Origin of the sequence: Paenarthrobacter sp. (assembly GCF_031180005.1) — a bacterium.
Classification (GTDB): Bacteria; Actinomycetota; Actinomycetes; order Actinomycetales; family Micrococcaceae; genus Arthrobacter.
Genome location: NZ_JAPSHI010000021.1, coordinates 1 through 57,671, shown reverse-complemented (window position 1 = coordinate 57,671; position 57,671 = coordinate 1). Strand labels below are relative to the sequence as shown.

The 57,671-nt window shown below is 61.5% G+C and carries 44 protein-coding genes (1 of these 44 running past the window's edge); 22 read left to right on the top strand and 22 right to left on the bottom strand.

Features of this window, described 5'->3' with window-relative positions:
* The 3 genes from RIF72_RS15105 to RIF72_RS15095 form a co-directional block, all read right to left on the bottom strand.
* Positions 1-539 carry the 5' portion of a TauD/TfdA family dioxygenase gene (locus tag RIF72_RS15105; RefSeq protein WP_309075660.1) on the bottom strand. Its footprint begins 316 nt before the window's first position, so only the first 539 of its 855 coding nucleotides appear in the window; its start codon is at positions 537-539; the stop codon falls past the left edge of the window.
* 99 nt (positions 540-638) lie between these two features.
* Positions 639-1,994 carry an MFS transporter gene (locus RIF72_RS15100; protein ID WP_309075659.1) on the bottom strand — a complete coding sequence of 452 codons (1,356 nt, stop codon included), beginning with the start codon at positions 1,992-1,994 and terminating at the stop codon, positions 639-641.
* 159 nt (positions 1,995-2,153) lie between these two features.
* Positions 2,154-3,326: a TetR/AcrR family transcriptional regulator gene (locus RIF72_RS15095; protein WP_309075658.1), complete on the bottom strand. Its 1,173-nt coding sequence runs from the start codon at positions 3,324-3,326 to the stop codon at positions 2,154-2,156.
* 410 nt (positions 3,327-3,736) lie between these two features.
* Between RIF72_RS15095 and RIF72_RS15090 the strand changes: the two genes are divergently transcribed.
* The 9 genes from RIF72_RS15090 to RIF72_RS15050 all read left to right on the top strand — a co-directional run bounded on the left by RIF72_RS15090 (position 3,737) and on the right by RIF72_RS15050 (position 17,099).
* Complete coding sequence (locus RIF72_RS15090) at positions 3,737-4,843, top strand: ABC transporter substrate-binding protein (RefSeq protein ID WP_309075657.1); 1,107 nt, start codon at positions 3,737-3,739, stop codon at positions 4,841-4,843.
* Complete coding sequence (locus RIF72_RS15085) at positions 4,840-5,169, top strand: hypothetical protein (RefSeq protein ID WP_309075656.1); 330 nt, start codon at positions 4,840-4,842, stop codon at positions 5,167-5,169. Before RIF72_RS15090 ends, RIF72_RS15085 begins: the two co-directional genes overlap by 4 nt.
* Positions 5,154-6,593 (top strand): ABC transporter permease subunit, encoded by a 1,440-nt coding sequence (locus RIF72_RS15080; protein WP_309075655.1) that lies wholly within the window; start codon positions 5,154-5,156, stop codon positions 6,591-6,593. The genes RIF72_RS15085 and RIF72_RS15080 overlap by 16 nt, the downstream gene beginning before the upstream one ends.
* Complete coding sequence (locus RIF72_RS15075) at positions 6,586-7,689, top strand: ABC transporter ATP-binding protein (RefSeq protein ID WP_309075654.1); 1,104 nt, start codon at positions 6,586-6,588, stop codon at positions 7,687-7,689. Before RIF72_RS15080 ends, RIF72_RS15075 begins: the two co-directional genes overlap by 8 nt.
* On the top strand, positions 7,686-8,780 hold the full coding sequence (locus RIF72_RS15070) for a GntG family PLP-dependent aldolase (protein WP_309075653.1): 1,095 nt from the start codon (positions 7,686-7,688) through the stop codon (positions 8,778-8,780). Before RIF72_RS15075 ends, RIF72_RS15070 begins: the two co-directional genes overlap by 4 nt.
* Before the next feature lies 1 nt (position 8,781).
* Complete coding sequence (locus tag RIF72_RS15065) at positions 8,782-10,062, top strand: amidohydrolase family protein (RefSeq protein WP_309075652.1); 1,281 nt, start codon at positions 8,782-8,784, stop codon at positions 10,060-10,062.
* A 44-nt stretch (positions 10,063-10,106) separates the two neighbouring features.
* Positions 10,107-12,458, top strand: coding sequence for a pyruvate dehydrogenase (locus RIF72_RS15060; RefSeq protein ID WP_309075651.1), 2,352 nt, complete (start codon positions 10,107-10,109; stop codon positions 12,456-12,458).
* Complete coding sequence (locus RIF72_RS15055; RefSeq protein WP_309075650.1) at positions 12,455-14,176, top strand: sigma-70 family RNA polymerase sigma factor; 1,722 nt, start codon at positions 12,455-12,457, stop codon at positions 14,174-14,176. Before RIF72_RS15060 ends, RIF72_RS15055 begins: the two co-directional genes overlap by 4 nt.
* A gap of 391 nt (positions 14,177-14,567) precedes the next feature.
* A complete protein-coding gene (locus RIF72_RS15050) occupies positions 14,568-17,099 on the top strand; it encodes a choice-of-anchor L domain-containing protein (protein ID WP_309075649.1) in 2,532 nt (843 codons plus the stop codon).
* Between the two features lie 86 nt (positions 17,100-17,185).
* Here the strand turns inward: RIF72_RS15050 and RIF72_RS15045 are convergent, their stop codons facing one another.
* Positions 17,186-19,546, bottom strand: coding sequence for a glycosyltransferase family 2 protein (locus tag RIF72_RS15045; protein WP_309075648.1), 2,361 nt, complete (start codon positions 19,544-19,546; stop codon positions 17,186-17,188).
* Between the two features lie 217 nt (positions 19,547-19,763).
* On the opposite strand from RIF72_RS15045, the gene RIF72_RS15040 reads away from it, so the two are divergent.
* Together RIF72_RS15040 and RIF72_RS15035 are read left to right on the top strand one after the other, a co-directional pair.
* Complete coding sequence (locus RIF72_RS15040; protein WP_309075647.1) at positions 19,764-21,329, top strand: chitinase; 1,566 nt, start codon at positions 19,764-19,766, stop codon at positions 21,327-21,329.
* 12 nt (positions 21,330-21,341) lie between these two features.
* Positions 21,342-21,791, top strand: a complete 450-nt coding sequence (locus RIF72_RS15035; protein ID WP_309075646.1) for a hypothetical protein — start codon at positions 21,342-21,344, stop codon at positions 21,789-21,791.
* Positions 21,792-22,073: 282 nt separating this feature from the next.
* Here the strand turns inward: RIF72_RS15035 and RIF72_RS15030 are convergent, their stop codons facing one another.
* The 6 genes from RIF72_RS15030 to paaA are packed head-to-tail and all read right to left on the bottom strand — an operon-like array spanning position 22,074 to position 27,001.
* The gene (locus tag RIF72_RS15030) at positions 22,074-22,853 is read right to left on the bottom strand and encodes an enoyl-CoA hydratase-related protein (RefSeq protein ID WP_309075645.1); all 780 of its coding nucleotides are present in this window, start codon (positions 22,851-22,853) and stop codon (positions 22,074-22,076) included.
* 9 nt (positions 22,854-22,862) lie between these two features.
* A complete protein-coding gene (gene paaE, locus RIF72_RS15025) occupies positions 22,863-24,068 on the bottom strand; it encodes a 1,2-phenylacetyl-CoA epoxidase subunit PaaE (RefSeq protein ID WP_309075644.1) in 1,206 nt (401 codons plus the stop codon).
* Positions 24,069-24,076: 8 nt separating this feature from the next.
* Positions 24,077-24,646 carry a 1,2-phenylacetyl-CoA epoxidase subunit PaaD gene (gene paaD, locus RIF72_RS15020; protein WP_309075643.1) on the bottom strand — a complete coding sequence of 190 codons (570 nt, stop codon included), beginning with the start codon at positions 24,644-24,646 and terminating at the stop codon, positions 24,077-24,079.
* Between the two features lie 5 nt (positions 24,647-24,651).
* Positions 24,652-25,581: a 1,2-phenylacetyl-CoA epoxidase subunit PaaC gene (gene paaC, locus RIF72_RS15015; RefSeq protein ID WP_309075642.1), complete on the bottom strand. Its 930-nt coding sequence runs from the start codon at positions 25,579-25,581 to the stop codon at positions 24,652-24,654.
* Positions 25,578-26,006: a 1,2-phenylacetyl-CoA epoxidase subunit PaaB gene (gene paaB, locus RIF72_RS15010; protein WP_309075641.1), complete on the bottom strand. Its 429-nt coding sequence runs from the start codon at positions 26,004-26,006 to the stop codon at positions 25,578-25,580. The genes paaC and paaB overlap by 4 nt, the downstream gene beginning before the upstream one ends.
* Entirely contained in the window at positions 26,006-27,001 is a 996-nt protein-coding gene (gene paaA, locus RIF72_RS15005; protein WP_309075640.1) for a 1,2-phenylacetyl-CoA epoxidase subunit PaaA, read from the bottom strand. Before paaA ends, paaB begins: the two co-directional genes overlap by 1 nt.
* A 200-nt stretch (positions 27,002-27,201) precedes the next feature.
* On the opposite strand from paaA, the gene RIF72_RS15000 reads away from it, so the two are divergent.
* Positions 27,202-27,798 (top strand): low molecular weight phosphatase family protein, encoded by a 597-nt coding sequence (locus tag RIF72_RS15000; protein ID WP_309075639.1) that lies wholly within the window; start codon positions 27,202-27,204, stop codon positions 27,796-27,798.
* Positions 27,799-27,809: 11 nt separating this feature from the next.
* Here the strand turns inward: RIF72_RS15000 and RIF72_RS14995 are convergent, their stop codons facing one another.
* Positions 27,810-28,847, bottom strand: a complete 1,038-nt coding sequence (locus RIF72_RS14995) for a LysM domain-containing protein (RefSeq protein ID WP_309075638.1) — start codon at positions 28,845-28,847, stop codon at positions 27,810-27,812.
* A 411-nt stretch (positions 28,848-29,258) separates the two neighbouring features.
* Between RIF72_RS14995 and RIF72_RS14990 the strand changes: the two genes are divergently transcribed.
* The 3 genes from RIF72_RS14990 (at position 29,259) to RIF72_RS14980 (ending at position 35,454) form a co-directional block, all read left to right on the top strand.
* Positions 29,259-30,926, top strand: coding sequence for an alkaline phosphatase D family protein (locus tag RIF72_RS14990; protein WP_309075637.1), 1,668 nt, complete (start codon positions 29,259-29,261; stop codon positions 30,924-30,926).
* A gap of 176 nt (positions 30,927-31,102) precedes the next feature.
* A complete protein-coding gene (locus RIF72_RS14985) occupies positions 31,103-34,537 on the top strand; it encodes a response regulator (protein ID WP_309075636.1) in 3,435 nt (1,144 codons plus the stop codon).
* On the top strand, positions 34,534-35,454 hold the full coding sequence (locus tag RIF72_RS14980) for a diguanylate cyclase (protein ID WP_309075635.1): 921 nt from the start codon (positions 34,534-34,536) through the stop codon (positions 35,452-35,454). The genes RIF72_RS14985 and RIF72_RS14980 overlap by 4 nt, the downstream gene beginning before the upstream one ends.
* On the opposite strand, the gene RIF72_RS14975 is transcribed toward RIF72_RS14980, so the two are convergent.
* The 7 genes from RIF72_RS14975 to RIF72_RS14945 form a co-directional block, all read right to left on the bottom strand.
* Positions 35,446-36,681 carry a hypothetical protein gene (locus RIF72_RS14975; protein WP_309075634.1) on the bottom strand — a complete coding sequence of 412 codons (1,236 nt, stop codon included), beginning with the start codon at positions 36,679-36,681 and terminating at the stop codon, positions 35,446-35,448. The two genes, RIF72_RS14980 and RIF72_RS14975, sit on opposite strands and share 9 nt — an antisense overlap.
* An 86-nt stretch (positions 36,682-36,767) precedes the next feature.
* Entirely contained in the window at positions 36,768-38,132 is a 1,365-nt protein-coding gene (locus tag RIF72_RS14970; protein WP_309075633.1) for a glycosyltransferase family 39 protein, read from the bottom strand.
* A 218-nt stretch (positions 38,133-38,350) separates the two neighbouring features.
* Positions 38,351-39,160: a PIG-L family deacetylase gene (locus RIF72_RS14965; protein ID WP_309075632.1), complete on the bottom strand. Its 810-nt coding sequence runs from the start codon at positions 39,158-39,160 to the stop codon at positions 38,351-38,353.
* Entirely contained in the window at positions 39,161-40,246 is a 1,086-nt protein-coding gene (locus tag RIF72_RS14960) for a glycosyltransferase family 4 protein (protein ID WP_375164239.1), read from the bottom strand.
* Positions 40,247-40,308: 62 nt separating this feature from the next.
* Positions 40,309-43,335: an oligosaccharide flippase family protein gene (locus tag RIF72_RS14955; protein WP_309075631.1), complete on the bottom strand. Its 3,027-nt coding sequence runs from the start codon at positions 43,333-43,335 to the stop codon at positions 40,309-40,311.
* A 52-nt stretch (positions 43,336-43,387) separates the two neighbouring features.
* Positions 43,388-44,824 (bottom strand): glycosyltransferase family 4 protein, encoded by a 1,437-nt coding sequence (locus tag RIF72_RS14950; protein WP_309075630.1) that lies wholly within the window; start codon positions 44,822-44,824, stop codon positions 43,388-43,390.
* Positions 44,825-44,841: 17 nt separating this feature from the next.
* Complete coding sequence (locus RIF72_RS14945; protein WP_309075629.1) at positions 44,842-45,639, bottom strand: glycosyltransferase; 798 nt, start codon at positions 45,637-45,639, stop codon at positions 44,842-44,844.
* Between the two features lie 193 nt (positions 45,640-45,832).
* On the opposite strand from RIF72_RS14945, the gene RIF72_RS14940 reads away from it, so the two are divergent.
* The gene (locus RIF72_RS14940) at positions 45,833-48,052 is read left to right on the top strand and encodes a S9 family peptidase (protein WP_309075628.1); all 2,220 of its coding nucleotides are present in this window, start codon (positions 45,833-45,835) and stop codon (positions 48,050-48,052) included.
* Here RIF72_RS14940 and RIF72_RS14935 read toward each other — a convergent pair whose 3' ends face one another.
* Positions 48,053-48,862, bottom strand: a complete 810-nt coding sequence (locus tag RIF72_RS14935; protein WP_309075627.1) for a class I SAM-dependent methyltransferase — start codon at positions 48,860-48,862, stop codon at positions 48,053-48,055.
* A 19-nt stretch (positions 48,863-48,881) separates the two neighbouring features.
* A complete protein-coding gene (locus tag RIF72_RS14930; protein WP_309075626.1) occupies positions 48,882-49,265 on the bottom strand; it encodes an STAS/SEC14 domain-containing protein in 384 nt (127 codons plus the stop codon).
* Positions 49,266-49,485: 220 nt separating this feature from the next.
* Here RIF72_RS14930 and RIF72_RS14925 point away from each other — a divergent pair, with 220 nt between their 5' ends.
* Positions 49,486-51,129 carry an ATP-binding protein gene (locus tag RIF72_RS14925; RefSeq protein ID WP_309075625.1) on the top strand — a complete coding sequence of 548 codons (1,644 nt, stop codon included), beginning with the start codon at positions 49,486-49,488 and terminating at the stop codon, positions 51,127-51,129.
* Between the two features lie 191 nt (positions 51,130-51,320).
* On the opposite strand, the gene RIF72_RS14920 is transcribed toward RIF72_RS14925, so the two are convergent.
* Positions 51,321-51,491 (bottom strand): hypothetical protein, encoded by a 171-nt coding sequence (locus tag RIF72_RS14920; RefSeq protein ID WP_309075624.1) that lies wholly within the window; start codon positions 51,489-51,491, stop codon positions 51,321-51,323.
* A 122-nt stretch (positions 51,492-51,613) separates the two neighbouring features.
* Here RIF72_RS14920 and RIF72_RS14915 point away from each other — a divergent pair, with 122 nt between their 5' ends.
* The gene (locus RIF72_RS14915) at positions 51,614-52,645 is read left to right on the top strand and encodes a hypothetical protein (RefSeq protein ID WP_309075623.1); all 1,032 of its coding nucleotides are present in this window, start codon (positions 51,614-51,616) and stop codon (positions 52,643-52,645) included.
* 2 nt (positions 52,646-52,647) lie between these two features.
* Positions 52,648-54,201, top strand: a complete 1,554-nt coding sequence (locus RIF72_RS14910; protein ID WP_309075622.1) for an EAL domain-containing protein — start codon at positions 52,648-52,650, stop codon at positions 54,199-54,201.
* On the opposite strand, the gene RIF72_RS14905 is transcribed toward RIF72_RS14910, so the two are convergent.
* Positions 54,194-54,772, bottom strand: coding sequence for a GNAT family protein (locus tag RIF72_RS14905; protein WP_309075621.1), 579 nt, complete (start codon positions 54,770-54,772; stop codon positions 54,194-54,196). The two genes, RIF72_RS14910 and RIF72_RS14905, sit on opposite strands and share 8 nt — an antisense overlap.
* 108 nt (positions 54,773-54,880) lie before the next feature.
* On the opposite strand from RIF72_RS14905, the gene RIF72_RS14900 reads away from it, so the two are divergent.
* Genes RIF72_RS14900 through RIF72_RS14890 form a run of 3 tightly spaced genes read left to right on the top strand, consistent with a single transcriptional unit; the run spans position 54,881 to position 57,354 of the window.
* Positions 54,881-55,357: a hotdog fold thioesterase gene (locus RIF72_RS14900; RefSeq protein ID WP_309075620.1), complete on the top strand. Its 477-nt coding sequence runs from the start codon at positions 54,881-54,883 to the stop codon at positions 55,355-55,357.
* A gap of 7 nt (positions 55,358-55,364) precedes the next feature.
* The gene (paaK, locus tag RIF72_RS14895; RefSeq protein ID WP_309075619.1) at positions 55,365-56,714 is read left to right on the top strand and encodes a phenylacetate--CoA ligase PaaK; all 1,350 of its coding nucleotides are present in this window, start codon (positions 55,365-55,367) and stop codon (positions 56,712-56,714) included.
* Positions 56,715-56,751: 37 nt separating this feature from the next.
* The gene (locus RIF72_RS14890) at positions 56,752-57,354 is read left to right on the top strand and encodes a TetR/AcrR family transcriptional regulator (protein ID WP_309075618.1); all 603 of its coding nucleotides are present in this window, start codon (positions 56,752-56,754) and stop codon (positions 57,352-57,354) included.
* Positions 57,355-57,671 lie beyond the last annotated feature (317 nt).

Genomic DNA, 57,671 nt, shown 5'->3' with positions numbered 1-57,671 from the left:
TCATAGCGGGTCTCGCCGTCGGGACCCTGGCGGACAACGCCGGTAAGTTCCTTTTCCCAGTCATGTACTCCCTCTAGCCCGTCAATGACGCTTTTCACGTTCTCCGGCAGAGCGTCATATGCGGCGGTCATACTCGCCCAGAGCGTATCCCCGCCGCACGGCGGGATTTCCTGGGCGTGAAGACATGTAGCGGAATTCGGCGTAGCCTGCCAGGTCAAGTCCGAGTGCCAGACGTCGGTCCCCGCCGCGCGGCCACGCGACTCCAACACCTCAATGTGCGGATATTCGGGGAGCGAGGGGAAGAACGCACTTACTTCCTGGGGGTCGCCGAAAACCTTGGCGAATTCGATTTGGTCATCAGGGGTGATGTGCTGATCGCGGAGAAACAGAACTTGGTGTTCCAGGAAGGCTTCCCGTAGTTCCTCCCGGCATTCGGGGGTGATCTCTTCGCGTAGATCCAGACCATGGATGTACGCCCCGATGGTGGGGGTTGCCCGTTCCAGCGTGAATGTTTTGAACTGTTGATCGTTGCCGCTCATGGTAGTTCCTTCCTTTGGTGGCGTTTATACGGCGCCCGTCTCTGTCATCGGTGACTGATCAAGACGAGCTGTTCCTGCTGAGGAGTGCTTTGTGTCAACTCACTCCGAATACGTGGCTGCGGGGATCTCATCGACCCCGGTCGCATCGCTGCGTCTCCCAGCCCGCGATGCCTTCTTGCGGATGACACGTCCCAGCAGAATGGCGCAGGTGATGGACACCGTTCCGGCGACGGCGACATAAAGCGATGTTGAGACAGACGCTTTTGTCGCAGCAAACAGTGCGCCGGCAATGAGGGGTGCAATGGCGCTGCCGAGAAGGTTTCCAAGTGTGGTCGCCAAGGACAATCCGCTGTAACGCACCTTCGCGTCAAAGGCTGTGGAGAAATATGCAGGTGACAGCGCCCAAGGGATGTACACGGCTATGGTTGCCGCAAAGTAGCAGACGGCAATCAAGCCATACGAGCCGCCATCGAGGGCAAAGTACAGCGGGAAGGCAACCGCAACGATGAGTACAAGGCCACACAGATAAACCCTCTGTACACCGAACCTGTCCGCCAGCGCACCGGCTGCCGGATTGACAAAGAAGCCAACGGCGGAGGTGATAATCACCAGGACCAGCATGGACGACGAGTCGAGTTCTCCGGACTGACCAGCGTAGACAAAGTTGTACACGGTGATCAGGTAGAAGAAGATACCCGGTACCAGGCTTGCGCCGGCTACTAGGAACACTTGCTTCGGGTGGGTTCGAAATACTTCGATGACGGGCATGCGCACAACGCTGTGGTTGGCCTTCACTCGATCGAACTCCGGGCTTTCTGCAACCTTCACGCGAATCACCAGGCCGGTGATGACCAGTACCGCACTGAGCAGGAACGGGACGCGCCACCCCCAGGACATGAATGCTTCCGGTGACATGGATTCCAGCGGTAGGTACAAAGTCATGGCAAGGATAAGTCCCACGGCCACGCCTGCCTGCGGCCAGCTGCCGAAGAAGCCCCGTTTCCCCTCGGGGGAATGTTCGGTGGCCATCAGCACTGCGCCACCCCACTCGCCCCCGAGTGCGAATCCCTGGGTCAGCCGCAGTATGACCAGGAGTATCGGGGCGAACACGCCTATTGAGTCATAGGTGGGCAGCAGTCCGATGGCTACGGTGGCAATGCCCATGATCAGGATGGTGAGGACCATCATCGGCTTTCGGCCTGCCCTGTCCCCGAAGTGGCCAAAGACGATGGCCCCGATGGGACGTGCGACAAAGCCCGCCGCGAATGTCGAGAACGCAAGCAGGGTCCCGGTTGTGGGGTCGAAGCCAGGGAAGAAGAGATGGTGGAAAACGAGCACCGCTGCGGTGCTGTAGATAAAGAAGTCGTACCACTCGATAGTCGTGCCGATGAGGCTCGCGAAGGCGACCTTCCTCGGAGAACTCGCGCCCGATGGTTGTGCGACCACTGCACTCATATTGTGCCTCCAGGTAATTTTGCGAACAGTCGGCCCCGCTATGCGTGGACCCTGGTGATCAGGGCTGCCTAAGGCACCTGTCTCAGAATGAGCTTTGAAGTGATGCAGATTACTTCAGTAGTCATTATCTTATTACTGAGATGCTTTGTGCGCAAGATCTCATTTTGATGGAGCGATGAGGCCTGTGGCTATCCGCTCAAGAATTTCCTGGATGCCACGGATGCCACGGAGGGATGGAGTGCGGACAACGCTGCTGACCACATGCAAAGCCGCTTTCACCCGGGTCCTGACCACTTCTTGATCGGTACCGGGGTAAACGTCCTGGACCAGCGATGCGACATCGGTGACGTAGTCGCTCTGCGCCTCCATCAAGTTCCGCAACTCCCGCTCGGGAAGGTGCGGACGTTCGGACACGGCCAATTGCAGGAATTCCGGGCTTCCCAGCGAGAAGGCAATGTAGGAGGAAAGGATGCGCTCCAGCGCCTCGGCTGCATCAGCGGATTCAGAGAGCGCGCGTGACATGTCCATCCACCGCACTTCTTTGGCCCGATGCAGGGCCGCGGCAAGCATTTCCGCCTTGCTGTCGAAATGGCGGTAAATGCTGGGCCCCGCTACACCAACTTCGGCGCCAATGTCGTCAAGGCTGACGGCGTCAAACCCGTACGCAGCGAACTGTCGGATTGAGGCTGCCAGCAACGCCTCGCGGCGGGTGCGCGGCAAGTCAATGGATGCACCACGGTGATTCGTTGCTGCTTCAATCGGGGGCATTGGCATGACCAGTAGTGTGCGGGCGAGCGTGATCAGCTGGGATTCTTCGTCCGCACGCGAGAGCCGATTTGGGTCGTGCGACACACTGATCATCGCCGCAAACATGGCCCACGCGCGCAAGTCCGCCTCGGCGGCGGGCAGAGCGGAGCTGCCGGACTGCAGCTTGCCACTGATGGCGAACTTGATACCGCTGGCAATATCGAAGCGGATGGCAGGCGGGAGATGGCGGGATTCACGCTCCCACAGGACACCATTTTCCCGGTGCACCAGAATTGCCCGTCCCAGCGCCGTGACCAACTGTTCGAAGTCGCCGTCGGAAGCCTGGGTAATGCTGTCCAAAACGGGTTGGAGGCTGGCCACCACCGCCTCGCGAAGAAGCTCGCCCTTGCCCGGAAAATGCCGGTAGAGGGCAGATGGCTGCACTGCCATTGCCTTGGCCACATCGGTCATGCTGACCTGCGGGTATCCCTTCTGCGCGAAGAGGTCACCGGCCGCAGCAAGTATCAGTGCGCGCCGGTTCCGCGGCCTAGTGCCACGCTCCGGGGCGGTGGAGGACTTATTCATGCTCTCAAGATTAGTCGGATTCACTTATTGCGCAATAGCCCGCCACGTGCCAAAGTTGAAGAACAACCTGCGAACCACTGAACTTCACTTACGGATAAGCCAGTTGATGCGGGACAGTGATGTCCCACCGTGGCGGAAACGTGAAGGTTCCCCGCAACGCAAGCACCAGCCAGGAGCACCACGCCGGCCGATGCGTATTCACTTACGGGACGCCAAGGTGGCTTGTAGAGCCAGAGAAACAATGCAAGAACGAGACACCGATGGACAAGATTTCCCGGGCCCTTGCGGCGCCCCTTCCGCGAGTCTCCATTCCCCGCGAAAACGCAAAAGACCGTCCCAACCCAAAGTTCAGTCCCAACCAAAAGCACCGACCCAACTTAAAGTTCAGTGCCGTGACAAAGGAGTCCCACATGAAACGACGTGCAATAGTCGCTGTTGCTGCACTTTGCGGCTTCGCAGCTCTGACAGGCTGCAGCACCGGGAATGACGCCCCCAACGCCTACGCCGTCAAGACGGACATTCCGACGGCAGCAGCAATGGACCCGGCAATCCTGGATGCTGCCCGCAAGGAAGGCTCGCTTTTGGTTTACGGCGAGGCGAATGAGGCCACCATGAAACCGGTCCTGGCTGCTTTCCAAACCCAGTACCCCGATATCAAGACCAGCTACATCAGCCTCGGCGGAACCGAGAGCTTCCAGCGCTATCTCAACGAGAAAGCCACTGGCGGAAAGACGGCGGACGTCATCGTCAGCCTGCAAGGCGCGAACTTCCTGGATCTGGTCAAGCGTGGTGACATCCAGGACTTCACACCACCTGCCGCCGCGCCCCTGCCCGACTTCGCGAAACTCGCCCCCGGGGTCTTCGCAATGGAACTGAACCCGGTCATGGCGCTGATCAACACCACCCTCCTGCCCGAATCCGAACAACCCGATTCCCTTGAAGCCCTCGCCAAGATGTCCAGCGACCCCAAACTCACAGGCAAGATCGTCACCTACGACGGCACTACGGAGTTTGGCTACACGGTAAATCACGCCTACATAGCCAAAGCGGGAGAGGCCGGATGGGACGTTTTGGACCAACTCGGAAAGAACACCAAGGTGGAAGCCAGTGCAGGGCCCATGTACAACAAACTCCTGCAGGGCGAGTACACCATGTCCTACTTCCAGTCCGGCGCTACCCGGCCACTACTCACAGGCGCTACCGCAAAAGTGCTGAACTACAAGTTCTTCAAAGATGGATCACCCTTCATGCCCCGCGGTGCCGGAGCAACAACCGGAGGTAAGTCACCCAACGCGGCCAAAGTGTTCCTCAACTTCCTGATTGACAAGGCCGGCCAGACGGCCGGTTGCGCCGGCGGCTTCGCACCGTACCTGGACGGGGTGGACTGCCCAGTGAACCTCGCGAAAGTAACAGAGCAATTGGGTGCGGAGAACATCAACATCGCCACGTGGCATGAGGCCCTGGTGAACGATGCTCCGGCCTTCAAGAACCGCTGGAAAGAAGCATTCGGGCGATGAGTAGCTCCACACTGACAGACCCCAAGGCCCCGCCACCGCCTCCGGGTGTTGGAAACATCAAACGGGCATGGCTGCCGGAGAAAGTCATCCACTACGGTGTCTGGATCCTCGCAGTCCTGCTGATCCTCGGCCCGATCGTGCCGATCATCTGGTCATCACTGTGGTCCACGCCGCTCTATGAGGGCGGCGGCAGCGGTACCCTGGAGAACTTCCGAAAACTGGCGACCGATCCACTCTGGTGGTCAGCCGTCGCCAACAGCTTGCAGTTCGCCGTTTTGCCACCATCGGCTCAGTTCTGGTTGGAACCACAGTGGCCTTGTTGGTAGCCCGAACCGACCTCCCGCTGCGGAAGCTCTACTCAGCCCTGATCGTCCTGCCCTTGGTCCTGCCTGGACTAGTGCTCATTGTCGGGTGGCAGTCAATGTGGTCGAAGAACGGATATGCCACACATTTACTGGAGCAATACACACCGTTCACTGTCCCCTTTGACCTCTACAGTGTCGCGGGAATGGTGGTCATGGGTACGGTCCTCGGCTCGCCTGTGGTCTACCTCTTTGCCCGCGGGACGCTGTCCTCAGGTGATTCGACACTTGAGGAAGCCGCCCGTTGCGCCGGCGCAGGTCCCTTCCGTGCGTTGATCACGGTGACTCTGCCGTTGCTGCGCCCGGCGCTACTCAACTCCGGGCTGCTGGTCTTCGCGTTGGCGCTGGAAACGCTGGGAATTCCCCTCATCCTTGGTACTTCAAAGAACATCGACATGATGTCCACCTACCTGTACCGGCAGTGGACCGGAAGCGCCGACGGCGGTGGAGGAGTTCTGCCTGCAGGAGCGGTCATGTTGTTGCTCGCCGTCACTTTGCTGCTGTTGCTGCGCAACCGCCTGGCCGGCGACCTCGCCCGCTTCACCACCACCGGCGGCAAGTCATCCAGGCCGGCAAACGTCGTCAAATTAGGCGCCTTTGGCTGGTTGCTGTCCGCCGGCGTCGGAGTTCTTCTGGGTTCCGCAACCCTGGTGCCGCTCAGCGGGGTGGTTCTCGCCTCCGTCACCGCTGTTCTGACCCCCGCGATCAACCCGTTCAGCCTGCTGACACTCGACCACTTCTCTGCGATTTTGACCAACCCGCTCTACACCGGAGCTATTGGCAACAGCTTGTTGATTGCCACAGTCGGCGCCGCCATCGCGACAGCCTGCATCGCCGTCATCGCATTGGTTGCCCACCGTTCCAGCTTTCGGTTCCGTGGATCCCTGGAGCACATCGTGCTTTATCCCCGTGCCGTCCCGGGCTTGATCACCGGCATGGCCTTCTTCTGGACGTTTGCCATCCTGGACCAGTCCGGAACTTTCAGGGCCACACTTTGGGCGGTGGGAATCGCTTTCGGGGTTCGCGCGCTAGCCATGGGCTACGCCGCGTTCTACCCATCGCTTGCGGCGCTGGGTGCGGACCTGGACCGCGCCGCGCGCTCTGCCGGGGCGGATTGGTGGACGGCGATGCGCACCATCATCCTCAGCCTGCTAAAGCCAGCCATGGGCATCTCCTACGTCCTGCTGTTTGTAGCAATGCTCAATGAAGCCGACGCCGCAGTTTTCCTGGTGACCCCTGAAACACAGGTCCTGGGGTTGGCCATGCTTCAGATCGCAGCAAATGGCCTCGGCGGCACCGTCGCGGCCCTCGGAGTCATCCAACTCGTCATCACCGCAGCTGTCCTGGGCGCAGGACGCATTCTGTTTGGAGTTCGCCCTAATGTCTGATCTGGTTATCACCAATCTCACCAAAAATTTTGGCCGCCTGACGGTCCTGGACAACGTGTCTGTGACTGCCACAGATGGGCAGATCCTGACGTTGCTCGGGCCAAGCGGTTGCGGCAAATCGACAACACTCTGGTCCATCGCAGGACTGCTCAAGCCGGACGGCGGCAGCATTGTTGTGGGCGACCAGACGTTGTTCAACCACGACACCTCCGCCTTCCTGGCGCCGGAACGCCGCGACTGCGGCGTGGTTTTCCAGTCCTATGCCGTGTGGCCGCACATGAAAGTCCGCGACAACGTGGGCTATCCGCTACGGCTGCGACGCTACAAGGCCGAGGCACTACGCAAACGCGTCGATGAAGTGCTCGAGCTGGTTGACCTCTCTGACCAGGCAGACCGCTATCCGCATCAGCTCTCCGGCGGTCAGCAACAACGGGTGGCACTGGCGCGCGCCTTGGCTTTCCCGCCGCGCTTACTGCTCCTGGACGAGCCGTTTTCCAATCTCGATGCCAAGCTGCGGGAACGGACCCGCGATTGGTTGCTTCAGTTGCAACGCAAGATTGGCGTCACCACGGTGTTCGTGACCCACGATCAGGACGAAGCCCTGGCAATGAGCGACAAAATTGCTGTCATGTCCGCCGGAACCGTCCGCCAGATTGGTACGCCGGAGCAGATCTACAACGATCCTGCCGATCTCTTTGTTGCTGATTTTGTTGGCACCAGCAACCTGCTGGAGGGAACAGTGATTGGCCGTTCAAAGGGGACCCTGACCATCAAAATCGACGGATTGGACCAAGCGATCCACGTACCATCCGCAATCGATTCCGACGGCGTCGTGGTTGCCGTTCGTCCCGAAGCGCTGGCGTTGCTGCCTGACGATGCGTCGTCTGACGGCTACGAAATGACCGTCAATGGTCCTGTCCTTGAGAGGTCATATCACGGCCATCATTTCCGGTACAGGGTGGGCGTCGGCGAGCAGGCCCTGGTGGTCGAAACCCGTGAGCGCACGGATTCCTCCCATGTGCGCGTGGGCATTCCTCGCGACGGATACAAGTTGTTCCCGCCCCGCACTGCCACCGCGCCCAAGGCCGCACAGTGATTCCGGTCGGATCAAGCTACCCCATCAGAATCGACCTGTTCAGTGACACTATTACCCGGCCAACCGAGGCCATGCGCCAGGCGATGGCAAACGCCGAAGTCGGGGACGAACAAAAGGGTGAAGACCCCTCTACCAACGAACTGGTTGCCCTGACGCGGGAGCTCCTGGGCAAGGAGGAGGCAGTGTTCCTGCCGTCCGGGACAATGTGCAACCAGATCTCCTATGCGCTGCACTGCCGGCCCGGCGACGCGATCCTTGTTGACGAGACCGCGCATTCGCTGTGCCATGAGGAAACCGGCGCTCCCGCCCTGTCCGGGGCTATGTACAGGCCGATCACAGCAGATCGTGGCGTGTTCTCGGTTGCCCAGCTCGAAGCGGCGCTCCGTCCGGAAGGCAGGTCATCGGCCCGGAATGCGGTGCTCTCCATTGAGCAACCGTCCAACCTCGGAGGCGGCACGTGTTGGTCGCTGGAGGGAATCACGTCAGTGACGAACGTAGCACGGGATCACCAGATCAAAACCCACATGGATGGCGCCCGCCTGCTCAATGCGGTGGTGTCCACCGGTGTATCTGCCCACGATTTTTGTGCCCCGTTTGATTCAGTCTGGCTCGACCTCAGCAAAGGCCTGGGCGCCCCCATAGGAGCAGTGCTGGCCGGAGATGCTGATTTCATCAATGAGGCGTGGCGTCTCAAGCAACGATGGGGTGGTTCCATGCGCCAATCAGGCATTGTGGCGGCAGCCGGTACGTTTGCCCTCCGCAACAACGTGGACAGGCTCGCGGATGACCATGGGAATGCCCGACTGCTGGCTGAATTGCTTGCCGTCCACCCGCACATCTCCATCGATCCGCTAACAGTTCAGACAAATATTGTCCTCTTCGACCTGGTCGACTTCCCCGTCACCGCGGCAGAGCTGGTGGATCGCCTGCTGCAGAAGAGCGGGATCCGGATGGGCGCTTTTGGCCCGTCCACGATTCGTGCCGTCACCCATCTGGACGTTGACACGGAAGACGTACGCCTCGCCGCTGACGCACTCAGGGAGTTGCTGGACGAAACCTACTCGATGCACGTAAGCACAAGGAGCAACTAACATGACCATCACCTTTGATGTGACGGACCGTCCCGTACCGTACAGCGTCAGCCGCGCAGCCCGGACAGGCGACGACGTCACCGTGCTGCTCAATGCACGTGTTGTTGATCCCGAGTCGGGCACGTCTGGTTCCCTGAGCGATGTGTGGCTCCAAGCTGGGCAGATCTCCCGTATTGTTCCTGCCGGCAGTGAACCTGGCATGGGCAGCGTCTTGGACCTTAAGGGCAAATTCGTGGCTCCCGGACTGATGGATGCCCATGTTCATCTGGCCTTCGACGGTGGTGATGACCCGAAGGGAACCTATGAGGCCAGCAGCGATGACGAGATCGTTGCGCAGGTTGTGGCCAATGCACGGATTGCGCTCCGCGCCGGGACAACCACGGTGCGGGATTGCGGGACGCCCAGGCACCTGCTTGCTCCCATGAGGGCAGCCTTGGGTATGGCCTCCGATGTCGCCACCGTGGTTCATTGCGGTGCACCGATTTGCCGTGTGGGTGGGCACGGCCACGACATGGGCGGAGAGGTACGCACCCGCCACGACGTCGAGGCCATCATCGCCGAACAGCATGCGGCCGGCGCCACCTGGATCAAGCTCATGGCAAGCGGCGGCGGATTTACTCCCGGAACCAGTCCAAGCGTCTTCGAATTCGACCCCACGCTGCTCCGTGAGGCAGTAGTCATCGCCGGCTCCTACGGCATGAGGACTGCAGCCCATGCCCACGCCACTGCCTCGATGGTCGCGTGCATCGAGGCAGGCGTGCACTCCTTGGAACACGCCTCGATGCTCGGGCCGGATGAGCAGTGTGCTCCCGATCGCGAGCTATTGCGCAGGGCGACTGATGCCGGGATCCATGTTGTGCCCACCGTCGTTTCAGCGGACATCGTTTCCCGGCAACTGCGACAAGGCCACCCGGTACTAGCCAACCCGCAGGACCGCAACGTGGTGGCGCGATTGGAATCGCGGTTTACCAACGTGACCGAGTTCCTACACTCCGGCGTATCAATCGTGGCGGGTACTGACGCAGGCCCTGCGCACGTCACCTTTGACCTCATTGCCCGCGAGTTGGAACGCTATGTCGACGCCGGACTGGCAGCACAGCATGCACTGAAGTCTGCCACCTGTGAAGCCGCCGACATGCTCGGGATGGAGACGCAAGCGGGCCGCATCCGGCCCGGCCTGTGGGCCGACCTCATCATCACGGCGGCGGACCCCATGCAGGACATCAGCACTCTTGCAACGCCGCTTGGAGTCCTCAAGCGCGGACTACTGTTCGCCCAATAACTACTCGCACCCCCATGACCACCTCACACCCTTTAAGGCATCCAATGAACCTGACCCCAGTCAGCGATGACCTGGCGGAGAAGACCGCCTCGACCCTCGACGACCCCCAACTGGAAGCACTTGCAGCGATCGAACGCCGTGTTCTGTGGCTTTCGACATCCATCATCCATCACGCAAACAGAGTGCGGCCGAACACATCCGGCATCAAGGTGGGAGGGCACCAGGCCTCGAGTGCCTCCATTGCCACGATCATGACCTCGCTCTGGTTTGGGCAGCTTCGCGCCGAGGACCGTGTCTCGGTGAAGCCCCACGCCTCGCCGGTGCTCCACAGCATCAACTACCTGCTGGGCAGCTTGGATGAAAAGTACCTCACAACGCTGCGTGAGTTCGGTGGGCTGCAGAGCTACCCCAGCCGTTCCAAGGATCCGGATCCCGTTGACTACTCCACGGGCTCTGTGGGCATCGGGGCCACCGCACCGATCTGGGGTGCCATCTCGCGGCGTTACATTGAGACCGTGAGCGGCACCCCAAACCGTGGGCGCCAGTACTCGCTTGTCGGCGACGCCGAACTGGACGAGGGCGCCGTTTGGGAGGCCGTGCTGGACTCGAACGTTGCCGATCTTGGTGAGATCGTCTGGATCGTAGACCTGAACAGGCAGTCCCTTGACCGGGTGGTGCCAAACATCGCTGCGGGCAAGATCGAGCGCCTCTTCGAGGCCGCCGGGTGGCAGGTCATCACGGTGCGCTTCGGCCATCTGTTGGAGAGCCTCATGGCCAGGCCAGGAGGCGACGCACTCCGGAAACGCATTGTTGAGATGTCCAATCCCGAATACCAGCGGCTCCTGCGCTGCTCTGCCGAGGAGCTGCGCAGCAGGCTTCCGGGTGAGGGCGCCGGAGGTGAGGCCATCGCGGAACTTATTGCCGGCGTCGAGGACCAGATCCTGACCCGGGCAATCAGGAACCTGGGCGGGCACGACCTCGCCGCATTGCGCGAGGCCTACGCCCAGATCGATGACACCCGCCCCACTGTCATCATCGCTTACACCGTCAAGGGCAACGGACTGCCCACCGAAGGGCACCCGCAGAACCACTCCTCGCTGCTGACTATCGATCAGTACCGCCAACTCGCCCACACAATGGGCGAGAACCCCGACGCCCCTTGGACGCGTTTCGACCCCGCCAGCACCGAAGGGCAACTGGTGGGATTTACAGCGGAATCCCTCCGGCGCTCCGCGGAGCCTGCGGTGGCACCACCTTCAGTCCCGTCAGATTTCGGCAGGACGCCCTCGGGCACAGCAACCACACAGGCGGCTCTGGGCCGTACCCTGCTGGACGTCACCCGCGCGGCGCCTGAAGTGGCGCGCCGACTGGTGACCGTCAGCCCGGATGTGAGCTCCAGTACCAACCTCGCCGGCTGGCTGAACAAGGTGGGCGTCTGGTCAGTGGAAGAGCGCCAGAACTGGTTCAGCGACGATACCGAGACCGTCATGCACTGGCGTGAAAAGCCCACTGGGCAGCACATCGAACTCGGCATAGCCGAGGTCAACCTTGTCAGCCTTCTGGGTGAGCTTGGGGCAACCTGGAGCCGGTGGGGCCAACCGTTGTTCCCGATCGGCGTGCTCTATGACCCATTCGTCGAGCGTGCCCTGGAACCATGGTCCTACGGCATCTACGCCGGCGGACAGTCGATCCTGGTGGGCACGCCGTCGGGCGTGACTTTGGCACCCGAAGGCGGTGCCCATCAGTCCATCAAGACGCCGTCCATCGGCCTTGAGCAGCCCGGCTGCACCAGCTACGAACCCGCCTTCGCCATCGACGTCGAGTGGGCGCTGCTCGCCTCCATGTCCCAACTCGGACGACCGGACGGCAAGTCCGCCTACCTGCGGCTTTCAACAAAACCCGTCGACCAACAACTGGCCGCGGTCCCCGAGGATCCCGCCGCCCGTGAGCGCCGCCGTCGCCAAGTGGTGGCCGGCGGCTACGTGCTGCGCGCGGCCGCGACACCGTCCGCCACGATCGTGGCCATGGGCGCCTTGGTCCCGGAAGCCCTCGCAGCCTCAGGGCGGCTCGCCGCCCAAGGCACTCCCGTTGACGTCGTCTGCGTCACCAGCCCCGGCCTACTCTACGAAGCGCTGCAGGGTCGCAACGGACATGACCAGGACGCGCCGTCCTGGATACTGGATCAAATACTGCCCTCTGAGCGCGCCGTCCCCATGGTCACCGTGCTGGACGGACACCCCCACACATTGGCATTCCTCGCCAACGTGAACCAAGTCAAAAGCCGCAACCTGGGTGTAGACGCCTTCGGCCAAGCGGGCGGCATCGACGACGTCTACCGCTACCACGGGGTGGACACCGACAGCATCATCCGCGCTGTCCTGGACCTGATTCAGTGACAGCTACGGCGTTGGGGACTGTGAGTGATGCTGATCTTGTCCTGAGGGTTCGGTCGGGGGATCAGGGGGCTTTTGCGAGTCTTTTTGACCGGCACCGGGATATGGCTCGGTACGTCGCGGCGGGTCAGGTGGATAACAGGGCAGATATTGAGGACATTGTTTCGGAGGCTTTTGTTTCCATTCATCAGGCCCTGATGCGTGGCAAGGGTCCTGATACTTTCTTTAGGGCGTATCTGCTGACGGCGGTGCGGCGGATCGCGCAGGCCCAAAACCGGATGGCCGCCCGTAGCCTGCCGGTTTCGGATAATTTCGTCCTGGACCGGGTGGAGGATCCGGAGGACCCTGCCGTTGTCGGGTTTGAGTCCAGCACGGTGGCCGCCGCGTTCAAGTCCCTGCCGGTGCGCTGGCAGGAAGTCCTCTGGTACGTGGACATTGAGGGAATGAAACCAGCCGCGGCATCGGAGGTACTGGGGATCACCCCGAACGGGGTCTCTTCACTGGCGATCCGGGCCCGGGAAGGCCTGCGGCAAGCGTATTTGCAGGGCCATATCAAAGACGCGACCGGTCAGGAGTGCCAAGGGTATCCGGACCAGTTAGGGGCCTACTCCCGGAATGGGTTGAGCCGGCGGGCGCACCACAAAGTCCAGGTCCATCTGGAATCCTGCTCAAAATGCACGGCCCTGCTTCTGGATCTCAACGATGTCCAGTCAGCCATGAGGGCCATCATCTTCCCCCTGATCGCGGGAGTGGCCCTGACCTCGGCCGCCCCTGGAATCACGGGCATCACTGGAATCACGGGCACCGCTGGACTTGCGGGCGCCGGTGGGATTGCGGGGGCCGGTGTCGGCGACGGCACTGCTCCCCGGTCCGTGGCTGCGATGGTGAAAGTCGGGGCAGCGGGTTTGACCGGGGCAGCCATTATTGTGGGCGCCACCATAGCATTGGCAGGAACTGGACCCAACACCCCCGGCACACCCCAGGCCGGTGAGGGCCCGGTATCCACTTCCACCCACGATAACCAGAACACGAAGTCCCCACTCACCGGCACCACCCCGGCCCCGGCCGCACCGTCGACGCAGCCTTCGAAAACCCCCAGCCACACGGCTGAGAAACTCCCCGCAGGTCCTGAAGAACTCCGCACAGGTCCTGAAGATTTCCCCGCCCTGAACGGCGTCCAAGGAAGCCCCGCGGGTTTCCTCGTCCCGCCACACCGGCCGGTCGCTTGGCCAGCCCCGCCCCCGGCCGCTCCGCCAACAACCCCGGCAGCCCTGCCGGCACTACCAGGAGCGGACACCACCCCGGACCCAACACCCAGCCCGTCACCGACGCAGACCCCAAGCCCAACACCAACCCGGCCCACAGCACCAGAGGTCACGGCCACGGTCACCACCGGGGCGGGCTCAAACGCAGCCGATGTCCAGGCCACGATCACCTTCACCATTGCCGGCCAGGAAACCGCCGAAACCGCTGAAGTGGTCTTCTCCGTCTCCGAAGGGGCAAGCCTGATCCCGGGAAAACTCCTCCAACCCGCCGGGTGGTCCTGCACAGCACAAAACGATGACGGTAAAGAAGTCCGCTGCACGAAAACAGCGGTAGACCCCGGAAACCTGCAATTCACGCTAGGTATCTCCCGAAAAGACCCAGCATCCCCAACCACCCTCAACTACCAATTCACAGGAACCGGACTACCTTCAACCACCTTCTCCGACACCTTCTAAACACACAGTACTTTCCGGGTCCGCAGGAGCTTTTAAGCCAACAGGGATCCAGCCGTCGAGCGAGGCATTGCCCGCACAGAAGTGATCTACTCAGCCACCACCTTGTTGACGCTGCAATAGACAGGCCCCTTGCTTCATACTCGGGGTGCATATGGACTTAATAACTAAAAGACCTTTATGATCACGGCAACAGCGTAATTCGTTTGCATGCGAAGTCTGCTGGAGTAGTCAGGAAATATTTTACTTTGCGATAGCTCAGTACCGCAAAGCAGCTCTAAATGACTCACAATAATTCCGTTCGCACCCTGGTCTTCCGTCAATGAGGCAATTGGCGGCTGCCCGTTTCATTTTTATGAGAGAGCGCCCCTTGAGCACACCACCAGATACACCTATGCCCAGCCCCAAAGCCGGGCACCCCCGAAGGACCCACCTTTCCCGATCCAGCCGAACCGTCATGGTCGGCATTTTTTGTGCCTCCCTGGTACTTACCGGCCAGACGGCAGCAACAGCCGCCGGCGAAACAGAAAATGCCGTGACGTTCACCGATGTACCCGCAGGCATGATGTTTGCGAAAGAAATGTCCTGGCTAGCGAATGAGGGCATCTCCACCGGCTGGTCCGACGGTACGTACCGACCACTGATCGCAATCAATCGTGATGCAATGGCCGCGTTCCTCTACCGCCTGGCGGGATCACCGGATTTCACGGCGCCCGGCACCTCACCCTTCCAGGACGTCAGTCCCGGCCAACAGCACTACAAGGAAATGGCATGGCTTCACCAGGAGGAAATCTCCACCGGGTGGGATGCAGGAAACGGTAAACGGGAGTACCGCCCCACAGTCCCGATTAACCGCGACGCCATGGCGGCCTTCCTTTATCGCTTTGAGAACGAGCCTGATTTCCAGGCACCAGCAACGCCTCCGTTTTCTGACATCACCAGCACAACGCAGTTCTTCTCTGAGATTTCGTGGCTCCACGCGAAGGGAATCGCTACGGGTTGGGATAACGGAAACGGCACGGCTTCCTACCGCCCGCTCTCACCCATCAACCGCGACGCCATGGCGGCATACTTGTACCGTTTATCCCTGCCCCCTGCAGCAGATGGTGTTGTGACATCTCCGGATACCCTGGTGATTGATACCACCACCCTGGCCCAAGAATACGTTCAGGGCGACACAATCATCACGTTCAACTCCGTGGGTGCGGGAGCTCCGGATATAGACCCCGGCAACGTGCTTGTTTCGGGTTTCTCGGAGTTCACCCCGGACGGTATGTTGGTTCGCGTTCAGCAGGTTACTAATGCATCCGACGGTAAGCAGACAGCTGTTGTCCAACAGGCCACTCTGCCGGACGCCATTTACGACACCAATGGTTTGGTGACCCCGACCACCACCATCGTCAAGCAGGAGTTCATTCCGGCCGATGGTGTCGAGATCATCGATAACGACCAGGCCTCTGCGGCTCCTCTGAACCGCAAAGGGGGTCGAATTCCAGCAGACGAATTGGCCACAACCAGTGATGTGTCCCTGCCCATCTTCGAGAAAACCTTCAAATTCTCTGACACGCTGAGCAAATCCGCAACGGGAACGGCGTGGAAGACAGTGGATGTGGAAGGCACCGGAACTCTGGCACTCAGCAGTGAATTCGGTGTTGATTCTGCTGTCAACGCAGAGGTGGATATTCACTGGGCGTCACTGAAAGAAGCGAAGTTCACTCTGGACACTGGTTTGTCCGCCGAAACAACTGCCCGGGCAACGGGAACCCTCACTGGAACAGCGGAAAAGAACCTGGGCACGGTCAACACCTGGGCGCATATCCAAGTGGGCCCGGTCCCCGTGGACATTCAGTTCATTTCCTCAATCGACCTCAACGCCAAGAGCGAATGGACCGCAGATACCTACGTCACGGCGGCAGCATCTGCGACCACTACGGTTGGCATGTCCTACAAAGACGGCAACTTCCAGCCCGTCGCTGAGTACGGCGGCAATGCCGAAGCAACATTCCAAGGCCCTCAGCTGACCAGTGAATCTTCAGTGACCATCGGCCCCACCCTGACCGCAAAGCTATACGGAATCGCAGGTCTCACTGGTGGACTCGACACATACGCCAAGTACGCCACCGGCCCGGAAACCTGCGCGCACGAGGTCGGCCTGGCTGGCCGCATAGGTGTGGTCGCCGGCGTCGAAGTCTTTGGCATGAAGCTGACTGACGAGTGGAAGAAGGAGATCACCAAGAACCTGGTTCTCTGGGAAGGTGAACTCTGCAAGCCCGTCACGCCACCCGTTGATGACGTCACAGCGGAAGTATTCGGGGACGGCATCACCGTGGAAGACGACGGCGGAGCTGGTGACTCGTCCCAGTGGGGCAGGGCAACCGATTATGGTCCCGGTGGCGCCGCATGGATCTTGTCCACGGGCAACATGCAGAACTCCATTGGCACACCCGATCAGCAGGCTTCCAGCGATCTGGGAACACCGGGAAACACCACGCTGTCCAACTTCATCGGCGGTCTGCCCACTTTTGATGCGGCCTCCTACTGGGCCAAGATCATTCCTTCAGGCGACACCCTCCATGTTCGCTACTTCTTTGCCAGCGAGGAATACCCCGAATACGTGGGCAGCGACTACAACGACGTCATGGGCGTCTTCGTCGATGGAACCAACTGCGCGTTGGTACCCGGTACCCAGAGTCCAATCAGCGTGAACAGCGTGAACGATCACACGAATGAGAGCTATTACATTGACAACGCCGCGGGCGCAAGCGGATTCAACACCGCCATGGACGGTATGACCACCGCCCTGACGTGTTCCGTTCCTGTGCAGCCGGGCGTACCTGTCACTGTGGAAATTGCTGTTGCTGATACCAGTGATGGCATCCTCGACAGCGCCGTAGCCTTGCTCGACGGAGGCATCTGGTCCGACTAGCGTTTAGAACCAAGCAGGGCCCTCCGCCAGATGGCGGGGGCCCTGTTTCGTCGTTCACTGTCCTGTTTCGTTGATCGCTGCCAGGATCAGCGAAGTGAAATTCGACGACGGCGGTCGGTTCCGCCGCGGAGGTCCCGGTTGAGCCGGCGGTCGCCGTGGTAGAGGATAGATTCCCAATCAACTTCCTCGGCCGTTTTGGGGACAACCAACGATTCAGGCTTTGCCTTCGGCTTTGGCGAAACGTAAAGCCAATTGACTGCTCCCAGGACCACATCCACCACCGAGTTCCACAAGCCGATGTACGACTGGATGCACATCATGGCCAACACGGCATTAAGTGAGGCGAAGGCAACGTTGCCCCAATTTCCCTGCTGGGCGTCCCTCCAAACAGTAAGTACCGAGAATGCGACGATGGCGTAAGGAATCAGGACATAAATGGCGGGGGCGGCTGTCCGGTCCTTGACCTTGGGGGTTCGCACAAAGGGGATCTTGTCCCCCGTCAGGCCTTGCTGGAGTGATTTCAGGACGCCGGCGAGGTTGACGGGCAGCAGAATGAGGTTGAAGCCGTAGATCCGGAAAATGTCGCTAAAGCGATGGCCACAATCGCGAAGGTCGGAACCCATGCACAGGAAGTACGGCAACGCAGCTATAAACACCGCAGGGCTAAGGAGCCTGCTGTCATAGGGATAAGCCAGCAGGAAAAGAAGTCCGAAGCTTGCCCAGGTAATCGACGCCATGTAGTTCACACGCAGGAGAACCTCGCGGATGAGTACCCGTTGACGCTGGTGTCGCCGCTGCGAGAGCTGGTTCCAAAGCTTGGGAAGGATCAGCAGGCCACCGTTGGCCCAGCGCCGACGCTGCACCACCAGTGAACCGAAATCCGGTGGCGTTGCACTGTAACTCAGACGCTCCGGATAATTCACGAGTGTCCATCCGTGAGTGCCCAGGTCAATGCTGGATTCGGTGTCCTCGATGACGGTGCGGTCCTGAATGTAGGTGCGGATTTCGAACCCGCCTACTGTCTCAACTTCAACGATGTCTTCGAGGGCACGTTTACGGATAATTGCGTTGGCGCCCACCCAGAAAGTGGCTCCATAAAATGTCATGCCTTGGTGCAGAATGTGCTGAATATCCGTGGTGGCACCTGCGATCCTCTCAATCCGGGTAGGCGCACCTCGGAATGAGGAATAGGGTGTTTGCGTCACTGCCACGCGCTCGTTACCCGCAGATTCCAGGAAGTACACCAAGCGCAGGCAATAATCCCGCAGCAGCAGGGAATCCGCATCCAAGGTCAGCAGATAGGTACTGTCCGGAACCAACAGATCGTCATCATGCGGAACCAGGGACGGACGAAGAACCACGCCTCCAGCAGTCTGTTCCCGCCGCCAACGTTTGCCCATCAGGGAAATGTAGGCGTTGAGGTTCATGGCCTTGTTGGCTTCGTGGGATAGGCTGGCATACCTCTTGCGCTCAAAAGTCTCGGTTTGAACGTTGAAAATCCATGTGAGCCTTAGGTAGAGCTGTTCCATTCGCTCCGGGTTCGGAGCCGTATTCTGAGCCTCCGCTGCGTTCAGCGCCAACAAGACCAAGCGAAGTTCGCGAGCCAGTCCCATGATGACCAGGTCCACGAAGAACTCGTCCACATGGTCTTCAACGGTTTCAGCCTCAGCCATCGCTTCCAGCCACTCCACCGCTGCCTCATACTCCGCGATCAGGAGTTGGAGCTCGTACACTTCGACCGTGGCAGGGGCCTCCTCTGCCAGGGGCGACGCATGTCTCTCCCGGAAGGTGGCCAAGGCATTGTTGGCACGCTCTGCCGGGGCAGCCATTGCATCGGCAATTTGCCCCGCCAGCGCCCTGGTCTGTTCAAGGCGGTGGATCTTCTCCGGCTCGGTGGGGTGCGGAGGGTCATCCAGCAAGAGCACCACTCGAAGATCCGGGAACTCCTGAAGGGCGGCCGACCACAATGTACCCCGCACAACCTGGGGTTCTTCGGCGTAGGACGGCACCAACACCGTGACGGCCTCTTTGTAGTTAGCGAAGTGATTATCAAGTTCACCCCGAGGTACCCTGCGGTGTTCCTTGAACCGGTACAGCGCACCTTGCCGTGCCATGAGGTACATCAGGGCGGAAAACGTCAGGAACGTGACGACTATGAGGTACGAAATCGACTCGAATCCGAAGCGGAATCCGGAGTTTGGATTGTCAACAAGCTGCCGAATGATGGTTGAGACAACGTAATAAAGCCATGCACCCACCGTCACAAGCATGGCAAGCCTGCCAAGGACAATTTTTCGGGACGACGGCGTTGGGTGAACAATAGCCAACGGTTCGGACCGCCGCTCCGCCCCCCACTGCCGCTTTCGCCCTGTATTTTCCAGACGGTCGGCGGGAAGTTCTTTGGTGTCCCGCTCGACATCGGATAAATCAACCAACTGGTCCGTCATTATTCCCCATCAAACTGTGAACCCGCGCCTTCCGGCCGGTAGCCGGTTGAACGTCCGCCTGCTGTAACAAAAGCGTCGCCGATTGCCCTTATAGTAATCGATAGCAGGAGCTTCCGATTCCCGTTTGGTCGACGGAATTTGTTGGAACAGTTCTTGGCCTCACCCACGGGCTTTACCTCTGCTCGCTGGAATTTTGGGTCTCAATGTTGGGGGATTAATGTCCAAGCACTTTCCTGGGCGAAAGCTGTCCTGGATTCGGCTCTCCGTGCTGCTGGCGGTCATAGCGGTAGTGGTGGGTGCCGGCGTCGTTTCCTGGCGTAACTACACTGACACCCGCGCCGCAGCAGCATCACCTTCACTCTTCACGGGGTACGTCGATGTGACGGCGACGCCTCGGTACGCGTTCGAGCAGCCAGTCAGCGACACCACAAAGTCGGTGGTTTTGTCGTTCATCGTGGCCGACCCCAAGGACGGATGCACGCCATCGTGGGGCTCCTTCTACAGCCTGGACGCGGCCGCCTCAGACCTTGATCTTGACCGGCGCATTGCCAGACTCCGGCAAACCGGCGGTGACATCGCCGTTTCCTTCGGTGGGCTATCAAACAAGGAACTCGCCACCGCGTGCACCGACGTCGACCGGCTACAGCAGGCCTACTCGACCGTGGTTGACCGCTACGACCTCAACACCGTTGACCTCGACATCGAAGGAACCGCCCTGACGGATAAGGCAGCCGTCGCACGGCAAGCCAAAGCCATCGGCGCGATTCAGCAAGGAAAGCGGGCCGAGGGCAAAAGCCTCTCCGTCTGGCTGACGCTACCCGTGGCTCCGGCGGGGCTGACGGCAGACGGGACGGCCGCCGTCGAGCAGATGCTCTCATCCGGTGTGGAATTGGCCGGCGTGAACATCATGACCATGGACTACGGCGAAAGCCGTGTGGCCGGACAGTCCATGCTGCAGGCCTCAATCGCTGCAGCCGAGGCAACTCACCTCCAGCTCGGTGATATCTACTCCGCAGCGCAACAGAACCTTGGGACACAAACCCTGTGGCGCAAAATTGGCTTGACCCCCATGATCGGCCAGAACGACATCGTGGCCGACGTCTTCACGCTCGCCGACGCCCAAGGTCTGCACGACTTCGCGCAGGGTAAAGGCATAGGCAGGATGTCCATGTGGTCCTTGAACCGGGACGCCGAATGCGGCCCGAACTATCCCACGTTGACTGTGGTGTCCGACGCTTGCAGTGGCGTGCCTCAGCGCGACACACGTTTCTCGGACGTGCTGGGTGCCGACATTGACTCCAGACCCGCTGACTCCCCCGCGCCGGTGCTGCCGACGGGCACAACCACTGCCACGGCAGTAGTGGACGACCCCGCTACCAGCCCTTACCCGATCTGGTCTCCCTTGGCCACGTACGTGCAGTCGGACAGGATCGTTTGGCAGGGCAACGTCTACGAGGCCAAGTGGTGGACCAAAGATGAGGTTCCCAACGACCCCGTCCCGGACAGAGCTGCAGCGCCGTGGAAACTGATCGGCCCCGTCCTGCCCGGCGACCGGCCCAAGCCTGAAGTCACCGTTCCCGCCGGAACATATCCGACATGGTCAGTCGCAACCGTTTATCACAAGGGCGACCGCGTGATGCTGGGCCAGCACGTCTTCGAAGCTAAATGGTGGGTCCAAACCCAGAGTCCGGAAGCCGCGCTGCAGGGGTCCACAGATTCGGCGTGGATGAAACTCTCACCTGAGGAACTGGCCAGAGTGCTATCGGGCGAAGCGGCCAAATAGGAGCAACACAGCATGAGGAAGTACCTGGCACTCGTGGCAATGTTTGCAGTAGCCGCGCTCCCCTTGAGCGGATGCGCCCAAGGGCACGATGACGCCAAAGCGAGTGACCTCGGAATTACCTTCGCCTACTCCTTGGCAGGTCACGACGGCAGATTCTGCGACCTTCTGGACAGTTCCAGTGAACAAAACGTGGATGAGTGCAGGAAAAGCGAAGCGGAAATGGCAGCAACGCACGAAGCCGACCCGCAGCCAATAATCTGGGTTCCCAAAATCTACCAGTTGGTGCCTGGGGAAGAAAAAGTGCTCGGAATAGTAGTGGAGTTCAACCGGGCAGGGAACCAGGAGTTTGTTGCCATTGAAGCAATACGGCACGGAGACGAGTACAAAATCCTTCGGTGGGCCTATCCGGATGAGGCCGACTACAAGACCGACCGTGCCATTACAAACACCTTCGGATGGTGAATCCGGGCCTGATCAGTGCATAAAGCCGCTGCCATCCCAGTCCCGGTCGTATTTGCCGCAGCGGGTGCATCGCCTATACCGGCCGCTGCCATCCTCCGCGGATTCCACGTGCCAACGGTGGTGGAGGTTTAGCTTGCACATGATCATCTGGAGCATGGCGCTCTCCGTTCTCAGCACGCTGAGCCGCTAGGCGCGTTTCATGCGTGTGGCTAAGTTTAAGCCGCACGCCTTGGTACGGATAGTGAAAATCGGAAAGGCGCTCCCTGCCTCAGACCAATAAAGCTACCCTTTGAAAACCGGTGCCCGCTTCTCTTGGAAGGCCCGGAAACCTTCGGCGTAGTCGTCTGTCTTGCACAGCCGTGCCTGCTCCGTGTTTTCCTCTGCCATGGATGCCCACAGGCCCAGTCGCTGGTCACGGATGTGGGCCACGAGTTCCTTGGATGCAACGAACGCGCCGGTGGCCCCGGTCGCTACACGGGCAACGATCTCCCGGGTCACCGGCAGGAGGGAATCTGCCGGCATTGCCCGGCTGAACATCCCCTGCTCCACGGCTTCCGCGCCGGAAATGAGGTTGGCAGTGTAGATCAGGTCCAGGGTGCGGTGCATGCCCAGGCGCTCCGTGAAGTACCAGTGGCCTCCTGAGTCCAACGTGGCACCGAGCTTGGCAAAGGGTGAACCAAACTTGGCGTTGTCCGCCACGTACACAACATCCGTGGCCAACAACAGCCCCAGCCCGACCCCAAGGCAAGCCCCGTGAGCGGCGGCAAAGGTGGGTGCCGGAAATGCTGCCATCTTCTTCAGCAATGGTTCAACGATTCCGCCGAGGTACGCCTGGGCATCATCGGTTTCCGGCGTTACTCCTGAGATGTCACGGCCGGCACAGAAGGCGCGGCCCTCACCGCGAAGCAGCAGCGCCCGCACTTCACCGCGTGAGGCGGCGGCAGCAGCGTCGTCGTACGCCTTGTCCAGTTGGGCAAGCGCGTCCTCGTTGAGCGAGTTCAGCTTGTCCGGGTAATTGAGGACGATTTCGGCAGTACCGTTGGCAATGGAGAGCTCGATCATGGGGACTCCTTAGACGTCGAAGTCGACGGTAACTTCTTCGCTGGTGGGGTGGGACTGGCAGGTGAGGACGTAGCCCTTGTCCAGCTCGTCCTGCTCAAGGGCGTAGTTCTCATCCATGGTCACCGTACCGGTGATCAGCTTGGCGCGGCAGGTGCCACAGACACCACCGGCGCATGCGAAGGGCACGTCCGGGCGAACACGCAAGGAAGCGTTGAGAATGGATTCGCGGGCGTGGGTGGGGCTGGCGACGTCGCCGGTGAGACCGTCCAGGGTAAAGGTGATCTTGTACGTGTCCTGCGACTCGTCCTCCACAACCGGTCGCCCGGCGTTGCCCTCCGGACGGTCCGGACGGCCGGTGGTGAACAACTCGAAGCGAACGTGCTCTGGCTCTACGCCTCGGGCAGCAAGGGTGTCACGGCACAGCTGGACGAGCTCGAACGGCCCGCACAGGAACCACTCGTCCACGTCCTCGGCACGGATGGCACTGCTGAGCAGCGCCTGCAGCTTGTCGGAATCAATACGGCCCGTCATCAGCGGGGCGATCCGCTGCTCGCGGGACAACACGTGATGCAGCGCCAGGCGCGACGGATACTTGTCCTTCAGGTCCGCCAGCTCTTCAAGGAACATGACGTCCATGGCGGCTTTGTTGGCGTACACCAGGTCAAAGGTGGTCTCCGGATTAGCCGCCAGCAGCGTGCGCGCAATCGCGATGACCGGTGTGATGCCCGAACCAGCGGCAATCGCCACGAAGTTACCCGGCTCCCCCGCGAGCTCCTCCGGGTGGTTCATGGAGTTCATGACGTTGTGCTGAACAGACGCGCCGTCCTTGCCGTGCCGCGAGATGAACGCACCTTGCGGGCTCATGACATCCAGGACGTCTCCGGCCTTCAGCTCGGCGTTGGCCCACGTGGAGAACAGTCCGCCCAAGTCCTTCTTGATGGCCACGCGGATCTCGCTGCTGCCGTCCTCGAAGCTGCGCGGCTCTGCGCAAATGGAGTAGCTGCGGCGGATCTCGTGCGGCTCGCCGTTCTCATCCGGGAGCGTTGTGCGCAGGGCCACGTACTGCCCGGGCAGGTAGTCGTACTGCCCGGCCAGCTCCGCAGGAACCCCGAAGGTGACCTCAATGGCATCGTCCGTGAGGCGCCGGACCTCCGAGACGGTCAGGTTATGGAAAGACGCACGACGGCGGCTGGCCGTCTGGGTTTCGGTGGTCATGGAATTCCTTAGAGGACTTTGAAGTAGTCGAACGGTTCCTTGCAGTCCTGGCAGACGAACAGCGCCTTGCAGGACGTGGAACCAAAGCGGGTGAGTTCCTTGGTGTTCAACGACGAACACTGCGGGCATTTCACGGCCAGGCTCAGGCGGACGGGACCGGAATGGCCACCTGCGGCAGCCATGCCACTGGGCGGGGCGATCCCGTATTCCTCCAGCTTGGCCTTGCCGGATTCGGTCATCCAGTCGGTGGTCCACGCCGGGGACAGCACGAGGTTGATGTGCACGCTGGCGTAGCCCTCTTTCTCAAAGGCCTTGCGCAGGTCGTCGCCAATGGCGTCCATCGCCGGGCACCCGGAGTAGGTGGGCGTGATGGTGACCTCGACGGCGGAACTTGGGGCGCCGCCGTCGTGCTGGCCTGTTGTTTGGGTTGAACCGGGAGCTTGGGCCGCCGACGGGACAACCCGCACGCCGCGGAGGATCCCCAGGTCCTCGATGGTGAGGACCGGGATCTCCGGATCGCAGACCGTGGAAGCGATGTCCCAGGCCCGCTGCTCAGCAGTCTTTTCCAGGGTGCTCATGCTGGTCACCAGCTCGCGCCGGGGTGTTCGCGGGCCAGGACCTGCATTTCAGCAAGGATGTAGCCCATGAACTCGGAGTGCTTACCGTTGCGGCCGCCGCCAAGTGTCTGCGGGACGCCGGGAATTTCCAACTCCGCTTCGGCCATAATTTCTCCGGTGAGGCGATCGAATTCCGCGCGGAGGCTTGAAGGCTGAACAGTGACGCCAGCCTCGGCCAGGCGTGTAGTCAGTTCGTCGTCTTCGAAGAGTTCGTCCACATACGGCCACACGAGCTTGAAGCCCTGGACGATGCGTGCCCGGGACTCATCGGTGCCGCCGGCCAGGCGGAGCACCCACTGTGCACTGTGGTCGCGGTGGTAATCCACTTCCTTCACGGCCTTCGCGGAGATGGCTGCGATGGTGGCGTCGGTGGACCCCATCAACTTGGTGTAGAGCTCGTACTGGTAGAAGCTCACGATGAACTGCCGGGCGATGGTCACCGCGAAGTCGCCGTTGGGCTGCTCAAACAAGTGGGCGGAGCGGAACTCGTGCTCGCGACGGAAGTAGGCCAGGTCATCCTCGGATTTACCCCAGGCGGCACCGGCATAGGTCAGGAAGGAACGCGCGTGGCCCAACTGATCCAGCGCGATGTTGCCCAGGGCAATGTCTTCCTCAAGCTCGGGAGCGCGGGAGATCCAGTGGCCCAGGCGCTGGGCAAGGATCAAGCCGTCATCGCCGATGCGAAGGGCGAACTCTGCAACGTCTTCGCTGGGCTTGACCTTCCCCCGCTGGATTTCGAGGGCGATGTCCTCCGGACGGAGCGCGTTGCCCGGCGTGATGCGGGTGGCACTGGCCGAGCCATCGCCGGACGCGCCGGCGCCGTGGACGCCAACGGAGATGTCGCCGTGGCCTTCAATAGCGAAGTCAGTGTCTTTAGCAGTTTCTTGGGTGGTCACAGGTGCTTCACGCCTTCGCTCTTGGTGTAGTACGTTGCGTGGCGGTAATCCTTGCCCTGCGGGGACTCGAAGAAGGAACCCTTGGAGTCGGGATCGCTGGAGGAAATCGCCTCAGCCGGGACAACCCAGATGGAGACGCCTTCGTTGCGGCGCGTGTATAAATCGCGGGCATTCCGGAGGGCCATGGCCGCATCCGGGGCATGCAAGGAACCAGCATGTACGTGGGACAGGCCGCGGCTCGAGCGGACGAAGACCTCCCAAAGGGACCAGGGGGTTTCTTCCTGGGCGCCACGCGAGGTGGCGTCCGGGCCTGAGGCGCGTGCCGTCGTCGTGCTTTCAGCGTTGGTTGCCGCAACCTTGGGGGCCTCGCGGTTGATTTCGCTGGCGGCGCTGGCCGGTGCTTCCGGGTTGCCGTGAGGAGCCATTATGCTGCGTTCTCTTTCTGTGCTTGCTTGCGGGCGTAGGCCACTGCGGCTTCGCGAACCCAGGCACCGTTTTCGTGTGCCTCACGGCGGCGCTCGACGCGCTGCGAGTTGCAGGGACCGCGGCCGGCCAAGACTTCCTTGAACTCGTTCCAGTCCAGGGGTCCGTGCTCCCACTTCTTGGTTTCTTCGTTGAAACGGATGTCCTTGTCAGGCAAGGTCAGGCCGAGGACCCGCACCTGCTCCACCATCATGCCGACGAACCGGCTACGCAGCTCGTCATTGCTGAACCGCTTGATGTTCCAAGCCATGGACTGCTCGGAGTTGGGTGAATCGTCATCCGGCGGGCCGAACATCATCAGCGACGGCGCGTACCAGCGGTTCACTGCGTCCTGGGCCATCTGCTTCTGCGCGGGCGTGCCGTTGGAAAGCTCCAGCAGGATCTCGAATCCTTGGCGCTGGTGGAATGATTCTTCCTTGCAGATGCGCACCATTGCGCGACCGTAAGGACCATACGAGGCACGGCACAGGGGAACCTGGTTGCAGATGGCTGCACCGTCAACCAGCCAGCCGATGGCCCCCATGTCAGCCCAGGAGATCGTGGGGTAGTTGAAGATGGACGAGTACCGGGCCTTGCCGGCAATCAGATCCTCCATCATCTGGTCCCGGGACTGGCCCAGGGTCTCAGCGGCGGAGTAAAGGTACAGGCCGTGGCCGGCCTCATCCTGGACCTTGGCCATGAGGATGGACTTGCGCTTCAGGCTCGGCGCCCTGGTGATCCAGTTGGCCTCCGGCTGCATGCCGATAATCTCCGAGTGCGCGTGCTGCGAGATCTGGCGCAGCAAAGTCTTGCGGTAAGCCGCCGGCATCCAGTCGCGCGGTTCGATGCGCGAGTCCTCCGAAATGATGCGATCAAAATACGCCTGTCCGGCTGCCTCCCGCTCCTGCTCTTCCGGGGACAGCTCAGCGGGCACTGACTGCAGATTCTGCGATGCCATGGTTGCTCCTAATAAATTACCGACCGTTCGTTCAGAATATGCGGAGCGGGTGATTTCAGTCAAGCGTTCTTGTCTTGCCGAGGCGGCAGCCCGGACCTGTTTGCGTGGCTCTGCGTTGTTGACAAGGTCCTCGCTGCCCGTCGTGTTAACTTGGGGTGGGACCTCAGCTGTCCCCAGTCGCCGCTAGAAAAGAGCCTTACGTGGAATCGCCCCATCCCTTCAGGATTCTCACCGTCTGCACCGGAAACATCTGCCGCTCCCCCGTGGCCGAACGGTTGCTGCAGACCGGGCTCAATCAGGTCAGCCCGGGATCCTTTGAGGTTCGCAGCGCCGGAACGCGGGCCATGGTGGGCGAGCCTATCCAGCCGGTCTCAGCCCGGATCATCAGCACCTTCCGGGGAAGCCCGGACGATTTTGCAGCCCGGCAGCTGACTCCCAAGATCCTCAAAGAAACCGACCTGGTGCTGGCCATGACGTCCAAGCACCGCGGCGAAGTCCTCCAGCTGGACGCGTCCTTGTTGAAACGCACCTTCACCGTCCGGGAATTTGCCCGAATGCTCTCCGTGCTGGAGAACCGGGGCGATACGGCGCCGGCCGGTGACATCAAGGAGTTCTGGCGTGCGCTTCCCACAAGGGCGGCCTCAGTCCGCCACCTCGCGCTGCCATCCGATCCTGCAGACAACGACGTGGTAGACCCCTACCGACGAGCGGAAGAGGTCTACCACCAGATGGAGGATGAGCTGGCCCCGGCCATCCTAGGCATCCTCCGTTTCGCGCGCCTGACGGCGCCGGCCTAGTTGGATATTGCTTAGTTGAGGGCGATCACCAGCATCTGGCTGGTGCCAGGGATGCAGGTCTGCAGGACAACTGCAGGGAATCCGCCGAACACTGCTGCGACGTCGTTGGTGCTTCCCGGGTTGGGTACCTGGCCCCTTCCGGTAGCCGTGAAGGTTCCGTAGCCAGGGATCGACACCGTTTCACCAACACCGATGCCCGAGAACCGTCCCCAACCTCCACAGAAATCGTGCTCCGTGATGAACGTTGCATAGGCGTTGGTGGGCGTGTAATGGATGGGCCCGATGCAGGCGTCCACCATTGATTGGCCACCGGCACCAGCTACGTAAATGGTCCTGACAGCGGGAGCCGGGGCGGGAGCCGGTGCTGGCGCGGGAGCGGGAGCGGCAGCTACAGGAGCGGCCGGTGCTGGCGCGGGTGCAGCCTGTGCAGCGGGAGCTGCCGGCGCCGGGGCGGGAGCGACCACCGCAATGGGCGGTCCCGTGAGCTTCAAAACCTGTCCCGGCACAATCACCGAGTAGGCGCTGAGGCCGTTGGCAGCCAACATCGCAGTGACGTCCACGCCGAAGCGCGACGCTATGGCACCAACGGTGTCCCCGGAGACCACTGTGTAGAGGTTGGGGTCACCAACTGGAGCCGCGACAGGAGCTGGAGCCTCCACAGGGGCGGGAGCCGGTGCCGCAGGTTCGGGCGCCGGCGCTGCAGGTTCGGGTGCTGGTGCTGCAGGCGCTGGATCCGATGCCGGAGCTTCAGCTACGGGCGCAGTGTCCGCTTCCGGCACTGCTTCCGCTTCCTGTATTGGCAAAGCTACGGGCGCTTTAGCACGGTCGTCTTTTGAAAAGGGCACTTGTTCCAGCGAAACATTTTGGTCAGCGTCACCCGCCGGTGGCGTCGCCCAGTTGACGACGCCAAAGAATAATGGGATCAGCGCTAATATCGCGAGTACTGCGCCGGCAATCAACAGTTTGGATTTACTGGAGTGCGGCCGCCGAACATCGCCATTGCTCTTGGTTGACAGGGAAGTTTGAAGATCTAAGTCATTCATGTTCATGGGAAACCCCGGGACTCCATGGCTCTGGACCGCGCGAGACAGGCCGCAGTGGGCCCGAACGAGAGAAGCGCAGCTACGTATTGGGAGGAGCACCACCCACAATTAACGGGGGTGCGGTCCACCGCTGAGCCGGAGGAACGGAATTGCTATAACCTAGGAATTTCAATGATAGGAATAGCCCCCTGCCCGCCGCACGAGTAGGAACTACTCGACTTTCCTGCTTATGCCCCGAATGGTTACTTGGGCATTACGCAGTTCCCGGAAATGGACTACTTGCTCCCGAGCGTGCCGGCCGCGCGAGTAACTGGCTTTTGTGGCTATTCCCAGGCCTGATATCAGCCACGAATACGAGTTAGTTGGGTTTCATCTCGCCCTCACCCTCCGTTCACGCTGGCCCCGCACTGTGGAACCATGACTGACCTCTCGCGCCGCTCACTCGTCAAGACTTCCCTTGCCACGCTCGGTCTCGCCGGCGTCACCGCCAGCACCGCCGCACCCGCGTCCGCTACCCCTTCCGCCATCCCACTTGTGCGCAAGCGGCTCACCCTTCCCACGGGGATCGCCACCGGCGACGTAACAACGGAGTCTGCCGTCCTCTGGTCCCGCGCTTCGGGCCCGGGCCGACTCACGGCACAGCTTCAGGCGGTGGACAGCGCCGGTGAGATCCTTCGCGGACGCTACGGTTACAGCCGGACCATTCGCGGGCCCTTGGCCACGGACGCCAGCGACTTCACCGCCAAAATCCATGCCAAAGGCCTTCCCGCAGGCACACGCTTCGCCTTGGAACTGACCTTCGAGGACGAGAACGGTCCAGGCGAGGCAGTTCGCGGCACCTTCAGCACAGCGCCGGGTTCCACCAACGGAAAGCACGACGACGGCATTGAAGACGCGCGCGGAGGCGGCAGTTCGTCGTCGTCCTCTCAGTCCTTCGTATGGACCGGCGATACCGCCGGCCAAGGCTGGGGCATCAACGAGGACCTGGGCGGCATGCGCGGCTACAAAGCCATGCACGCAACGAAGCCCGACTTCTTCATCCACTCCGGCGACACCATCTACGCCGACGGCCCCATCGCCGCAACCGTGACGGAGAAGGACGGCCAAGTGTGGCGGAACATAGTCACTGAGGAAGTCTCCAAGGTGGCCGAAACCCTGAAGGAGTACCGGGGCCGGCACCGCTACAACTCCTTGGACGCCAACATGCGCGCCATGTTCGCCGACGTCCCGGTGATCGCGCAATGGGACGACCACGAAACCACCAACAACTGGTACCCGGGAGAAATTCTGGACGATCCCCGCTACACCGAGCGGAACGTCAACGTCTTGGCAGCGCGGGGCAGGCAGGCCTGGCAGGAGAACATGCCGATCGCCGACGCAGCCGCACTCTGGCGCCCCGGAACGTACGACGCCGGCCAATACCGGCCCGCGCGCATCTACCGGAAAATCTCCCGCGGCCCGCAGTTGGACATCTTCTGCCTGGACATGAGGACCTTCAAGTCCCCCAACACGGACGGCAAAGAACCCTACGCCACCAACATCCTGGGCCAAGAGCAGGTGAACTGGCTGATCAAGGAAGTCCGCAAATCCAAAGCAACATGGAAGGTGATCGCCGCCGACCTGCCACTGGGCATCATTGTGCCGGACGGCGCCGTGAATCAGGAAAGCCTGGCCAACCGGGACCACGGTGCTCCTCTGGGCCGGGAATTGGAGATCGCCGGCGTGCTCAGCGCCTTCAAGAAGTACGGGATCAAGAACACGGTGTGGATGACGGCCGACGTGCACTACTGCGCCGCGCACCATTACTCCCCCGAGCGGGCATCGTTCACCGACTTCGACCCCTTCTGGGAATTCGTGGCCGGGCCCATCAACGCCGGTTCCTTCGGGCCAAGCGAGATGGATAAGACCTTTGGGCCCGAAGTTCTGTTTGCCAAGGCCGGGCGCTTCCCGGGCGAGTCACCGCGTGGCGGCGAGAACCAGTACTTTGGCCATGTGGACCTCGCCGCGGACGGTATGTTCACGGTGAGCCTGCGCAACGCTTTGGGAGCGGTGATCTACTCGAAGGCCCTAACCCCGCAGCGCTAACCCACGCAGCCCCACCCAACCCCACTTAACCCAACTAGGTAGCAGTTAATGTCGTTTTGAGGGCTCAGAACGGCATTAACTGCTACTTACATGGGATTTTCGGCGTATGCTCTCCTCAGCGCAGGCTAGACGCGTTGTTCGCTTTTGGTGGGGCCACTTTTGAAGGTAGGGGTTCAGTGGCAGGAGTGAAGCACGGGGTTCTTCCAGTGCGCTCGTCGTTGCAGCAGGTTTGGCCACTCTTTCTGGTGCCCGCTGCGGTTTGTTTGGTGCTGCTGGCTTTCGGGCTGGCAAGCGGAGTAGGAACGACGACGGCGCAACTCGCCGGTGACTTGGCCATCCTTCTCGCCGCACTCACCGCGCTGACCACCCACACCCTCGCTGCCTTGAGGCGTCGGGACAATAACTCCGGCCGCTGGTTCATCGTGGCGGGCCTGACCATCTGGAGCGCCGGCCAGACGGTATGGACCATCAATGGCATCGCCCTGAACCACCAGTACCCGTTCCCGTCCTTCGCGGACATCGGCTTCGTTTGGTACGCGCTGCCCACCTCCATCGGGCTGGTGCTGCTATCAAAAGGGCAAGGACTGCGTATTTCGCTTCGCCGCAGCATCCTGGACGCAGGAGTGGTGGCAAGCTCCACGTTCTTCATTGCCTGGAGCTCCGTGCTGGGCCCCCTGGCCGGAGCTACGGACCAGGACGCCATTGCCCACATGACACAGATGGCCTACCCCATCGCAGATGTCTTCATGGTTTCCGTGGTAATCGTCCTGACCATGCGCGCAGCCCGCGGCCGCCGGCTGCCATGGCTGAGCATGGGACTTGGCTTCTGGATCCTCGCCATTACAGACCTGGCGTACATGAGCTTCACCATCCAAGGCATCACGGGTGTCACTGGCTCCCCCTTGACCCTTGGTTGGGTACTCGCTTTCCTGCTGGTGGGACTCAGCCCCTTGCTCCCCGAATCCGGGGCAACGCAAAAAGACGGCCGAGCCTACGCCGCGGCCCTCGAACTCCTCCCCTACGTGCCTGTGTTCAGTGCCGTGTTCTTCTCCCGCAGCCGCCCCATCGGCGAAGACCGCATCCTGTTGATCACCGGTCTCGTGGTGATTGTTTTCGTCATAGTGAGGCAGGTGCTGATCGTCGTCGAAAATGTGACGCTGACGCGCGAACTCGAGTCAAAGGTGGCCCAACGCACCGCCGAGCTTGAGGGACTCGGGGCGATCGTCAACTCCTCCGGCGACGCCATCATCGGCGAAACCCCCGACGGCGTGATCACCAGCTGGAACCCTGGTGCCGAACACATCTTCGGCTATCCTGCGTCGGAAGCCATTGGCCGTAAAGGTGACTTCTTCGTTCCTCAGCACCTGTTCGAGAGCGAACGCCAAGCCTTGGAGGTCACCGCCCAAAGCGGCGACGTGCAGAACTACGAAAGCCAGCGTCTACGCGGTGACGGAGAGGTTATCCCCGTGTCCGTGACACTTTCTCCTGTTCGGGGTGAATCCGGCATCCGCGGCGTCGCCACCATCTCCCGCGACATTACGGAACGCAAGGCTGCCGAGAAAGAACTACTCGCAGCACGGGAAGCAGCCCTGGAGGCCAGCCGCCTCAAGTCCGAGTTCCTGGCCACCATGAGCCACGAAATCCGGACTCCCCTCAACGCGGTGATCGGCCTGACCTCCCTCATGATGGACACGCCCCTGAGCGAAGGCCAACGGCAGTACGCCCAAGGAGTGAAGGGCGCCGGCGAGGTCCTGCTGACCCTCATCAACGACATCCTCGACTTCTCCAAACTCGAAGCCGGGAAAGTGGACCTGGACATCAACGTCTTCGACCCCCGGGCCCTGGTGGAAGAAGTAGCGGGACTGGTTGTGGAAGCTGCGCAGGGAAAGAACCTGGAGCTCATCTCCTACTGCCACCCGGACGTTCCCGCTCGCCTGATGGGAGACGCCGGCCGCATCCGCCAAATCCTCCTGAACCTCTCTTCCAACGCGGTCAAGTTCACTCCCTCCGGTGAAGTGGAAGTCCAGATCTCCGTTCTTGCCCAGGACGCTGCCAAGGCGTCGTTGCGCTTCGAGGTCAGAGACACCGGCATTGGCATCACCGCCGAAAATCACCAGAGACTCTTCGAATCCTTCGCCCAGGCGGACGCCTCCACCACACGCCGCTACGGAGGGACGGGACTGGGCTTGGCTATCTCCAGGCGCCTCACGGAAGTCATGGGTGGGAGGATCGGCCTGGACAGCGAGGTTGGAGTCGGCAGCAGGTTCTGGTTTGACCTTGATCTCCCCGTTGGCCCGGCAGCCTCGGACACGGAAGCTTTGCCTGCCAGCCTGGCCGGACGCAGGGTTTTGGTGGTGGACGACAACGCCACCAACCGCCTGGTGCTGGAAACGCAACTAGCCAGCTGGGGAATGTTTCCCCTCTCGGTTGCCGACGCCGCGTCCGCACTGGACGAGTTCCGGTCCGCGGCCCTGTCCAGCCACCCCTACGACATCGCCGTGGTGGACATGTGCATGCCCGACATCGACGGCCTCCAGCTTGCCCGCAACATCAAGGACGAGAGCAACGGTTCCGGCGGCCCGGGGATCATCCTGCTGACCTCCACCATGCAGGTGGAAAGGAGCGACCTCACATCGGCCGGAATTCGCGAATACCTCACAAAGCCCGTCCGCAGCTCCGAACTCTATAACCGTCTATTGCGTGTCCTGGCTACAAAGACCGCTGGCATGCCATCCCCTCAGCCATTGGCACACCCAGTTGAAGCGGCCGATCCCGTGCCACGGCTCGGAAAGCTCCTGGTGGCCGAGGACAACGAAGTGAACCAGCTAGTGGCGCGCGGCATGGCAAACCGCCTCGGCTACGAGGTACACATCGTGGAAGACGGCGAACAAGCCGTTTCCGCTGCACTGACCGGCGCGTACGCGGCAGTGCTCATGGACTGCCATATGCCCGTCATGGACGGCTTCGATGCAACCCGGGCCATCCGCGCCCGCAACGGTCACTCCGCCCGAATACCCATCATCGCCATGACGGCCGGCGCGCTGGATGAAGACCGCGAGCGCTGTTTCGCCGCGGGCATGGACGACTACATCAGCAAGCCCGTGGATTTGGCCAAACTCGCTGAAGTCCTGTCCCGCTGGGTACCGCAAACGTCGACGGCGGAAGGAGGGTTGGGTGCCGCAGCTGTTGCGGACGTAGCGCAACAGCAGGCGGAAGCACCGGCGTCGAATCCTGTTGTTCTTGAGCTCGAGCGGCTGCAGATCCTGCGCGAACTTGGACCGGCCGACGGTTTGGGCCTGTTGCCCGAAGCCGTCAGAGCTTTCCGACAGGATTCCCAACGAGCCGTGGACACCTTGCGTGCTGCTTTGGAAAACGGACAAGCCGCGGATGTGGAAGCGGCAGCACACAAACTCGCGGGTGCGGCCGCCAATATTGGAGCTGTGGGCGCTGCCGCCCTATGCAAGGAACTGGATCGGCTCGGACGCGACGCAGGACCTGGACTGGGAGCTTCCGGACCGCTGCTGCTGGGCCAATTGCGCACTGAACTTGCCCTCGTGGACGAGGCACTCGAGCAGACACTTACTGAAGCACACTCTCCGGGAGCACTGTGAAAATTCTCATCGCTGACGACGACCAGATCTCCCGGATGATCACCAAGGCCGCCGTCGAGCAGTCCGGCCACGAGTGCATCGTGGCCGTCGACGGCGACTCGGCATGGCAGCTCTATAAGGAGCACAGCCCGGAAGCTGTTGTGACCGACCTGATGATGCCCGGCCTCAACGGACTGGATCTTTGCCGTGCCATTCGGGCGGCCGAAGAGGACCGGTATACCTACGTGATCCTGGTGACCTCGCACGGTTCCCGGAAAGACGTACTGGCCGGAATGGAAGCCGGAGCTGACGACTATGTCACCAAGCCCCTGGATCCGTTCAGCCTGCACATCAGGCTCCTGGCTGCCCAGCGCATCACCTCTTTGCATGCAGATCTGGCCCGGTACCGTTCCGCGCTGAGTGACCAGGCTCGCACGGACCCCCTTACAAAGCTCCACAACCGGCTGAAGTTGGCCGAAGATCTGGGCGCCCTGCACGGAGGGGGCGTGACTGCGCACAACTACTGCCTGGCCATGGTGGATGTGGACAACTTCAAGAGCTACAACGACATCTACGGCCATCAGGCCGGGGACGCCGCACTGGTTGCCATTGCCTCGACGCTGGCTGGCGAGGTCCGGAAATCCGATGCCGTGTACAGGTTCGGCGGCGAGGAATTCCTGCTGGTCCTGCGGGATCAGCAGGCTCCCGGCGCTCGAATGGTCATGGAGCGTGTTCGGTCTGCTGTGCAATCCCTGCGGATCGAGCACTCCGGCGATCCCGACGGCGTCCTGACCATCAGTGCGGGCATCTCCGCGTTTACGGAGGGGCACCGCGCCGGGACCGAGCAGCTTTTGCGGGAAGCCGACCTTGCCCTCTACGCAGCGAAAGCCTCCGGCCGGAACCGGGTGTCCCTGGCCGATGCCCTCCGCTCAGAGTGACCTGGCCGCGGACTTCAGCTGCTGGATGACTTGTTTGTAGTCCTCCGTGCTGAGACCGTTGCCTTCCTCATCAAAGAGGTTCTCTTCGAAGCCAAAAAGGAACGTCGTCATCCCACATTCCACGGCGTACCCCGGAGCCGTACGCAGTTGTTCGCCAATGCTGTGTGATTGCGGTGAGCCGCCGGTGAATGGTGCATCGGGAGGACCAGGATTCTCCCCGACCAGTCCCAGCCCGGCTCGCCGGGCCAAGGCGCTCGTGTACCTATGGGAGGACCACTGTGAGACGTCATCCATCAGCACGCTCTCGTCGTCGTCGGGGAGGCACCTGTCTTGCCGGGGCACGGCAGCGGCCGCTCTCACGGCCGACACGTCATCCAAGCCGGTGAAGTCCACGTCCACGCCCGGCAACGTTGCGAGCGCAGCGAACTGAGCAGAATAGTCCAAGCCGCGTTCCTGGGCGCCGTCCGGATTGGCCCGGCCATCCAAGCCTCCTTCTATGGCTTTTGCTTTGTCTTTCAGCAAGACTCCGCGGCCCGCTACCGGAACATGCACGCGCCCTTGATAGCCAAGTCTCCGTAGCTCGCTTATCTGCCATACGGCTGCGTCCACCGTAGATCCGGAATACCAGTCCCACCACCGTTGGACCTGCTCGGCAGTTACCGGCCGCCCATGCCATGAACTGGAACCCGGAATCCACCCCGGCATGGGGGAAGGCGCAACGCCCTCTGCCAAACCGATGCCGTACTGGGGAGCGTCACCAAATGCCCAGTACTCGCGTTCATTTCCACCGTCACCGGGCCCTGGGTATCCCAACTCCCCGCTGGCATTCGTCCCGACTCGTATTGCTGTTATGCCCTCAAACCCTAGGTCCGACGCAACAAGGGCCAAGTACTTTTGCGCCGCATCCCTCGCCGCGGCACTGAATACGAGCTCGGCCCCCTCCTCCTTTGGGACTCCGCCGCCGCTTCCCCTCAGCACACCTCCGGCCAGACCTCTTACCCAATCAGGCGGGTAATGCAGGCCCGGGGACAGAACCACGGCCATACCGGCCCCACGGCAACTGTTGAGGCGTTCACGAACCTCTGCAACGTAATGATGGTCCACTCGTCCGGCTCCCGGCTGGTACCGATCCCATGCCAAAGGTAACTCCACGACGGAAACTCCGGCATCGTGAAGTGCAGCGAGGCGTGCGGAGGTGCATGTGGCGCCCAGAACACCGAAATACATGTGCTCCGGCGCCGGCTGGGTCGCCCCACTGCAGCCGACGATTACAGATGTTGTTATGAACACCAATGCAACACGAAGCATGCTTCTCACGGGTATCCGCCGCTCACGGGAGGGAAATTCAGCCCTCCTGCGACTGCAGCGTCCAGCTTTGCGCGGTCCAATTGCCACACAACGGTGTCGCCTGAAGTCGGTCCCCTGAAGGTGAAAACCGGTTGGGCGTTGTCCTGCAGCCAGTCCAGGAACTCAGGTGCAGCGAAGCCGTATCCCTCGCTCAATTGCCTCCCCTGTGTCAGGACATACTGGGCATCGCGGTCGTGCAGAGACTGCAAGGATGGCAGGACCTCCCACCCCTCATGCGGCATAAGGGCGAACTCACCGGTTACTGACGTCAAACCCACTTTGGAGGACGGCGGCAATTCGGCGTTCATCCACTCCCGAGCACGGACAAGCCCGTCATCGACTACTGATCTTGCCTGAACACCCAGAAAAAGACTGAGCATGGTCATGATTACTGTGGCGGCCATGACGATCCCCCTGAGGCGGGGCCGCCATTTCACCACCATCACAGCGGCTACGGGCACCGAGACCAGGGCAGCCAGCACCACACAGTAGCCAAATTGTTCCTCTGCCGCCCCGAAGAAGACGGAGTAGAGACCCACCAAGCCGGTAACAAGCGAAAACAAACCAATTGCCCGCCGTTCCACCAGCGGAGACATAGCAGTCACTGCTCCCGCCACGATGGAAAGCCCCAGAAGCAGATAGCTGGTGCCGAAGCGGCCAGCCAGGTCAAGGAGCCGCTCTGCGAGGCTCACGCTGTGGACTGAGTTGAATCCGGTCATCTGAACGACGCCCATCATTCGTAGGACACCCACCGATTTCTGTTCCATGAACTGCGGAAACAGCCCGCTGGCGGCGATCAAACCCAGATAAATCAGATAGGGAACTGTGGAGCATGCGAGGATTCGCAAGGCTGTTTGGAGGGGCACTGTCCTGCGCCAGACCACCGCGGCAAGTAACGGAACCACAGTGAACACTGCAGTCATGTCTTTCATAACGATGGCCAGTCCGAAGACAATTCCGGCGCTGATTTCAAGCCATAAACGGCTCCGTCCCGGCGTACGATCGAGCAGCAACAGGACCAATAACCATCCCGATAGGACTCCCATGCCGGCTGGAGTTTCCATCATCAACCGCCCATCCATGCGAAGGACAAACGGGTCACTGGCCAGGATGACGCCAGCCACAACAGCAGGTCCAACACCCACTAAACGGCGAACCAACAGGAAACAGATAACCACCGCAACTGCTCCGAGGACACTATTGACCCAGCGCAACTGCAACACCAAATCGGTGGAGTGGCCTTCCAGGCCCAACGCGCGGATGACCACAGCGTTAAGGGCGTATGTGCCTGGAGGGTGCAGGAAAAATGGGGTGCCAAAGATTGATGGCATGTGCCCATCCGCTATTTGCCTTGCAATATCTGCGTAGGTTACTTCGTCAATGAAGACGTCATTGGCCCGTTGAACACCGAACATCCGGAAGACCGCGGCCAACAAACCTACAAGGACTGCAAACCACAAGTGTCCCCGCAACGCCCTCTGTGAGGCACGGGCAGACTTCCGCGCTCGATTCCTCGGCCGGGATACCTCACCGGCCTCACCAGTAGTCGTCATGCACTGCCGGTAATAAGTCCGGGCACAAAGTAAGTTTCCGGTTTCACGGGAATCTCCCCGGTGGGGAACAGGGCATCTGCCTGCGTGGGATATTGCCTGATCCGCCCGGGCTTTGCCTCGAGTCCCGTGTCCCAGGCCCACGGCACAAAGCCCATCCTGGACATGTGCTTATTATCCGGGCCGCCAGCCAGGTCATAGGGGAAGTCTGAATACATCACCACGTTTTCCGGGTGTCCTTCGCCTACCTCCCGGGTGATCAGGTGGTCCACATGCTTCCCCACCCCTGCCGGGCAAAACAACAGCTCAGCTTGGGTTTGTGCCATGAGTCCGGCGACGTCAGAGCGGAGTTGGCGGATGAGTGCTCGATCACCCTTGGCGATCCTTCCCAGCGCGATGTCGAACCGGTACGTGGGATAGCGGTGGGTGAGCTCCGGGAGCAGCCTTTCCCAGGCGCTGCTTCCCAGCACCGGTGGCTTGCGTCGTCGTCGAAACAGCGCGTCCACTTCACCAAGGTGAATGGATTGAACTCCCATGTCCCGCAGCACGGCACGGTCCTCCGACCGCCTGGCCTGGAACAATTCACCAGCGTCCGGAACGGTGCATTGACGCATGAAGGACCGGGCTGCCCGGGTGTGGGGTGACGGCAGTGCCTCAGTGAACAGCGTGGCGACGATGATCTGCCGCCCCTGGGCCTGGGCTTCAATAAGCGCACCGCATGACAGGACTGCATCATCAAGATGGGGTGACAGGAACAGCCAGGGGGCGTCGCCCGCCATTGAATGTTCGATTCGTGATCGGAGCGGCATTCAAGCCCTTTCGGTGTGGTCGGCTTGTGGCCGCCGGGGTTGAGGGCTGTTCAGTTCTGTGAGCGCCATGTGATAGGCCTGCGCCTGCTTGTCTGCGAGCGCGTCCCAGTTGTAACCGGCGGCAAACTTCCGCCCTTGCTCAGCCACGTGCTCCAGCCCCGTTTGGGAGTAACGGGAGGCAATTTCATCGGCTAGTGCCAGAACATCGAAGGCCTCGACGATCCAACCCGTCCCCGGCGGGATGATCTCTCTCAGGCAGGGGATATCGAAGGCAATAACCGGAGTACCCGCTGCCAGTGCGTCGATGGCCACCAAGCCGAACGTCTCGTGCCGCGAAGGCACCACCAGAAGCCGGGCATCGCTGAGCGCTTGGAACTTCTTGTCCCCGGACAGCCACCCGAGCATCAGGACGCGCTCGGAGAGACCGGCCTCTTGGATTGATGCTCGCAACCGTTCCTCGTCCGGGCCCGTGCCTGCGATCAGCAGATTGCCCTCAACCCTCTCGCAGGCCTGCGCCCAGGCTTCCAGAAGGAGATCCAAGCCCTTGTGCCCGTACTCGAGGCGTCCGACGAAGAGGACGTCCTTCCCCAGCCGGGGTTCGTTGTCCCACACTCCGGGATCTACGCCATTGCTTATAACGTCCACGTGCAGGTCCGGGTTCAGTTCTTTCAACCGATCTCCAATGCCTTGCGAAACCGCGATGAGCCTGCGGTGCTTCCGCACGCCCAGTCGCTCTATCCAATGCAGGGGCAGCTTGTACTGCCGGGCTTTATCCCTGGCATGAAGCCACTGGACAACACCAATGGTGGGGCGCTTGGTCCAGAGGGGAGCGGCCATGGTGGAAAACGGGGCGAAGAAATCCTCCACCACCAAGTCAGCCATTAACCGACGCTTCCGAACCTCGAAGGGCAGCCGGGCCACATACGCCACCAGCCTGGACAGGCGGTTACCGCCCGTTCCGAACCCGATGGGCACATAGTGCACACCGTGTTCCACGCGTTCCTGCCAGCCCGGATAGCGGGTGGTCAGCACGGTGACGTGGAACCCTTTCGTGGCCAGTCGGCGGTTGATCTCGTGGGTTCTCACAGATCCCCCGCCTGCCCCGGGCATGCGCGGATCTTCAAAGCCCAAATGCAAAACTCTCATCTTTATCTTTCCGTCCCGAAGTCTTTGGAAGGCACTCCGATGTTGGCCGCAGCAGCTGCATCAAGGGCAGTGGGATCCACGTACCAGATAGTGGTTTCACCGTTGGTGGGGCCGGGCGTTGTGACCATGGGAGTTGCGTGGTCCTTTAGCCAAGCCAGCATGGTGGGGTTGGCGTAGCCGTAGCCTTGGCTGGTGGGCTTGGATTGGGTGAGGATGTAGCTAACGCCGTTCTGCTTCATCAACGGTGCCGAAGGCCAGATCCCAAACCGGGGGTCATGCATGTAGGCAAAATGCCCGGTGCTGTTGGTAACACTAATCCGAGCGTCGGCAGGGAGATTGGCCTGCACCCAGTCATTAGCCCGGACGAAGCCGTTGTCCACAGTTAGGGCTGTGCGAAGGCCCAGTACCACGGTCAATACCACGTAGCACACGCTGATGATGGCCAAGGTATTGCGGGTTCTCGGGTACCTCTCCCGAATTTCCACCACCACCAAGACCGAACAAATAGCTCCGGCAACCATGACGCCGTATCCGTATTGTTCCTCGAAAGTGCCAAACAAAGCGCTATACGCCCCTGCAGCTCCAAGGGCCAAGCCGGCCAGTCCAATCAGGCGCCGGCCCGCGTGGTGGCTGAAGCACAACAGCAAGCCAACCACGGGGCATAGCCCCAGCAGGATGTAGCTGGTCCCGAAGTGCCCGCTCTGTTCAACGAGCCGGGACAGAATGCTGGGCGATCCCTCAGAGGTGAACCCCGTGCTCTTCTCCACGCCGGACATGCGCACCAACCCATTGGTCTTGGCCCACACCCAACTGGGGAAGTGACCGTGCACAGCGACCACAATCAGGTAGATCACGTAGGGCACGAAGCCAAAGGCTGTGACCACAAGCCCCTGTCGCCACGGGTACGTCTTCTTCCACACCATGGCCGCAACCACCGGGGCCACGGTGCAGATGAAGAAAAAGTCCTTGCAGAGAATGGAATACCCCAGCAAGAGCCCCGCTGTTGCAAGCCTGAGGAAGGAATGCAGCCTGCTCTTCGGCTCCTTGGTAGAGACCAGAAGCAGCAATCCGGCAAGCCCCGGCACCATGGCCGAGGTCTCGAGGAATGCATGGCTGTTGTTCCGCAGGATGAACGGTTCGAATGCCAGCAGCACGGCCGTGAGCCACGCCGCGGTCGGAGTGGCCAGCTTGCGTACCAACAGGAAGCCCAGCCCTACTGTCGCTGCACCCATCAGGGCGTTGAGCCAACGCAGTTGAAGGGTCACCTCGATGATCTCACCGGTAACTCCGAAAATATGGACGACCCCGGCTTCCAACAGGAAATAGCCGGGTGGGTGGAGGAAGAACGGGCCATCAGGCAAAGTGGGGAATTCACCGGCGGCTACGGACTCACCCAACCGGACATAGAGCATCTCGTCTACCCACACCTCGAAGCCACGCTCGAGGCCGAGGGCACGAACACCGAACGCGCCAGCAACCACAGCGACGAATGCGGTCAGGTTGCACGAAAGCGCCCGGATTACCCAGGCTGGAAGCGGACTGATGTCGGCTGATTCAGGCTTGGACCGGCGGCCTGGACTTTTGCTGCGTCTGCCAACCTGCCGACGACGGGAGATCCTGAAGTCGTTCTTGTGCGGCAGGATTCCGCGCTGATGGGCAAGAACGGTGACACCGCTGATGCCGGCGAGAAGCAACCAGAGCAAGGGGTGCAGGTGGGCGGCGCCTGCAAGGACCACGATCAGGGCCAACGCCAGGATGGCGAACCTGCCCGTCCCCTTTCCCGGGTTGGCAGACGCCAGCACGGGACGCGCCAACAGTGTCAGGACCAAGCCAGCAGTGACCGCACCGACGGCAGATCCCACAGCCATTCCCGAGACGGCGTTCGTCTGCCAGCCGATCCACAGTCCGCCGATCACCAGAAGACAAGCACAAGCAAGGCCGATTTGGCAGCGGCGATAGGCACGCATGGCAAGGAGGATGGTGGCAAGCACCATCAGGACGGCATAACCGAGGCCGGACGCCGCCAGCCATGGCAGGAGCCCAAGGGAGCCGTGATACTTCTGCGGAACAATGACGCCGGACATGAGGGGCGGTGCCGTGGCGATGATGGCGAAGGCCACCACCACAAGCTGCCCGAACGAGGCGAAGGAAGCGCCCAGCACCGCGCTGACCTTGACTCCAGGGGTGCGAAGCAGCGGAAATGCCACCAGCGCCGTTCCCGCAGCCACGTAAACGGGCCCCTTTGCAATGGTGGCGAGCGCTTGGAAACCTGCCGCCTCAGCCGAGCCATTGTCCAGAAAGCCGACCACTACGACGTCGATCCCCACCAGCACGGAGACGACGCACAGAACCGACGCGATATCGCTGGTTTCGGCCCATCGCCACTTCTCGAGCAACACCCGCGGACGCCAGCGGAGATCCCGATAGAACGACCACGGCACCACCAGCGGCGCCAGGCACCCCACGACAAAACCGAGGACAGCTCCCCCGGCACCCCATGCCATCACGATCACCAGCAGGCTGAAGATCAACCGCAAGACAACCTCGCCGATGGTTGACACTGCGTACCACGTGAAGCGGAGTTCGCCCTGAAGCCACCCGGCGGGCGCATTCACAACGAAAATGACAAAGGCTGCCAGAGCCACCGCTGCTGCCAGGACGGGAGTGGCAAGCGCGAGAGTTACGCCGCCGGTAATGGCGGCTGCGGCGGCACCCGCCAGGCAGGACACGAAGACGGAGAAGGCCACGCCGTTCCGCCGCTCTTCGGAGCCTGCCGGATGCACCGCAACCACATGCGAGAGAGGAAGCGGAACCATCGCGTTGGCCACGATCCCCACAACGCCAAGGATCATCGCGGCGGCCGCAAACTGTGTGTAATCCGCTGTCCCCAGCATGTTGGCCATAAGCAGGGTGCACGCGTAGCTCACCACGCCCACCAGTCCGGCGGACACAGCGAGGAAGCCACTGTTTTGAGCTATGTTAACGTCTTGATCCGGTGTCCTTTCCCTGCTTTCAGCCCTGTGCCTCATGCCCGCTGCGGTGGTTATGGCTTGTTCGGATAAATCCACTGATCAGCTACCGTTACTGGCCATCGATGGCTTCGGCCGGGACGAAGACACTACCCGGTCCGGCAAGCAGGGTGCTGCGGCCTGCTGATCGGATGTCGGCAGCGGCCACGCCGATCTTCTTCATCGCGGCAAAGGCCTCGAACTCATCCCGGCCCTTCATGATGATGGATACGTGATCGTCGGCCAGCGCATACTCGTCGGTCGGCCTCAGGGCGGCTGTGAAATCAACGCTGCCAGTGACTTCGGACTGCGCAGGGACTTCGAATTGAATCAGGGTGGACAAGTCCGAGTGGAAAGCACGTGGGTCTCCGCCGTCACGACGCATCTTCGCTTCCTCAAGGAGCACCCCTGTGAGCAACATGGTGCTGCGGTCCCAGGTAAAGCAGCGGGCCCATTCACGGCACTCACCGGAGACGATGATGGCTGCCTCGGGTTCGCTCAACTCGTTGATCGCATGAACCATGGCAGATCCGAAGTCCGTGGGATGGTCCACAAGCCATCCTGTACGGCCGTCTACTACCGAATCCCTGATTCCCGGAACCCGCAACGCCAAGCACGGCACGCCCCAAGCTGCGGCTTCGATTACTGAACAACCCCAGCCTTCCGATGCCGACGTGGTGGCAGTCATCCATGCCCGGCTCAACAGGTTGTCACGGACCTCGTTGGGTTGGTATCCGTGGAAGGTGATGGCGTGATCCAGGCCGAGGTCCATGGCCAGTTGCTGCAGCCGCGCCCGTTCGGGACCGTCCCCGACGATGTCCATGCGCAAGTTGGGAAGTCTCCGCGCCGCCACGGCGAACTGGCCCAGCAGCAGGTCCAGTCGCTTGTGGGGCACCAAACGGCTCACGACGGCGATGGTCGGCTCAGCGGCCCGCGCGGCAACCGTCGGCGGAATGTCGATGGTACCGTTCGGCACCACGTGGATGGGTCCCCTGAATCCAAGCTTTCGCAATTCCATCCGGGTTGAGGGCGATACCGCGACGATGGCGCGCTGCCCGTACACCGTCTTGGCGCCACTGCTTTCGAGGAAGCGGCCGACGGCGGCCATGGGCGGGGAGAACCGGGTGCGGAACTGCTCTTGGTGAACGTGGTGGACCAGCTGCACGATCGGGATGTCCCCGCGCAGAAACAACGGAGAGAAGAACGGAATTCCGTTTTGGCAATCCACCACGGCGTCGAACTGGCCGCTGGCACGCAGGAGCCTCATTGCCGCCTGCCCGTAGATGGAGAGTGCTCCCCCACCTCGCAATATTCGGATGCCGTCAATGGTCTCCTCGGCTGACTGGCCGGTGTCCCGGCCCGTAAACCACGTGACACGAACTCCGCTGTCCACCCATCTGCGGGAGATCTCATGCATGTACTGCTCGGCGCCGCCGGCTTGGGAGTGCTTAACATCGCGCCAGTTGAGCACCAGTACGTGCTTTCCAGCGAGTTGGGTTGGGGAGTTCATGTCAGTTGAGCCGTCCGTCACGATGTTGCTTTCTGAAGTTGAATCACCGAGGCGAAGCTGGCCACTCCGTCCTGGAAGGGGCGGAACGTGGACTCGGCTCCATCGGTCCAGGCCACGGGCAGTTCCACAATGCTGGCGTCGTTGTCCTGGAGCCGAAGAAGCAGTTCCACGTCGAAGGCGAAACCTGTGCTGCGGCACTGCACCATGGCAGCGGTGAGGGCATCCCGTTCGAAAAACTTGAAGCCGCATTGGGTGTCCTGAATGCCTTTGACCTTGGATTTGGTCAGAGCCCGGAAGGCCGTGCCGCCCATTCGGCGCCCGATGTGCTGGGGCACAACAAAGGTGGATCCCGGGGCGTGACGGGAAGCGATAACCGCGGAAGCGCCGCCCGCGAGATGCTCCATGGCTTCAGTGAGCGTTGCCAGCGGCGTGGCCAGGTCGGCGTCAAAGAAGCCCGTGAACCTGGACGTCCCGCTGAGGAGGCCACGGCGGACAGCTGCCCCTTTGCCACGACGGGAACACCCCAGCACTGAGATTGGCACTGCATCTCCCTTTTCCCGGGAGATTTGGCGGACGACCGCAGCAGTCTCATCCACGCTGCCGTTATCCACCACCACAATGCGCGAAGACCACGGTTGAGCGGCCAGGAAGTCCACTGTTTGCATCAGTGTGCTGGCAATTCTTCCTGCCTCGTTGTAGGCAGGAATGATGACTTCGAGGTCTACGTGGGAGCGACGCAACGAGTCTGGATGTCGCCGTGCTTGCAGACGACCCCTTTTGCCGACATGGACACTGTGCGCGTGAAGCGGAACCATCTGAACCTCCAATATCCGGGAACGGGGACTAAATTCGTGCTCGCAATATATGCAGTGGAGTTACCACGCAAGTCATGACGCGAATCCGGGCGTTGTGGTCCATGTCATGGATTACTCTCACTGCAAAGGCGGTCCCGGGCGCTCTGAGCGAAATTGCTGGTTCTGTGTCAGAGCCCGTCTATAGAGTGGCCACATGAGCCACACGTCTTCCGCGCCTGCCGCTGCTAAGGAACCCACTCTCCAGCCTCCTCGCGCCAAGCAGATCCCTACCCGCCGCGAACATCATGGCGATGTCTTTGTGGACAACTATGAGTGGCTCAGGGACAAAGAATCCTCCGAGGTTGTTGACCATCTCAAAGCAGAGAATGCCTACCAGGAAGCATTGACGGCGCACCAGGAACCGCTCCGTGACGCGATGTTCCAGGAGATCAAGGGCCGTACCCAGGAGACGGATCTATCGGTGCCCAGCCGCAAGGATGGCTGGTGGTACTACAGCCGCTCAGTGGAGGGCAAGGAGTACAGCATCCAGTGCCGCGTCCTGGCCGCCAACACGGGCGATCCCGTGGCGGACTGGACTCCCCCTGCGGTTGAAGCCGGCGTTGAGCTTCCCGGCGAGCAGGTGCTCCTGGACGGAAATGTTGAAGCAGAGGGCCAGCCGTTCTTCAGCGTGGGTGGTGCCGCCGTGACAATCGACGGCAACCTTTACGCCTACGCTGTGGACAACTCCGGAGACGAACGCTTCACCCTGCGGATCAAGGATCTGAGGACCGGCGAGCTCCTCCCGGACGTCATAGAGGACATCTTCTACGGGGTGGCGTTCTCCCCGGACGGGACCAGGCTCTTCTACACAGTGGTGGATGATTCGTGGCGACCCTACCAAGTCAAGGCCCACGTCCTGGGCACGCCTGTGGCTGATGATGAGGTCCTCTACCAGGAGGACGACGTCGCCATGTGGCTCGGCTTCGATCTCTCCTCCGACCGCCGCCATTTGGTGCTTGGCATCGGCTGCTCCGAGTTCAGTGAAACCCGGCTGCTTCGCTTCGACGACTACGACGCCGGCCTGAGCACCGTCATTTCCCGCGACCACCACGTCCTCTATGAGGCTGAGCCTTTCCTCCTTGACGGGAAGGAAACCCTGCTCGTGACCCACAACAAGGGCGCCATCAATTCGATGGTGAGCCTGGTGGATCCTGCAGAGCTCTCCAAGCCGCTCGCCGGGCAGGACTGGCGGACCGTCGTCGAACATTCAGACGACGTTCGCGTCAACGGTGCGGGCGTAACCTCCACGCACCTGGTGTTGTCCGTCCGCAAGGACACAATCGAGCGCGTGCAGGTGCTCCCGCTGGCAGGCCTGGGCACAGCTGCTCAAGGAATGCCCGTGGAGCCTGCCTTCGATGAGGAGCTTTACACCGCGGGTGTATCCGGCTCCGATTACGAAGCCCCGGTGATCCGCATGGGCTATACCTCTTACTTCACGCCGTCGCGCGTCTACGACTTCGTCCTGCCCACGGCAGAACAGCCTGGCGGTGAGTTGCTGCTCCGCAAGGAAAGCCCGGTTCTGGGCGGCTACTCCTCTTCCGACTACGTTGCCACCCGTGAATGGGCCACTGCCGACGACGGCACACAGGTCCCCCTGTCAGTGCTGCGTCATGCCTCGGTCCTGCAGGATGGCAAAGCCGCCGGGTTGGTTTACGGTTACGGCTCTTACGAAATGAGCATGGATCCTGGCTTCGGCGTGGCCCGTTTGTCCCTCTTGGACCGCGGAATCGTCATGGTGATCGCCCACATTCGCGGCGGCGGTGAACTGGGACGCAAGTGGTACGAGGACGGCAAGAAGCTCGCCAAGAAGAACACCTTCACGGACTTCATCGCAGCTACTGACTGGCTGGCAGACTCCGGCTGGGTGGACCCTGCGCGCATCGCTGCCATGGGTGGATCCGCCGGCGGCCTGCTCATGGGCGCAGTCGCCAACATGGCCCCGGAAAAGTACGCGGCCATAGTGGCGCAGGTGCCGTTCGTGGACGCCTTGACCACCATCCTGGATCCTGAGCTTCCGCTATCCGCCCTGGAATGGGAGGAATGGGGCAACCCCATCACGGACCCCGAGGCCTACGCGTACATGAAGTCCTACACTCCCTACGAGAACGTGGGGACCGTGGCCTACCCCAAGATCGCAGCTGTGACCTCCTTCAACGACACGCGTGTGCTCTACGTGGAGCCCGCCAAGTGGGTCCAGGCCCTGCGCTCTGCGTCCACGGGGACCGAGCCGATCGTCATGAAGATCGAAATGGACGGTGGCCATGGAGGCGCATCGGGCCGGTACGTGCAGTGGCGCGAGCGGGCCTGGGACTACGCTTTCGTAGCCGATTCCCTCGGTGCCACGGGGCTGCTTCCGGGCGCCGGCCTCAAGTAGCTATGCTCGGCGGGCCCGGAGCAGCGCGTAGTAGCCCGGGATGAGGTCCGGGGCCGACGGATTGCTCAGCGGACGCGTCTCGATGCTCGCTGAGCCTTCTTCCACAAGGTCCCAGTCCGCCGTCGGGAAGGCCTTGGCACGTTGTGCGGCACCGAACCGGCCAGGCATAGGCAGTCCCCGGATCGCCCCCTCAAGCGGCGCTGGAATGGAGTTTCGGGTTGCCCCGAGGTGACTGACGTAGTCCACAGGCGTGCCGGGGAAGTTGGTCTCGGCCAGAAAAACGCCTCCACGGTTCCCGACGACGGGCAGCAGGTTTGCGGCCAAAGCGGACTGGCCGCTGCGGTCGAGTACGTGCAGGACACCTCGGATGAACACGTTTGCGTCCCCGGGCCAACCCGCCGCTTCAAGGGCCGTCGCTACCGTCCGGGCAGCGTCAGGCGCCGTCATGTCGCACACGGCGAATGACGCCGTCGTGATCCCGGCTGCCTCCTGGCGCGCGCGGTCCACAGCGTTGGCGGAGTAGTCGAGCCCCAGCGCATGAGGGAAATGCTCTGCCAATAGTCGGGTAAAGCTGCCGTTTCCGCACCCTACGTCAACTACCGGCAGTGTGGGGTCCAGCTGCTTCAGCGTGGGGAGATAGCCATTGAGTTCATGGGCGCTTCCCGAATCCCACAGGACATCGCCCGTGGCACCGGTTGAACGGACGTTACCCCAATACTGGTCCCAGGCTGTGAGGGGGTCCTTGGGTGCGGCCGAGGACAGCCTGATGAGGCGAGGTATCAGCAGGTATTTCCTGAGCGCGGTGAACATCCTCCAAATATATGGGGCGTTATGCCTCCACCAGCCACTCCAACGCTTCTGTTTCGGAAGTGAAGAACCGGGTGGGGCACGGCGGCTTCATGATGCCAAGGAAGAAGTTGGCGATGACCCTGTCCACCGGGGACGAACCCCACAAGGCGATGCGGGAAGCTTGGCAGGGTTTGGCAAACACTGATCGGGCACCCCTGGTGACGTCGTCGGTGGTGGCCATGTCAACAATCATGGGATGCCGGTCCGGGCCGCAAAGTTCGTTGACCCTGTCCATGGCCCTTTGGGCATCCGACTCCTTGATCCGGGCGCCACGCGGCCACGTCAGGCGCAGGATCCCAGACTCTTCGAGTACCAGCTCGAATTCCACCTGTTGGTGTTCTTGCGGTGTCGCTGGGTGGTCCACAATTCTCCTCGCACTTTTCCTAAACAACTGCGGAGGAAATCCGGAACGGACCCCCACACTCACTCTCTCAAGGCTGTCGAATCCGGCAGTCAAAGTAAAGGTGTGTCCCACGACTCAAAAAGCCTGTTTACAGTTCGGCGGCCACTGGCCGCTATGCCGCTGATAAGGTGTTGCCAAATCGTGAAATATTGTGAACCGATGGTGGAACGGAAGGGGCGCAGTGGGCGAGACCGTTGCCGGTGAAACGCATGCATCCCGTTCGGTTGTGGTGGCGGACTCAAACCATGACCGCCTGGCGGCCACCACGTCCGTGCTCCATGGAGCGGGCTTCCAGGTCTTCCCTGCCACGGACACCGCCTCCATGGCCTTGCATCTCCAGCAACACCACCCCTCAGTTGTGGTGGCGGAGAACGCCCTCGCTCACGGACTTGGCCGCCCAGGGGTTCCTGTACTGCTGCTTCTTGATGCTCAGGAGTCTGTAAACCTTGAGGAAGTGGAGTCCTGGCGCGTAGCAGACTACGTCATCAACCCGGTTCGTCCCGGGGAACTCGTACACAGGGTTTCAACCTTGATCGGTCGCGCAAAGGAGCGCGCACGTTCCCGTAGCGAAATCGAAGCACTCCGGGAAAGCCTCCGGAACGTCTCTTCGGCAATCCGGCAAACCAATGACCCGCAGCTGATCGCAGAGCACGTGGTTCGCGGTTTTGGCGAGGCCTTGGGCGCGGACCATGTTTGGTTCGCCACCTTCCGCGATGAACGGGTCCCCAGCATCCGTGCGCAGTGGAACCGTCCGGGACTTCCACTGCTGCCGGCCAGGCTGGGCGAGAGCGAAAAAATCATCACCGAGACAGCCAACCGGCTGTGGGCAGAAGCGGACGTCCTCGCTGTCGCGGACCACCGGGAAGATCCTGACTCGAAGATCGCCAATGCACTTCGCGAGTGGTCCGGCGAACTCAAACCCGTATCCACTGTGCTGCTCCCTGTTGGCGAAGGCGCCTCCGCCATGGGCATCATCCTGTTGTCCACTGTGCAGGAGCGGCACGATTGGACGCGTCCCGAGATCGCCTTGATGCAGCACGTGGCCGGGAACGTAGCCCATGGGCTCATCCAAGGCCACCTCATCAGCGCCCAGCAACGCGTCCTGCACCAGCTGAGGCAACTGGACAAGGCGAAAACAGATTTCCTAGCCACCGTAAACCATGAGCTACGGACGCCCCTCACCTCCATCACCGCCTACTTGGACATGATCCAAGACGGCTCCGGCGGCCCGGTCCCCGAGGGCATCAGGAAAATGCTGGACGTCATTGCCCGGAACTCGGACCGCCTGCGCAGGCTGATTGAGGACATGCTCACGGTCTCCATGCAGGACGGCAGCAACCTGGACCTCAAGCCGGTTGATATCGACAAGCTCCTGCAGGTGGTGGTGGCAACTCTCCGCCCGTTGGCAGAGTCGCGCCACGTTTCCGTGTCCTTCACGGAGGCGACCGAGGACATTGAGGTCACTGCCGATGAAGCAAAGCTGGAACAGGTGTTCACCAACATCGTGGCCAACGCCATCAAGTTCACTCCCGAGGGCGGCCGTGTTGGCATCACCAGTGCCATGGCAGCTTCCGAGAATGGCGGACGGGCAGCCCTGGTCCAGATCGAAGACAATGGCCTGGGCATCCCGGAACACGATCTCCCTCACATCCTGACGCGCTTCTACCGCGCCTCGAACGCCACCTCTGCGGCCGTACCGGGCAGCGGATTGGGGCTGGCGATTGCCAACGACATCATCAGCCGCCACATGGGTCGCATGGCGTTCGACTCCATCTTGGGGTCCGGGACCACGGTGTCCGTGGAGTTGCCCGTGGGAGGACCATAGGCCGGCTGCCGGCGAGTGACCGGTTTCGGCTGCGGTTCCCGCGGCTGTGACAGCAATGTCATTGTCAGGCGCCGAAGATGTGCTCTGCGGTCACTAATGCTCGACATGCAGAGAAACAAAACTGATGCCCCGGGCAGCAGCCCGGGGCATCAATTTAGCTTATGAGGCCTTGAGAGGCACTCCCCCAATGTTTAGTTCGGCCACCAACCGATGCTGGTGGTGTTCGTCTTACCTGTGGTGGTGCTGTTCGGCCACCAACCGATTGCCGTGCTGTCCTGCGTAGGCTCGGCATTAGCCGGAGCAGCGAATCCTGTTACTGCCAGAACCACCGCCATGAGCAGGGTTGCCGCAAATTTTTTCATCCGCTATGCCCTTTCGTACTGATGCGAATTTGTTGACTGTGACTTGAATAAAGTCACGGGGCAAACTATACGAGCTTTTCTTCCGCAATGACATGGATAATGGGCACATGCAAAGTCCTCACTTGGCCTCCCACCTAGTTGCCGGACTCAATGCACGCGCCAAATGGAAGGCGCGGGACTTTGACGAGGCCTTCAGAATGGCTGCGGAGGCGGCTGAACTCGCCCGGGACGCCGGAGACGAACAGGCCTGGTGGAACATGCGCTACCTGCAAGCGGAGTGCCTCCGTGATCAAGGAAGCATCGAGGAATACCTCGCGCTGGCGACCTCCCTCAATGACCACAACCTGACAGCTTCCTCAGCCGAGCTCGGTGCCAAGGCCGGAACAATGGTGGCCATCGGGCTGCAAGGCCTCGGCCGGCTTGCCGAAGCCGCAACCATGGCTGCTGACGCCGCAAAACTCGCTGCCACGGACCCGGACCTCCTCTACGTTCAGGTCCTGGCCCAGCGTGCCCTCATCGCGGCCCTGGCTGAGAGCCGGCTGCTGGATGATGCGTGGCGGGAATGCCTCGTTCTGGAGACCTTGATTTCTGATGACATTGATGAAGACACCGCGGGCAAGGGCTACTGGGTGATCGGAAACGTTGCCTTCCTGGCTGACCGCGTGACGGATGGAGGCCGGTACCACGATCTGGCCGCCGAGAGGCTTTCACCGTCAAAAGACGTTGATTTGTGGGCTCGTTTCAACCGCGCCTCAGCGGAAATGCGGCTGCAGGCAAAACTCGGCGACGCCGCCACCCTCCGCTGCATTGAAAGGGCAGAGCTCGCTACCGACATTGTGGGCGGTTCCGAGCGGGACCATCTGGAAATGTCCTTGGTCCGTGCCCATTGGAATTACCTCGCCGGCGATATGCAGGAAGCCCTGGCGATCCTCGAACCCCTTTGCTCACGTTCCTCCATTCTTGCTACCCAAACATCCGCCGAAGCTCATTTCCTTTTCGGACGTACCCTGCTGGCATCCGGGCGACGTGAAGAAGGCCTGGCTGCTTTCGAAGAAGCAGCAAAGCTCTTCGACCAAGCGGCCCTGCCCGAGCGCAGCGCGGCTGTTCGCGAGCATCGTCGGCAAAGCGTCCGGGGCGGGCCGCGCGGGGAGTGAGCATGTCCGACGCAGAAATGTACTCCGCGAACGACCCCCGTTTAGGGCTGCTCCTGGAAGGCATCGTCAGGTTGGCGGCCGGCGACCTGAACACCCGGATCCGGGTCTCCGAGGCGCGCGACGAGATTGACGCAGTGATCATGGGCACCAACCTCCTGGCCGAAGATCTACAGATCGTCTATGAAGAGCTGGAGCAAAGGGTGCAAGCCCGTACACAGCAACTTAATGACGCACACCTTGCGATGCAACGCATGGCCATGACCGATCCGCTGACGGGGCTGAACAACCGCTCCGCTTTCGCCGCCGCCCTTAACGAGGCCCAAGCGAACGGCGTGCAAGGCAACAAACGGCCGGCGATCCTCCTGCTGGATATGGACGGCTTCAAAGCCATCAACGATTCCCTCGGCCACACCATCGGTGACAAAGTCCTGGAAACAGTGGCGAACCGTATCAGCGGCGCGGTCCGCGAACAGGACATGGTGGCCCGCATGGGCGGCGATGAGTTCGCTGTCCTCCTTCCTGAGGTGACGCCTGCGGAGGCCAGCGCCATTGGCAACCGAATCCTCGCCGCCGTGGTGGGACTAATGGAGATTGAGGGCCAACACCTCCACTGCGGGGTCAGCATGGGGCTCCGGATGGCCGATCCGGGCCAGCGGGCCGAAGAGCTCATGATGGAAGCGGACATCGCCATGTACGAGTCCAAGGCGGACGGACGAGGCAAGCTCAAGGTATTCGCTCCCGACATGCTGCTTGCCCGGCAAATGCGGAACCAGCTGGTGGGCGAGCTCAAAGAGGCCATCGCCGGCTCCCAGCTGGTGCTCTACTACCAGCCCATCATCAGGCTTGAAACCCGCGAAATTGAAGGAGTGGAAGCCCTGGTCCGCTGGAACCACCCCACGCGTGGGCTCATCATGCCGGACGAGTTCATTCCCATTGCCGAGGAAACGGGAATGATCTCCGATCTGGGCGGTTGGGTTCTCCGCACCGCCGTCGAGCAGTTGAAGCAATGGCGAACCGACCCCCTCACGGCGGGCCACAACTTCAGCATGCGCATCAATGTTTCAGCGGCAGACCTGCAACGTCTGGAGTTCATTGAAGACGTCCGCGAGGCGCTGGTTTCAGCCGACCTGGATCCGTCGCTACTGGTCCTGGAGCTGACCGAGAGCGCAGTGATCCAAGGCAACGACCTGGATCGCTACACGCTGAACAGCCTCCGCCGCCTTGGCGTGGGATTGGAAATTGACGATTTCGGCACCGGCTACTCCTCCATCAGCTACCTTCGCCAACTGCCCGTGGATACCGTCAAAGTGGACCGGACGCTACTGTCCGCCTTGGGCAGCGACCCGGCGCAGCCAGCCCTTCTCGCGGCTGTGCTGCAACTCATCCGTGCCTGCGGCTTGGCTGCTGTCTGGGAGGGCGTGGAAACCGCCGAGCAGGCTGATTACCTGCTCAGTATCGGGTGCACCAGCGGTCAGGGGTACTACTTCAGTCGGCCTTTGCCTGAAGCGCAGTTGACCGAACAGCTAAAGCACCACAAGACGTGGCCCGTCAGCTGATTTTTCGGGTCCATGGATGGTGCCGCGTGCGCCATTCCGAGTCCAGAATCGCGTAAATGTTCTCGCTGGCCCATTGGCCTTTGTAATGCCAGTTGTCCACCAGTGTTGCTTCGAGCCGCATACCCAGTCGCTTGCAGATGCCAGCAGAACCGGCGTTGAGTGCATCCAGCTTTGCGTCGATGCGATGGAAGGCCAGTTTCTCGAATGCCAGCTTCATAACGGCCTCCGCTGCCTCCGTAGCAATGCCGTGGCCACGTGCCTCCGGATGCAGTATCCAGCCCAGCTCACCCTGCCCGGTGCCCTCCAGCCACTTCAGCACTACCTCCCCCATCAGGCCGGGGTGATCCTTGCGCTCAATGGCAAGGCAAACCCAGTCGCCTTCCTGGTTGAACTCGAAGTTCGCGTACTTGCCGAGCACCTCCATGGACTTGGTCTTGGTCAGCTCGTTACGGAGGAGGTACCGGGCAGTTTCGGGAAGCGACTGATAGCCGTGGAACCGTTCGAGGTCCTCCGCCTCGAAACGCCGCAGGATGAGTCGATCGGTGATGATGGGAAGCTCAATTTCGGGCATGACTTCGAGGCTACTAGCTACGGGCGAAACATGGTCCAGTCTTGACACGTGGCGCGATCTGGGATTACCTAATGAACATTCGGTAAATAAAGCTGGAGGCAATGACGCATGGTTGAAACAACCCTCTCCGGTGCACAGCACCACATCCTGACGAACGACTACGCGTCGGAATGGATGGGCATCGAGGTCCTCAAGCTCGACGACGGCCACGCCACCATCCGTATGCATCTCCGCCAGGAAATGCTGAACGGATTCGGCATGGCGCACGGCGGCATGATCTTCGCCTTCGGGGACACCGCCTTCGCACTGGCCTGCAACCCGGCCAACCCCACGCCCAAGCAAGCCGCCCACATCACGGTGGCGTCCGGCGTCGATATCAACTTCATCAAGCCAGCGTTCCAAGGCCAGGTGGTCACCGCCGTCGCAAACCGCCGCGCGAGCACCGGCAGAAGCGGCCTGTACGACATCCAGATTTATGCGGTGTCCCCGGACGAAGACGCCTCCGATCCCACAGCCTCCGATCCCACCAGTGGGGAGCTCATCGCTGAGTTCCGTGGCCGCAGCCGCACCATCTCCAAGAAGTAGGAAACCCATGACGCAGAACACCGTGGCCGCACCCGCAGCTTCCTCCTCCAAGGAAACCGCACCAGTGCTTGACCGTGAAGAAACCATCTCCCGCGACGAACTCGAGGCACTACAGCTCACCCGCCTCCAGCATACGGTGGCATACGCCTACGATCGCGTGCCGCTGTACAAGCGCAAGTTCGATGAGGCCGGCGTTCACCCCACGGACCTCCGCGAGCTGAGCGACCTCGGCAAGTTCCCCTACACCACCAAGGAAGACCTTCGGCTGGAATACCCCTTCGGGATGTTCGCCGTCCCGCAGGATCAGGTGGCGCGAATTCATGCGAGCTCCGGCACCACCGGCCGCCCCACCGTTGTTGGCTACACCAAGAACGACCTCGCCAACTGGGCAACCCTGGTGGCACGCTCCTTCCGCGCCTCCGGCGTCCGGCCCGGGATGAAGGTACACAACGCCTACGGCTACGGCCTCTTCACCGGCGGCCTCGGCGCCCACGCGGGTGCTGAAGCGCTCGGCTGCACGGTCATCCCCATCTCCGGCGGCCAGACCGAACGCCAGATCCAGCTCATCCAGGACTTCAAACCGGATGCCATTCTGGCCACACCCACCTACCTGCTCACCATCGCCGATGCCATGCAACACCAAGGCATCGATCCCACGTCCACCTCGCTCAAGTACGCCGTCCTGGGCGCCGAACCGTGGACCGAAGAAATGCGCCACGAGCTTGAAACCACCATGAACATCAAGGCCTCGGACATCTACGGGCTCTCCGAAGTCATGGGCCCGGGCGTCGCCGGCGAAGCTGTTGAAACACAAGACGGCTGCCACATCTGGGAGGACCACTTCCGCCCCGAAATCATCGATCCGTTCGACCACTCGACAGTCCTGGCCGACGGCGAACCCGGTGAACTCGTCTTCACTTCCCTCACCAAGGAAGCGCTGCCGATCATCCGGTACCGCACCAAAGACCTCACCCGCCTGCTCCCCGGCACCGCACGCCCCGCCCACCGCCGCATGGGGCGTATTACCGGCCGCAGCGACGACATGATCATCCTGCGCGGAGTGAACCTGTTCCCGTCACAGATCGAGGAGATCGCTCTCCGTATCCCCGAGCTCAGCCCGCACTTCCAGCTGGAAATTACCCGCCCCGAGGGCAAACGCATGGATTCGCTCACGGTCCGGATTGAGCGCCGCGAGTCGGTTTCCACCGAGGCAAGCACGACGGCGGCACACACCCTGCGTGAGCAGATCAAGATTCACGTCGGGTCATCTTGCGTGGTTGACGTTGTGGAGCCCGGCTCCCTTGAGCGGTCCAACGGTAAGCTCCGCCGGATTTACGACATGCGCCCCAAGGGCTGAGCACCTTCCCCTTTTGAGATCGTGAGAAAATGCCAGCATGCCTACTGAGACCACCACCAAGCGCGGACGGCCCGGTTATGACCAGCAGTCGGTGCTCCGCATCGCCGTCGACGTCTTCAACCGCCACGGGTACGACGCAACGTCCATGGGCATCCTGGCCGAAAACCTCGGGATTTCGAAGTCAGCCATCTACCATCACGTGCCGTCCAAGGGCGATCTGCTGAAGCTCGCCCTGGACCACGCCCTTGGCGGGCTCGAAGCCATCCTGGAGGATCCGGCCGCTACGTCCGGGCCCGCCGATGCTCGGCTGGAGTTCGTGCTGCGCCAGACGATTGGCGTGCTGGTGGACAGGCTCCCCTTCGTGACTCTGCTGCTGCGGTTGCGCGGTAACACGGAGATCGAGCGTGACGCCCTGGAACGTCGTCGCGCTTTCGACCATAAGGTGGCCGAACTGATTGCCGCTGCCCGGGAAGATGGCTCCCTGCGTCAGGACATTGATCCCCGCACCGTCACACGGCTCCTGTTCGGCACCATCAACTCCATCGTTGAGTGGTACAAGCCGGGCGGATCGCTGTCCCCGGAGAAGCTTGCCGACGACGTCATCACCATGGTCTTCGACGGCCTCCACACGGCCGCCTGACGCTCTCGCACATCCCTAGGGCTTCCGGCGCACCCTCTCGCACATCCCTAGGGCTTCCGGCGCACCCTCTCGCACATCCCGGATGGCCCGTCGGCCAGAGCCGGCTAACGGCGTCCGGCAGTGCCGACCATTTCATCCCCGAACGCGAAACGCCTTCCCACGTAATGTGAAAAGGCGTTTCGTCGTAAGAGAGAGTGTCCCTATGTTTTTCGTCAAGTGGTTGTGGGTGTTGGGGATTGGTAGAGGGTCCCGTCGCGGAGCATGGCGTAGAGGGTGTCGCAGCGTCGTCGGGCCAGGGCAATGAGCGCTTGGTTGTG

Excerpts from the sequence above, each read along its gene's own strand:
- RIF72_RS15095 (WP_309075658.1), bottom strand. The coding sequence starts at position 3,326 with ATGAATAAGTCCTCCACCGCCCCGGAGCGTGGCACTAGGCCGCGGAAC.
- RIF72_RS15065 (WP_309075652.1), top strand. The coding sequence starts at position 8,782 with ATGACCATCACCTTTGATGTGACGGACCGTCCCGTACCGTACAGCGTC.
- RIF72_RS14910 (WP_309075622.1), top strand. The coding sequence starts at position 52,648 with ATGTCCGACGCAGAAATGTACTCCGCGAACGACCCCCGTTTAGGGCTG.
- paaK (WP_309075619.1), top strand. The coding sequence starts at position 55,365 with ATGACGCAGAACACCGTGGCCGCACCCGCAGCTTCCTCCTCCAAGGAA.
- RIF72_RS14935 (WP_309075627.1), bottom strand. The coding sequence starts at position 48,862 with ATGTTCACCGCGCTCAGGAAATACCTGCTGATACCTCGCCTCATCAGG.
- RIF72_RS14940 (WP_309075628.1), top strand. The coding sequence starts at position 45,833 with ATGAGCCACACGTCTTCCGCGCCTGCCGCTGCTAAGGAACCCACTCTC.
- RIF72_RS15075 (WP_309075654.1), top strand. The coding sequence starts at position 6,586 with ATGTCTGATCTGGTTATCACCAATCTCACCAAAAATTTTGGCCGCCTG.
- RIF72_RS15085 (WP_309075656.1), top strand. The coding sequence starts at position 4,840 with ATGAGTAGCTCCACACTGACAGACCCCAAGGCCCCGCCACCGCCTCCG.
- RIF72_RS15045 (WP_309075648.1), bottom strand. The coding sequence starts at position 19,546 with ATGACGGACCAGTTGGTTGATTTATCCGATGTCGAGCGGGACACCAAA.
- RIF72_RS14990 (WP_309075637.1), top strand. The coding sequence starts at position 29,259 with ATGACTGACCTCTCGCGCCGCTCACTCGTCAAGACTTCCCTTGCCACG.
- RIF72_RS14950 (WP_309075630.1), bottom strand. The coding sequence starts at position 44,824 with ATGAACTCCCCAACCCAACTCGCTGGAAAGCACGTACTGGTGCTCAAC.
- RIF72_RS14900 (WP_309075620.1), top strand. The coding sequence starts at position 54,881 with ATGGTTGAAACAACCCTCTCCGGTGCACAGCACCACATCCTGACGAAC.
- RIF72_RS14920 (WP_309075624.1), bottom strand. The coding sequence starts at position 51,491 with ATGAAAAAATTTGCGGCAACCCTGCTCATGGCGGTGGTTCTGGCAGTA.
- RIF72_RS15030 (WP_309075645.1), bottom strand. The coding sequence starts at position 22,853 with ATGATCGAGCTCTCCATTGCCAACGGTACTGCCGAAATCGTCCTCAAT.
- RIF72_RS14955 (WP_309075631.1), bottom strand. The coding sequence starts at position 43,335 with ATGAGGCACAGGGCTGAAAGCAGGGAAAGGACACCGGATCAAGACGTT.
- RIF72_RS14995 (WP_309075638.1), bottom strand. The coding sequence starts at position 28,847 with ATGAACATGAATGACTTAGATCTTCAAACTTCCCTGTCAACCAAGAGC.
- RIF72_RS15050 (WP_309075649.1), top strand. The coding sequence starts at position 14,568 with ATGCCCAGCCCCAAAGCCGGGCACCCCCGAAGGACCCACCTTTCCCGA.
- paaB (WP_309075641.1), bottom strand. The coding sequence starts at position 26,006 with ATGGCTCCTCACGGCAACCCGGAAGCACCGGCCAGCGCCGCCAGCGAA.
- RIF72_RS14965 (WP_309075632.1), bottom strand. The coding sequence starts at position 39,160 with ATGCCGCTCCGATCACGAATCGAACATTCAATGGCGGGCGACGCCCCC.
- RIF72_RS14890 (WP_309075618.1), top strand. The coding sequence starts at position 56,752 with ATGCCTACTGAGACCACCACCAAGCGCGGACGGCCCGGTTATGACCAG.
- RIF72_RS15035 (WP_309075646.1), top strand. The coding sequence starts at position 21,342 with ATGAGGAAGTACCTGGCACTCGTGGCAATGTTTGCAGTAGCCGCGCTC.
- RIF72_RS14970 (WP_309075633.1), bottom strand. The coding sequence starts at position 38,132 with ATGCCATCAATCTTTGGCACCCCATTTTTCCTGCACCCTCCAGGCACA.
- paaA (WP_309075640.1), bottom strand. The coding sequence starts at position 27,001 with ATGGCATCGCAGAATCTGCAGTCAGTGCCCGCTGAGCTGTCCCCGGAA.
- RIF72_RS15100 (WP_309075659.1), bottom strand. The coding sequence starts at position 1,994 with ATGAGTGCAGTGGTCGCACAACCATCGGGCGCGAGTTCTCCGAGGAAG.
- RIF72_RS14975 (WP_309075634.1), bottom strand. The coding sequence starts at position 36,681 with ATGTATTTCGGTGTTCTGGGCGCCACATGCACCTCCGCACGCCTCGCT.
- RIF72_RS15040 (WP_309075647.1), top strand. The coding sequence starts at position 19,764 with ATGTCCAAGCACTTTCCTGGGCGAAAGCTGTCCTGGATTCGGCTCTCC.
- RIF72_RS14905 (WP_309075621.1), bottom strand. The coding sequence starts at position 54,772 with ATGCCCGAAATTGAGCTTCCCATCATCACCGATCGACTCATCCTGCGG.
- RIF72_RS15090 (WP_309075657.1), top strand. The coding sequence starts at position 3,737 with ATGAAACGACGTGCAATAGTCGCTGTTGCTGCACTTTGCGGCTTCGCA.
- RIF72_RS14945 (WP_309075629.1), bottom strand. The coding sequence starts at position 45,639 with ATGGTTCCGCTTCACGCGCACAGTGTCCATGTCGGCAAAAGGGGTCGT.
- paaE (WP_309075644.1), bottom strand. The coding sequence starts at position 24,068 with ATGACCACCGAAACCCAGACGGCCAGCCGCCGTCGTGCGTCTTTCCAT.
- paaD (WP_309075643.1), bottom strand. The coding sequence starts at position 24,646 with ATGAGCACCCTGGAAAAGACTGCTGAGCAGCGGGCCTGGGACATCGCT.
- RIF72_RS15060 (WP_309075651.1), top strand. The coding sequence starts at position 10,107 with ATGAACCTGACCCCAGTCAGCGATGACCTGGCGGAGAAGACCGCCTCG.